Consider the following 57,671-nt stretch of genomic DNA (forward strand, 5'->3'; position numbering starts at 1 on the left):
GAGTTGTTACTTGTTCTTGATTATCTTTTGTGTTGTTGTCATCTGTTTCTCCTTTTTTATTTCAAGGAGTATTAGATCAACTTCTAACTATTACACTTTACAACAATATTCGGCTTCATCAGCATTCGGCCCTTTTTACTCCTCATTTCGTTCATCTGCAGTTTGATTTCTGTAAACTTGATTTTAGGCCTTTAGATTGTCTGCTGTGAGAGCGACATCACGGCACTGTTATCAGTCCTCTGAATGGGGAAGTTCCTTCATTTTGTGAAGAATTCGCGATGATATTTCTACCGAATTTTTGAGATAAGTTCTTAGTTCTTTCTGAAAACGAAAATGAAAGAAAGAGTAAAAAGAAATCCTAATATAGCTACTAACCCCAATAAAGAACGTTCGGTGGACCAGGTTCCGTTTTCTATCTTCCGATCGACTCTTTCCGTATCTGTAATCGGCGCTCCACCTGAAACCGAAATGGAAATTTCGTATTTGGGGGAAGGGTAATTTACCTTGAACGCTTTCATGTCGGAAGAAACGTCTTCTTGAATTTTTTCTTGTTTAGAAGCCCCTATAAAAGAAATTTCCATGTCCTGCGGCTTTGAAAAAACCGCTCTAAAACCTTCTTCTTTTTCGGAGAGCATCTTATCCTTGAACGTGACCGTGGAGAGATTACTAGCGGGAATCGTATAAGAAATTTGTAATTCCGAACTCCCGGGAAGAATCGCTCGATCTAATAACTTTCCGTTCGTGCCGTCCTTGAGTTGAAGGGGGATTGCCATTCTCGATTCTCCTTGAGTTAACTGACCGACTACGTCGTTTGCTTCGGAAGGAACGAAAATTTCGAAAGGATTTTGCTCGTCCTGAAAACTTTTAGGAGGAATCGTATTGTTTGATATTAAGTAAATTTTAAAGACTCTTAGGAAGTTTCTCCCTCTGGAAATTTGCATGGCGGATCTCGTTCTCACGAAAGATTTTTCCTTTGTCTTTTCATATACGACGATTTCCTGAACTCCGGAGCGAATAATGGGGACCGGAGGAACCATCTTGTTGTAATTGATTCCCGCATACTTCGCTTGAAGAAGAATGGGCGTCCCGTCCGGAACAGAAAGTTTCGGGATGATAAAAGAACCTTTTGAAGGTCCAATTTCTTTAATAGGAATCATCCCCTGTTGAAGGGCTATAATTCGAAGAGATTCGATGTTGCCTTCTTTACCGGTAGTTCCGTTTTTGATACGGATCTTAAGTTCGAGTTCTTCCGAATTGACGGATGTTTGTATTAGAAAGATTAGGAGTAGAATCGTAAAGAATGTTTTCATCTCGGCTTTAAGGACAATTTTATTTCACCCTTCCAAAAAGAAAATCCTTTACATTCGCTTTTCTTTCCCTAATTTTATTCTCTTTAATCGTATGTCTTTCGCTTGATAATTTTTTAGGAGATGATGATGAGTTGGTTGAAAAAAATCGCGGCTATATTCGGAATTCTTTTCGGTTTCTTTTTAGTATTGATCTATTCGATCACGTATCATCCGAATCAGGCGGAACCCGCGAATATTCTTTGTAGCGAAAACGCTCCAATCTTAAAAGCGGATTCTAAGATCAAACTTTTGGTCTGGAACGTGCAATATCTTGCCGGAAAAAAAAGAGTTTTTTGGTACGATCTGCCCGAAGGAGATGGGCCGGATGTTGGTCCTTCCAGAGAGGAGATCGAAGAAACTCTCAAAAAAGTGGCCGACTATATCCGTTCGGAAAGTCCGGATGTGATCCTTTTTCAGGAACTTCATGACGGATCCAAAAATACGTTCGAAGAGGATCAACTGGAAAGAATTTTGTCTCAAATCGGGCCTGCCTATATGTGCAAAAGCGAAGCTTTTTACTGGAAATCCTTTTTCGTTCCCCATCCTAAAATTTGGGGTAGTGTGGGGATGAAGCTTGCGACGGTCAGTAAATATAAAATTTCCGACGGAATCCGACATTCTTTACCGCTTATGCCTGCTGATCCTATCTCTACCCAATTCAATTTGAAAAGGGCAATTCTTCAAAACGATTTGCCGATTGAAGGCGGTGATAAATTTACTGTGTTGAACACGCACCTCGATGCATTTTCCCAAGGAACGGATACGATGCGTAGACAAGTGGAGACGATTGCCGGCCTTTTGAAAGAGCTGGATCTTGCAGGACATTACTGGGTGTTGGGAGGGGATTTTAATTTACTTCCTCCCGGGTTCGATCGGAAACTTATGCATCCTAACGGCGCTTTCTTTTATTCGGATGAGCAGGAAATCAAACCTCTCTTTGATCGATGGAACTCCGCTGTTCCATTCAATATTTTGAATGGAGTTGGAAGAGAAAAATATTATACGTATTACCCAAACGATCCGGCGATTGGAAAACCGGATAGAACGATCGATTATATTTTTTATTCTTCCAACTTAAAACAAACAGAATATAAAGTGGATCAGGGAGAAACACTTTGGACCATTTCGGATCATTTCCCCCAAATCGGAATATATCAAACACTCCATAAAGAATGAGATGGTTGGAACAGAGGAACGTAAAAGCTCAGCGTTTCTTTCTATAAAGCAAAAACATGACGGGAATTTCTTGTAAAAGTAAAAATGAACATTCCTATACGAATAGGTGTTTACCAATTAAGATTGCCAAATCGAGAAGGGATAATTCTTTGGATGAAAGAATTCATCGGACACAGACATGAGACCTTTTAAGATATTGGGAATCCAGCAGATTGCGGTGGGTGGAGAAGACAAAAAAAGACTCGAAACTTTTTGGGTGGATCTCCTCGGGCTTGAAAAAACAGGAACGTTTAAAAGCGAAAAAGAAAACGTAGACGAAGATATACTCAGAATGGGTAAGGGTGCTTACGCGGTCGAAGTCGACATTATGCAACCGATCGACTCAAATAAAAGTCCTAAGGTTCACGAACCGAAACTCAATCATATCGGACTTTGGGTGGACGATATTTATAAGGCGGTGGAATGGCTGACTGCAAAAGGAGTTCGTTTTACTCCGGGCGGAATCCGTAAAGGTGCCGCTGGATATGACGTATGTTTCATTCATCCGAAAGGAAACGAAGAATTTCCATACTCGTCCGAAGGTGTACTTGTGGAACTTGTACAGGCTCCTGCAGACGTAATTAAGGCTCTCGGTTGATGTCGCATAAAGCATTTTGAATATTCGTTTTTTTGCGGATAACAAAAAACTGTCCTAAAACTTTAGAAAACTCGTAGTTTATGATTTTCAATTTCGATGGTATTATTGCTTTTAGATGTGTTCTTTTTCGGACATTTTTGAAATAGTTCTTACTAAAAACTTTCAAAAGACCTCTCTTTTATTTCTCTCTATAAGTGCTGATTTTTGTAGACTTGAGAACTATTAGACAAATTAGTCGTTCGTAAATTCCTGCTTTGTATTTTATTTTTTCGAATTTTTGAAATCACACGAAAAATAAGCGTGACGTATTATATGCCTATACGGAAATTGATAATTCCAATTTTTATTCTTTTATCCATCAGCTGCTGGGCGCAGTCTATATTTTCTAAAACTCCAATCCGTTTAAAAATATCAACAAATTCTAAATCGGATATTCCCGTGCAGCTGATACTTCGGGGAAAGGATTTTGAGAAGAATATTTCTTTTTTCGAGTTTAAGGAAATTACGATAGAGTTACCGGATCGGGGAAATTACGAAGTGGTTCTAATCTGGAAAAGCGGCTTTACGGAAAAAAGAACGGTTAATGCGACTCAAGAAAATTTTAGTATAGAATTCGTTTCTAATCCTAATGTTTCCGAGAGAGCGATTAACGTAACTGCAAAAAAACCGGAAGCTCCTCCAAACTATACGCTGAATCAGGAAGACGCTGTTCGAATGCCCGGAGGTTTTGGAGATGCACTTAAAGCAGTTCAATCCATGCCGGGGATTTCTCCTATGTATCAGACGTATACCGGAGCCAGTTTTCAATCCGCGATTCAAATTTTTAGTCAAGTAAATCCGAACAAACCTGATAAACCAAATGGTGAAAAAGGTTTTTTAGTGATGCGTGGAGCTGGGGCTCGTGCAAATCAGTTTTATTTTAACGGTTTACCTATGAGTTATCCGTTTCACGCGGACGGACTCACTTCTGTAATTAACAATAACGCGATTCGTTCCTTAGAGTTGTATTCGGGTTCCTATTCTGCGAGATACGGGTTTGCTACGGGAGGAATTGTCAATATAGAGGGATTTCAAAAAAGGGATTCGAATTTGTCCGTGGCTCATTTGAACGCTTTTTTAACCGATGTATACACATATCGCAATATTACAAAAGATTTAAACGTTTCCGTATCCGGTAAGAAATATTATCCAAACGTCATTTTTGGAAGGGTTCCCAATTTGATTCCTGCGGAAACCTTTTTAGCGGATTATAACGATTATCAGGCAAGAATCGGTTGGGATATGAACGAAAATCATTCCATATCGTTTCAGACTTTCGGTGCAAAGGATAAACGTTATCCATTTAAGGAACTCGGTCAATACGATCCTAAGGAGGCCGCTCGATCGTTTGCCAGTCCTCCGTCCGCAGCGGACGCCGCGAGATTGGATCGCATTTTTAGAACCGACGGAATTCAGCATATTTGGAAACCTAAAAGTTCGATTACAAATACGTTTAACGTTTCTAGAAATTATTTCAACGAGGTTGTTGAAAGCGGTTTGGATCTGTTGGTTTTTGACATCGCCAAAATAGCTTATCCGCCTTCTTTGTATAAAAGGGTTCAAACGATTCAAAACGAATACTTTAACGATCTAAGACAGATAGAAAATGTTTCCGAAATAGAATTGTTAAAACGAAATTGGAAGGTTGTTTTCGGCGGCCAGTATAGAGAGGTAGACATCGGTTACAAGGGGAAGGTTTCTCAGATGGATCTGGACCCTACGTATAACTTCATCCATCAACAGTTATTCAATTCTTCGGATGTAAAATCCGTTTTGGAAGGGGATTCCGTTAGAACTAGACAGATTGGTACTTTCTTTGAAAATAGGCTTAGGTTTTATGATTTCAATTTAAATCTAGGAATAAGAAGGGAATATTATGATAAATCGAAAGAGTGGAAAACGGCTCCTCGAATTGGGATCAGTAAGGAGATTGCTTATACGCAATCTAGGATTTTTGCGGGATATGGCAGGCACTTTCAAGCTCCTGCGGACGTGAGTCGATACTCCGTTAGAACTGGAAATCCTAAGCTGAAAATGGAAGAATCCGATCACGCCGAAATCGGTTGGGATCAGAAAATAGGAAATTCTTGGAATATTAAAATAGAAGGATATCAGAATACATTTTCTAATCTTTCCGTTGCGGACCCTTATGCAATGGATCCTTTTTCTAAAAACAGAGATCTAGTGCGAGAAAGTTTGGATCCTTCTGTCGACTTGTCTTTAATTAGGCGTTCTAATTTAAACTATTCTAATTCGATGACCGGTTATTCTCGTGGAGTAGAAGTTTTTGTCAAAAAGGAACCTTCAACTGAGTCCGGTTTGTATGGATGGCTTTCTTATACAAAATCGATTACGAAAAGAAACCGTAATTTACCTGAATTGAATCGGCAAGAATATTCCTCTTGGCTTGCTGAAAGTTCGGCAAAAGAATTGATTCATCAGGAAAATGCGGATCACTATTACGCAAACTTTTATAGAGATGGTAGTTATGATGTTTTGTTCAAAAAATCGAAAGAAGAGTTATACGACTTTGATAGAACTCATATGTTCAATATGGTGATTGGTTGGAAGTTCGGCGAGAAGGGTCAAATCGGTTTAAGAGCTACGTATTTAACGAATTATGCATATACTCCTGTGGTTGGATCCAAAACTAGCACTACTCAACAGATTCTTTCTGAGCTATTTCCTTATCTTCCTCAGTTTTCTTCAAGTTCGAACTCTACTCCTTCTGGTTTTGCTCTCTACCAACCGGTTTATTCGGACATACCTCGGTCCGCTAGACTTCCTCATTATCAGCAATTCGATTTAAGATTTGATCGTTTTATTCCTACAAGTTGGGGGAGAATGACTCTGTACTTGGAGCTTGTGAACATTACCGGAAGTAGGATTGCAGTGAGCGCAGATACTTTCAATCCGCTTTTTCCAGTTGTGCCTGGAGCCAATCCGGAAACTCGATATATTTATTTAAACGGATTACAATCTTTAAGAACTGAGAAAAATAAAATTCCTTATCTCAATTTTGGAATTGAATTAAGATTTTAAACGAAATATTTAGATTTTTTGAACCCGTACGTAAAGTGCCTATGATTTTATATCGATCCGTCTTTCACTTTAGAATAGAGTTGTTGAAAATTGATTCTTCATCTGTTTCTATTTTCAGTAAATGGTTGATCGAAGCAGTTTGTGAAACTTCACTATGGAATTTTTCAACAACTCTAATATAGATTTGATTAATAATCTTAGATTTAATTTGGGAACTTGTCCCAAAACTTTGGAATCGTAAGAACTCCGATAAGAGTGCACGAACAATAAAATCTGTTCGAAAACCCGTAAATTATTAAAGAGCCATAATCCGTGGGAACTCCTACGTTTTCGTTTTATTACGAACTTTTGGAACCGATTTCTTTTCTCAGGTTTTGGGACAAGTTCTTAGGTTTGATGCAATAAAATGAGAATGGACTTTTCTAAAATCATTCAAATCTTTTGGGTGGCTAAGTGAGGCGGTGTAAAATTAAAACCTTAGAACTCTATGAGAGTTAACAACGATAAAATCGTTTAAAAATTCATCAATGCCCGGAGGACGTAAACTGTGTGAACTCCGGCGGGTTTATTACGAACGTATCGAATGGGATTCAAACTAGTTTCTATTCAGGTTTTAGGATAGACTCTTAATACAAAACGAGCTATGTTTGAGATTTTTTTGAAAGGAATTTGGAATGGCCGGTTTAAAAAGATTACTTTTTATCTAGAAGAAAAAAAGTTCTCATCGGGCCTTTACCTTTAACCTCGATGATACCCCTATCTTCAAACGTGAATATGTTCTTAAGGGATTCGTAAACCGCTTCGGAACGGTGTATTTTGCCGGGTTCTCCGTGGGATTCCATTCTAGAAGCCGTGTTCACCGAATCACCCCAAAGATCATAAACGAATTTATTTTTACCGATTACCCCGGCGACTACGTCTCCTGTATGTATACCGATTCGAATATTAAATTCGTATTTCCAAGATTTTTGAAGATGTTTAAGACCTTGGATCATATCAATTGCGGCTAACGCGATTTTTTCCGCGTGATCTTCGGTTGCGATTGGAATTCCGCCCGCCATCATATAACAATCTCCGATTGTTTTGATTTTTTCGAGATGGTATTTGCTTGCGATGTCGTCGAAACAAGTGAAGATCTGATTCAAAATTTCCACCAGCTGATTTGGGGTCGGGATTTGTGTGGAAAGTTTGGAAAAACCAACGATATCTGCAAACAGAACCGTGGACTTCTTAATATAATCCGCGATTACACTCTCGCCCGCTTTTAATCTTTCCGCGGTCGATTTAGGAAGGATGTTTAGCAAAAGACTTTCCGACTTTTGCCTTTCCTTCTCTAAACCTTTGTTTAACATATTAATTTCTTCTAAAGAATCTTTGAGTTCGCGGTTCCTTTTGGAAAGTGTTTTGTATGCGTCCGCGTTATCCACCCCGATCGCGACGTAATTGGCGAGAGTTCTTAAAATATTGAGTTTGTTTTCGTTGAATTCGTTTTTGTTGTAACTCTGGATCGTAAGAATTCCGATAAATCTTTCCTCTACTTTCAAAGGAAGATAAACCACCGAACTTATCTTTTCTCCGAAATGTTTCTGAATGGTGGAAATATACTGAGGAAAATCTTTTTCGAGATCGTTCGTAATCAATTCTTGGTTGTTATGATAACAAAAAGAAGAAGGATTTTCTTCGGTAAGAGAGTCCACCGAAGGCGCGGGAGTGTAACGTCCTTCGATCAAATTGAATTTATATTTGATTTCGTTTTTGCCTTCTTCGATGATCCCGAATGCGAGAATATCTATGGAGAGCATGGACTTCGTGTTTTCATATACGGAAGTCAGGATGATCTTGGGTTCCAGACTGGCGGTGATCATCTGGCCGATTTCGCTTAGCTGCTTTAGATTTTGATAGGAAGACGCAAGTCTTTGATTGGAATCCTGTAGTTCCGTTTGAGTTTTAATCAGACGATTCTGAGTGGAATCCCCGATTTTCATAAGTTTGGAAGACTGTTTTAAAAGAGATTCGTAAGCCTCTCCAATTTTTTTCAGCTCTTTTAAAAGAGCTTCTTGATCAAGGGGTTCTTTCTTATCTAAAATTTCATTGACTTCGCTTAATAATTGAAATTCGTTTTCAAAAAAAGAATTGAAGTCTTTCTGTTCCATGTAATTTTCTAAAGCCTAACTATGTTACTTATAGGACTTGAGCTCGAATGGAAGGGAAAGATCAGATGAAAATTCTTCTCCTGTCTCTTGCATATCGTCGTCATCCTCTTTGTATAACCAGAGTACTTTTACTTTGCCGTTTTGGTCGTGGTATTTTTGGAGAGAATCTAGAATATCCATGATCACTTTAGACGAACTCGTATTAAAATAATCTAGCTGAAATTTTACTTGAACCTGCGATTTTGAATTCATCATCGCGTTTAACCAATCGAATACGGGTTTGTAAAATGCGATCGCATTTTCAGGATAAGATTCTCCGATAATTTCGATCAATCCCTGCTCCGTGTCTAAGATGACTTCCGGAGAGGTTTTGGTCTGCTGAATATGCAGTGATTCCATTCTTAATTTTCCTTTGTAAAATATACAGAAAGTGTGAAGAACGAGTGTTTATCGTCCACCGGCGAGATATCGTAGGAAAGAGGTCCATCCGACTTTCTTGCAATATCGATTAAACCTACACCCGCCCCTTTACTTTCTTCGGGTCTATTTGAGCGTAACTGTCGTTGGTAATAAGTCTTTAACTCATCCCTTGACATAGAATTAATTTTTTCACATTTACTTTTTAGTAATTCGATTTTTTCATTTAATACAAGATTTCCCGCTGAAATATTATAGCCAATCGATTTTTCATCGACCATAATGATGCCGACACCGCTTTCTCTTCCATCTTCGAGGACTTTTCTTTCCGCGGAATAGTGTAACATATTCTGAGCAAGTTCGATAAAAACTGCAAAGATTTTTTTAATTTTCGATTCAGTACTTAGGGAAGTCCGGATCATCGAGCCGAATTCCGTCAGAACCTCTTGAGATAAACGACCTTTAAAGGAAACAATGAATTGATGATCGTAGGCATTTCTATATTGTTTAAACAATTCTAGAGAGTTATTTTCTATCATTTCGTTTTAACGTACTCCTGTAATTTTGTTCGTTTGATTAAATTCTAAATCCAATCAAAGTTATGTCGTCTCTCTGAACTTCTCCCGCTTGGTATTCATCCAAAAAGGCGGACAACTTTTCCTTTTGTTCGTGTGCGGGTAACGAGAGAACGCTTTCTAAATGCCTTATCAAACCTTTGTTCGTGATTCTTTGTCTTTGGGGATTCGGTTGATCCATATATCCGTCCGTTGTGAGGTAAAACATAGTGGATTTTCCCTTTTCCAATTTTACTTCGCGAGTGGAATATGTTCTGGAATCCTCTTTTTGTCTTCCACCGATCGAATGTCTGTCACCTTTGATTTCTTCGATTTTGTCACCTTTTGAGAAATAGAGCGGTCTTTTTGCGCCGGCGAACAATACCTTGTCCTCGTCGATCCGACAGAAACAAATATCCATTCCATCTAACGAGTTCGCGCCTAAAGTGTCTTGTTTTAAAGCTTGTCGTACATTTCGGTTTAAATGTTCCAGAACTTTTCCTGGATCTTTGATTCCCGCCTCGTTTACGATCTGGTTGAGCAAGGTATTCCCTATCATGGACATTAATGCGCCGGGAACTCCATGTCCAGTACAATCGACTGCCGCAAGGAAAACGGATCCTTCTTTTTTACTGAACCAGTAGAAATCTCCCGATACGATGTCTTTTGGTCTGAATAAAACGAACTGTTCGCGTAAGCTTTTCGCGAGAGTATCATCCGAGGGAAGAATCGCCTGTTGAATATTTAAAGAATACGTAATACTATCCGTAATACGCTGATTCTTAAGTTCTAGATCCGCATTTGCTTGAGCTAATTCTCTGGTTCTTTCTCTAACTTTTTCCTCCATATTCGCATAAAGTAATGCGTTATCGATGGAGATTGCAGCTTGAGAAGAAAGGATATTCATAATCTGAAGTCGATCCGAAGTAAAGGCTCCTTCCGAAAGATTATTTTCCAGATAGAGAATTCCAGAGATTTCTCCTTGTTTGATAACCGGTGCACAGAGAATCGATTTCGTTTTAGAATTTTTGATATATTCGTCTTTGTTGAATTTTTCGTCCTGATTTGCGTTTCTTAAAACAAGGTTTTCCTTGGTTCTTTCCACGTAATAGATGAGCGAGATCGGAAGATTTTTGCTACTGCCGAGAGGAATTCCGGTCAATACCTCCACGTCGTCTTTGGAAATCGAACCTTCGGCTTCCACATAGAGTTTCCCTTCTTTTTTCAAGATGAGTACACCTCTTTGTGCCCCGGCGTTTTCGATAACGATCTTCATCAATTTGTCCAAAAGATTTTCCAGTTTGATCTCTCCGGAAATCGCCGTGGAACTTTTTAATACGGATTGAAGATCCAAAGTCTGGCCGGAATAAACTTCGGTTGCGGCTGCTGTTGTGCTGGAAATTGTTCGATGGGTGCGTAGAATTCCCGTTCCTCTCTCGCGGATAAATTCCGGAAATTTGGATTTGAGCATACTCTGTTTGAGGTTGGCTCCCCAAAGCCCGTAGCGATGGAATGCTTCGTTGATAAATTCTCCGGCGATTTTGACGCTGCCTTTGGATAGCCAGAACATCGCGGCGTTCTCGCAGGCGAGAGCTTCGTCGTTTTGAAACTCGCTTTTTCTCGCTTCTCGAATTGCAGCTTCGTAAGTTTTTGCGGCTTTCCAATTTTTGTATTCTAGTTTTGCGAGTTCCGCGTCTACGAGTAGATATTTGTGGTAAAAGTTTTCGGGACAACTTTCGGCTAGTATAAAAAGTTGTTTTTGATTCTCCTGAATCTTTTTCAGATATTCTTTCTTGAGATCGGGGGAAACTTTTTTATAGTTTGCGGCCAGGGCGAGGGAATATAAAAAGTTGTGTTCCAGCGGGCCGTATTGACCTCCGAGATAGAGAATCATTTTGTTCGCTTCTTCCGCTTCTTGAAGCGCGAGTTGGTATTCTCCGTACATTAAAAGAGAACGAACCTTCATCACTTTAAAGGTGCAGATCGGAGCCAAACTTTGATGGTCGTTGCAGAGATCGATGTAATCTTTTTCCAGGTATTCACTCGAAGAGAAATCGAGATGACTTCCCGTTTCCCCTCTTAAATTCGAAAGGATGAGAATAGTTCCGAGGATTGTATCGATCGCAAGATTGTTTTTTACTTTTCTGACGAACTTGAGAAGCTGATTGATCTTTGGTTTTAGGATTTCCAGATTTTTACCTTGAAACATCACGTTGGAAGCGTCGTTCATCGCGGCATAACTTCCGTGTAAAAATTCTCCGGAATCTAAGGCGGCTTGAACGCACTTGATGTTGACTTCTTCGGAAAACTTGAGGTGTTTCACAAAAGAGGAGGAATAATTCGCGAGGATATTCGCCGCCTTGGTATATCCGCCCGAGTTCATATATTTCTCGCTGAGTTTTACCGCGAGTTCGCAAAAGTCGTATGCGCCTTTATAATCTCCTAATTTTCCTACGAGTACCATTCCGTAACAGGAATATTCGTACGAATCAGAAAGGTTTCCGTATTTCAACAAAAGATTCGCCATCTTTAAACAGATTACCGGAAAAAGAGCAGGTTCCTTATTGTAAGCCATCGGAATCGCACTGATCAAAAGATTCACTGCCCAGATGTGATTCGGGTCCGTCATAAGAGGAGCATCTAACAGAGATGTTATGCTTCTATTTTTGAGATTCTTTTTTGCCTCTTCGATTTCTTTTTTTGCCACCTTTTCGAAACCGGAAATCGGGAGTTCGATTCCCAAAGGTTTTAAGGCCTTGATTACGGTCGGCATTGCGAGATCATATTTACCTTGGGCGGAATATTCGATCATCAGCAAGTTGTACGCTTCCGCTTGTTCCACGGGAGTTTTTGCTTGTTTTAGAATATTCTGAATCATCTCCTGGGATTCTTCAAAATTCCCATTGAGGTAAAGAGCTTCGGCGAGTTCTTTGTGAACCGCATAAGCAAGGTCATATTCCTTTTCCCAGAGCCCCTTGTCGTCTTTACCCGATTTAGAAAATGAGAGCAGAAGTTCTCTCGCTTTTTCCGAATACAATTTCGATGGTTTGTAAGCCGCGGAGAGTTTCGCTTTTTGTGCGGCTTGGAGATTCAACTGTATTAATTTTCTTTTCTCGGAATATTCCGTAATGAGAGGAGAACCGGTGTTCAAGTGGTTTACCACGTCAAAGATCGAATCTTCCAAAGCTTTTTCATTTAAGTTTTCCAGAAGAATTCTGCCGATCTTAAGACGTAAGGATCGTTTTTGATCCTCGTTCAAAAGTTCGTAGCTTGCTTGTTGCACTCGGTCGTGTTGAAAGCGGAATTGGATCGACTTCGCGGTTTGGAAATTCTTATCCTGATTTTCTTCTATCTCTACCATGGAATCCACGAGTCGGTAGTTGTCTCCGATCGGAACGATCAATTCCTCTTCCATGGTTTCGATAAGCGCTGCCGCGGTTTCCTTCAAAGTCGCGCCCAAAATTTTGGATTGGATTGCGAGATCGAAATTGCTTCCGATACAGGACGCAAGTTTTAAAGTTTCCTGGGTTCTAGGGGAGAGCTTCTTGATTCTTTTTACGAGAAGATCGACCACATTATCCGAAATATCGGTCTTTTTGATCTTTTCAAGATCCCAGACCCATCCTCCTGGGCTTGCTGGATTTCCTTGCTGATAAGAGATAATTTCCTCTTTGGACAATTGTTTCAATAGTTCGTTGATGAAGAACGGATTTCCTCTCGTTTTTGAATAGACGATTTCGGCGAAACTTAGGGTTTCTTCGATCGGCTTTCGTAAGCTGTCCGACAAAAGTTCGTTCACATTTTCCAGACTTAAAGGTTTAAGTAGAATTTTATCCAGACGGAATCCTTCCTTTTCCAAACCGGCTATCAGAGTGGAAAAAGGATGTGTGTGGTCCACTTCGTTGTCTCTATAAGCTAATATCAGGAAAATATAATTTACGGAGGCATCTTCAATTAAATTTTTGACAAGCTCCAAAGAAGATGTATCGGCCCATTGTAAGTCATCTAAAAAAATGGCAAGCGGATGGTCTTGGTCGGCGAAGATTTTTATAAAATTCTGAAATACCAAATAAAAACGATTCGCGTTTTCCTGAGGTCCTAACTCGGTAACGGGAGGCTGTTCTCCGATGATAAATTCGAGTTCCGGTAAAACGTCCGTTATAACTTTTCCGTTTGCGCCCAGAGTGGTGCGAATTTTGTTTTTCCAGTCTTCGATTCTTTCCGGAGATTCCGTCAGGATTTGTTCGATCAGATTGGAGAATACTTGAATGATTGCACTGAAAGGAACGTTACGGTTGTACTGATCGAATTTTCCGGAAATGGAATAACCTTTCGATTCCGTAAGAGGTTTATTGATCTCTTTGACGAGCGAGGATTTACCGACTCCGGAATAACCTGCTATCAGGACTACGCTGGTCCTTCCGGTTTCCGTCATACGTTTGAATTCGTTTAACAACGTTTCGATGTATCCCTCTCTTCCGTAGAGCTTTTGAGGGATTTTGAATTCGTGGGAATAATCCGTGGAGCCAAGCGGGAAACTGGGAACGTCTCCCGACTCCAGCCATTTGTCCCGGATGATCTCCAAGTCCGATTTGAGTCCTTCCGAGGTTTGGTATCTTTCCTCCGCGGTTTTTGAAAGAAGTTTTAATACGACATGAGAAAGGGCTTCTGGGATTTCGCCGCGGATTTTACGCGGGTCGACCGGGGATTTTGCGAGATGGAAATGGACGAGTTCCAGTAGGTCTTCGCTTTCAAAGGGAAGTTTTCCGGTGAGAAGTTCGTAGAAAGTGACTCCGAGGGAATAAAAGTTGCTTCTGTAATCCACGGAACGATTCATTCTGCCGGTTTGTTCCGGAGAAACATAGTGGATACTTCCTTCAAGACGGTTTGGATTGGACCAGGAAGTTTCTTCTTTGGATAGGCGTGTAGAAATCCCGAAGTCCACAATTCTCAAAATATTCTCGTTCGGATCGAATATGATGTTGTCCGGTTTTAGATCTTTGTGTATTACTTTTTTATTATGGATTTCACCGAGTTTTTCAGTGAGATCGATCGCGATTTTGAAAAAGTCGTTTAGCTTGACCGGTTTCTTTTTGGAAAACTGTTTGAGTGATTCTCCGGGAACAAATTCCAAGATAAGTGTGAAACCTTCCGGGATTTTCTCCATTCCAAAGGCTTGAATCATTTTATCGGATGAGAGGTAGTTCAGAATTTCGTATTCATTCCTCAAATTTACAACCGCAGGATGCAATTCGTCCAGGATCGGGATATACTTAATGATTACGTCGGTTCCATCCTCCGATCGTACTGCCTTGTAAACCTCCGTGGACGAGTCCGTGTTCATTTTTTCTTTTATTTCGTAACCTTCTATTTTCATACGTATCGATGTTCCTATTACGTTCAGAGACGGAATAAGAGCCCTCCCCAATAAAATCCGCCTCCTACGGCGGGGGTAAGGAATAAATCTCCTTTTTTAAACTTTCCTTTATAATAATATTCTGATAATACGATCGGGATCGAGGCGGCGGAAGTATTTCCGACTCTTTCAAAGTTCATAAGAATCTTTTCCCTCGGAAATTTAGTCCTTTTGAGAACGTCTTGAACGACTACGTCCGTTCCGGGATGAGGGACGACCCAGTCCACATCGTCTATAGTAAGACCGTTTTTTTCCAAGAGTAGATCCATAGACTTGAGAGTGAGATCCGCCGCTTTGCTCACGAGTTCGGGATAACTTTTCACATAACTCGTTGGAGGAGGTCCAGTTACGATGATACCTGAAAGGTCGCCGTCGTCTTGCAGAAAGGAGTCGATGATCCCAAAATTTTTATCTCCTGTATATTCTAAAAAAACGCCTGCCGCTGCGTCTCCCGCGGTAAATTCCCCGTAACCTCCCATTCTGGTTCTGACGGAAAATCGTTCACTTCCGATAACGAGAGCATTTTTAAATTTGTTCGTTCCCAAATACGCGGACGCCGTTTGAACTCCATGAACGAAACCCGTACAAGCCGTACTAACGTCGAAAGCGAGGGCGTTGGACGTTCCGGAAAGTTTCGATGCTTGGGGTGCTAAATCGGGAAGATAATAACGATCGGTCCAATTCGCGAGAATATAAAGATCCACATCTTCCGGTTTTTTTCCTGCGTCTTTTAAAGCCATTTCCGCCACTTTCGAAGCCATGAACATTGCGGTTTCGGTTTCGTTGGCTCTTCTTCTTTCGTTGACTCCTATATTTCCAATCACTGCTTTTTCGGCGGGATGCATTTCCGGAAATTTCAAACGGGAACGAATTTCCTCGTTAGTCACGATTCGTTCCGGAAGATAGTGGCCGAAGCCGGTGATCCTGATTCCGTTCGACGTTTGATTTTTTCCACTCATAAAGGGCCTCTACTAAATTCGAATTTCATTTTATTATGGAAGTCTTGTATATACCATAAATTGTTCTATGTAAATCTTTTCCGGATCCAACTCGCGTAAAACGGTGAGTTCTTCCGCTGTCACCGGAGGTTCTTGTTTAAGAGGGATGTCTTCGTCCGGGGGAAGCCAAGAAGTATAACGTAATACCGCTTCTTCCGGTTCCATTTCTTCATCGGAAGGAGGGGCGATCCAGTGGGAAAATTCGAAAACGTGATCCGAATTCGGTTTTCTTTGAAATCTTCCGAATTGACAGACTGCTTCCATTACTCGGTCTCCGACAGAGGTGATGTAGTTTACGTGTTTTACGAACCTTCCTCGATTGGCTTTTGCGACCACGATACAATCTGCGACGGCCGCGATGTCGTTGGCTCCTCCCGAACCCACAAGGAATTTTCCCTTGGACGTTTTTGTGGAATTGATGTTCCCGAACCAATCCACTTCCGCCGCACCTAAAACTCCGAGGCAGTGATCGGGAACAACGGTTCCTAAAATGCCTGTGATGTCGGAGAGCATTGTGCAATTTTTAGCGTGTAATTGACTGAAAAGAAAAACGTCTCCGGTATGAGGTTTCATCGAAAAAAAACCGAGCTCGGTGACAACTTTGACTTCGATTCCTTCTTTTTCCAAAAATCGGGCCGCGGTCCAAGCCGAGATATGGGCTGCGCCGATTCCTGCGAGGATCGTTTTATAACCGTTGGTTTTGACATATTCTTGGATCGCTCTCGCCGCGAGAATGATCATCTGCTCCGAGTCGTTTACTGTTTTCGGATTCTCCAGTTTGACGGTTTTGTTTTCTTCGGGAATACTTTTTAATTTTTTAAGACGAGCGCTTCCCAGACGTTCCAGATATTCCGCGTGGCCGCCTTTTAAGTTTACGAAATTTGCATACCATTTTTCGGCCCGAGAAGGTGCGTTTGCAGCTTCGTTAGCCTCGATCTGAAATTCATAGTCGTCCAAGTATGTGGAAAGCCCTTTGAATGCGGGAATTCCCGGGAGATTATAGATTCGAAGGGATTGAGGATGTGCGCCGAATTCCGCGACGGAAAACGCTTTTACACGATTTCCCGGAATCGTAACGATTTCTGCGGGAATGGAACCTTTGGGAACGATTTTTTCCACGGTTGCGATCACCCCTTCTTTTGCCGCGAGGGCTCCCCAATAACCCTCTCCGCTGGGAGGGCAGAGAACTAAATTTCCTTCCTCGTCTCCGATCACCGCGTGTAAGAGAGTGAAGTCCGGATTTAAGGGGAGAATATATGCAAGGTCCACTCCTTTTTTACCCTTATAATTTGGAGAATAGGAGCCGTTCTTACTAACGGGATCATGTCCGGGGTCCGGTAATAGAAATGCGGTTTTACCTAATTTGTCTAAAATGAGGTCGCTTCCTAAAAGGGAGTTTGTGATAAAACCTGGAAGACGCATTGCGCCCGCCATCAGTCTTTGAACGATGCTGAGAAGGGACCAAAGTTCCAGTTCGAACGGTTTTCCTTCTAGTAAATTAGAATATAATGAATTAGGAGAAGGTTTCGGATAATTATCGCCTGCAAAACCGGTGATCATTTTTTTAACGATCTTTGCGATCGTGAGAGCGTGCGCGCTGGAGTGAATTCCCGCCATACTAATCACGAATTCTGGATTCGAATTTTGAAAACAACGGGCGAGGGAATAGATAAGAGCATTAGGCCTGGACATAGTCGCCGAAAGATGTAAATACATTCCCGGGCTCACCGTTTCTCGGATCATCTCATCTGGATTTTTAAAGATCTTCGCATTTTTTTCCAATGATTTTTATTCCCTGAGTAATACGGACGCGACGAATCCTTCGTCTCCAAATTTGGACGAATCTTTCTTATTTAGCCCTACGAGGAAGTAAATCGTTATAAAAAAATTTCTTCTTTTAAAATTATCAAATGTTTTTATACAATTCTTTTCTCGGGCAGACGCCGAATGAATTAAAGTGTACTATAACGATAGAAAGTTTTACTTTTGAGAGTGCCATAGCAAGAACTTTTTTATAAATTGAAACAAAACTCGGGACCGATTCAAGACGAGTATTCCGATAACCGAAATTAAAAATGAGAAAGAACGGAATCCTTCCTTGTTTTTTCCTTGAAGACTTTTTGTTGGGAAGAAAATTTTTTTCATATCGAAGGGGAAGCGTAAATTCGAATAATATAAAATGATCTTATGTCCCGAATACTTGTGGTGTAGTCGATAAACGATGACAGAGATACAGATTGAATTTCCGGAAAGGTATCACTTTTCAACGGAGCTATCCATACGTAAAACGGATCTTGCTCTGGATATTCACGTATCTTTCGCGTCCATTCTTGATATCGTGATGGAAGCGCATCTTCAGTTCTTTCAGTATCTCGGTTTTTCCGTCACGGATATTTATGGAAAAAGTATTATATTCGCGAATGCTGGAATTCTATATCAAGGGGAATTACTCTATAACGATCGAGTTAAGATTGATGTTGTATTGGACAATCTACAAGAAAAGGCTTTCGATCTTACGTTCCGTCTGTCTAAGGATCAAAGAAGAGAGAAGGTTGCACTTGTAAAAATCCGGGTTTTGTTTTTTGACTATTCTATTCGTAAAGTAGTGCCCGTTCCCGAGGGTTTTAGAAAAATTTTTACCGAAGAAAAAATTCCTTCTCATTCTTCTCCTCCAGTCGGTACTCGGAAGGAAACCGAATTGAAAAGTGCGACTCGAATCTGGAAATTCGATAAACTGGAAGTATTACGTCTTGCTCATGGCCTAGTTCTAAAATTATATGCACTTGGAAATAAAACGGGTCTATCTAAGATCAAAGAACATGGATCTCTTCTCGAGCATATCCGCTCGATCTCGATTCTTTTACCTGTTCGAATTGCTGGTGCTTGGGGAAGTAGAATTCTTTCGGAAAAGATCAAAAATATTTTAAAAGCGAAAGTGCATCTTGAGGAGCTTCGATACCTTTTGATTCTTGTGCAAGATCTAAGGATCTATTCCATTGAAAGGGAATTGTCCGATCTGGAAATCATCAACGGACATCTAAAAAAATATCTTGTCCGAGTTCGAAACGGAAGGACGAGAAAACTGATCTAAAGTCGAGTTCCGATTTGATCGTGGCAAGATTTTTTCGGTTATTTTTGGAGCTATCTCTCTTCTAAGAATAAAAACTTAAAGCGGAATCATCTCGAAATACGAGTAGTGCCGAGACGCGAAGATAGGAGAAAATCCGGTTTTCGAATCGACTTGGAAAAAGTTTTTACAGTAAATTATAAAATTCTAATATAATATTCGGAGAAAATACCATGAAAGACAAAGTCGCCGTGGTGACCGGAGGGAGCACCGGAATCGGGAAAGCCGTCGTAAGCGAGTTCGTTTCGAAAGGTGTCAAAGTCGTGTTTTGCGGCCGTAGATTAGATGAAGGAAAAAAGCTAGAATCCGCAATTCGTTCTCAAGGCGGAGACGCGTATTTCGTGGTTTGTGATGTGACTTCCGGAGAGCAGGTTCAAAGGGTGGTCGATAACGCTTTGGAAAAATTCGGAAGACTGGACTTCGGGGTCAACAATGCAGGAATTATGGGACTGAATCATCTCCTGCATGAATATCCCGAAGATATTTGGGATAGTGTGGTGAACGTGAATCTCAAGGGGACTTGGCTTTCGATGAAATACCAGATTCCCGAAATGATTAAGGTCGGAGGAGGGGCGATTGTGAATGTTTCTTCTATATCCGGAATGAACGGGGTTGTCGGAATTAATCCTTACGCCGCGGCAAAACACGGAGTTATTGGACTTACAAAAAGTGCGGCCTTGGAATATGCAAAGAAGAATATTCGAGTTAACGCGATTTGTCCGGGTGCAGTAAAGACTGAAATTTTAGACGAACTCTTTCATCTCGCAAAAGATCCGGCGGAAGCGGAAAGACAACTTGTAAAACTACACCCTATTCATCGTATCGCCGCTCCGGAAGAAATCGCAAAGACTGTGGTTTGGCTTTGTAGCGAGGATTCTTCCTTCATCACGGGGGCTGCAATTCCGGTCGACGGTGGATATTCAGCAAAGTGAAAATTCCCAAAAAAATCTTTGGAGTGGATATTTTAAAATGAAAATAACGATGAGGCTACTGGTTTATTTTAAAAAAATCATTTAACGAAGATTTCTTCTTGAAGTTCCTTATTGATGACACATATTTATAATAAATTTTTGGAAATTATTTCAATTTAACAGTGTTTCTCCATGATTATCAACTACTTTGGAATTACGGAAAAAGGAAATTTTCGTTCGCATAACGAGGATTCGATGTACGTATCCGGAGAAATCGTGGCCGGAAACGTTTCGGGTTCTTTTTCCTCTTCCGGAGTTCGAGATTCCGCGGTGACTCCTCTGATTTTTGCCCTTGCGGACGGGATGGGTGGACATATCTCCGGAGAAGTCGCCAGTCGTATGACGCTTGAAAAACTCGCATGGACGGAAAGGGCCGTTCAACCTTTGGAAGAATTGCCGCATGCGGGTTGGCAAAGTTTATTCAACATCATCAATCATGAAATCAATGATCACGCTAAGGCGACCGGAAAACTGGGAATGGGAGCTACGTTAGTCGGTATATTGTTCGGAAGGAAAAAAGTCCTCGTATTCAACATGGGAGACAGTAGGGCTTATCATTTTTCCTCCAAAGGAATCCATAAAATTACGGTCGATCATTCTTTTGCGGGTACTATCAAGGGAAACCAGATTTCTAGGAGTTATATCACGAGTTGTATCGGAGGAGGAACTACGGATCTTCAAATGGATCTTTTCGACATCACGAGTTCGCTCAACACAGGGGATCGAATTTTGCTTTGTACGGACGGGTTGACGGACGTCATCAAAATAGATGATTTGGAAGAAATTTTAAAAAACTCGTCTAACGTAAAAGAGGCCTGTTATCATCTTTTGGAGGAAGCGAACCTAAGAATGACGAAGGATAATACTTCTATAATCGTGATCGAAGTTCAAGGAACTATGTTTGCCCGTTCCGAACCTCGAAAACTTACCCCAAGCGAAAAAAAACTGTAAGAGTAAAGAAATAGTTTCCGTTCGGAGTTTTTTCAAAAGAGGAACGAAACGGAAAATCGGATTTTCTTAATATTTCCAAAAACCCCAAACCGGCGCCTTTACTGTGCTTAGGTCTTTCTCCCTTGATTTTCTCCAGATATAGCTCCTTTACTTCTGCTTCCGTGAGGGATAAAAAGTGATCCAATTTCGTTTGTAAGGAAGATGCGGTTTCCGGGCTCAAAAAATTTGCGGTGGAGAGCTTTAAAATATGATCTTTTTCTTTGACTAAGATCAAACCGACTCCGTAACCTCCTTCTTTTTCCAAAGAATAGTGGCTTACGTTCTGAACCATTTCCACAAACACATTTAAGATCCTGTTCTTCCGTTTTTCGTTTGCAATTCTACTCTTAAGTATTTGTGTAAGATCTCCTAAAATCTCATGTGTCACTACCCCCTGGTAATAAAGAACCGATCTTAATTTTTTTAAATAATCGTATTGTTTATACAATTTGTCGAATCTCATCCTGCTTTCCTTAAAGAAGATCTGGAGGTGCAGCGAGACTAACAAAAGAAGACTGACTTCCGATTGCAAAGGCCATCGAAATCGCGTTTCTAAGTCGAGCCTTTCTTGCACCTTCGGTGATATGATCGTGATCGCATTCCGGGTCCACCTCCTTGAGGTTGATTGTTGGACAAAGGATTTGTTTTTTTAGCATTAGAGCGGTTGCGGCGACATTGATGATTCCCGCCGCTCCGAATGTATGACCGAAAATCGGTTTGATGGAACCAAGAGGAGCCCATTTACTTCGAGCGAGTCCATTGTATAAAATGTTGAGCGCGCGACTTTCGGCCATATCGTTGTTGATCGTCGCGGTTCCGTGTCCGCAGAAATAATCGATATCTTCAAGTTTGAGCCCGCTAATTCTCAAAAGTCGATTTAAACCGATCGCGGCTTTTTTACCGGTTAGATCCATTCTCATTGCGTGGTCTGCTTCGTTGTAACTATAGGTTCCTAAAACTTCCGCGTAAATTTTCGCACCTCTGGCGAGGGCATGATCCATTCTTTCCAAGCAGAGAACGGCCGCTCCTTCTCCTAGAATAAAACCGTCTCGATTGCGATCGTAGGGTTTGATCGCGGACTTCGGATTTTTCTCTTCGGAAGACATAACCGAACTCGCAGGATCGGAATACATCATGATCAGAGGTTTTAGGAGAGGAAACTCGTGACCTCCCGCATACATCACTTCCGCTCTTCCCTTTCGAATCGCCTGATAACAAAGGCTGATCGCGTGATGTCCACCAACGCAAGCGGCAGTGATCGTAGTCACAAATCCTTGAATGTTTGCATAGATTGCCGTAAGGTTGGTAGGATTGGAGGCCATCGAAGTGAGAACAGAATAACGATCAAAGATATTCAGTTTTTTTTCTTTGTGGTAGAGTTTCCAAGCGTGTTCCCACCAGGCAAGAGAGGATCTCGAAGAAGAGTCGATAAAACCTACTTTGGACGGATCCACGGAGTCCTTTTCTAACTTTGCGTCTTTTCGAGCTTCCGCCATCGCAGACATAATCGCAAATGTTTCCCGGTTGTAACGTTTTGCGTGTTTTTCTTCCAAATCAGGTAGGAATTTTTTCCAGTCGAAGTCGTTCATCTCCGCAGCGACTTTTACGGTCATGTCGTTGGTTTGGAACCGGGTAATTTTATCTATCTGCGAATTCCCTTCGGAAAGATTTTTCCAAAACATATCCACAGAATACGTATTCGGAAGGATGATTCCGATTCCAGTAATAGCAACTCTTGAATTATGATTGGTGTTTGTTTTATCCATACTTTTTGATTTTACCGCTTGTCCTAAAATTCAGATTTTCTATCGCCACGAGATACCTTTAAGTTACAAGATCTTCGTCCCATGAGATCCGTATTTACTGAATCATTCTTGGAATAATTCCTTATATTTCCGGAAATTAAGAGCAAATAACGTATACTTTTCTTTTTCTATAAGCGAATTTTAATCCTATTGCTAATATACATTCCTCCCTTTCTAAGAAGCCATTTCCTGAAAAAAAATAGTATTCGAGCATTAATTTTCTCTAATGTGAAGCGGGAGTCGGCTTTTACGGAAATCGAAAGAACGGTCACCCGAAATCGGGAGTTTTTTAATGAACTCCGAATACTGTTTTTAATTCGATTTAGAAGATAGTTTTAAGTAAGAGGTTAGACGATAAAAATCAAATCAAAAAAACGAAACGGATTGTTTTTGCATTTTTTTCCGTCTCGATCCTGGAAATCGGATGAAAACTACGGTTCTTCAACTGAAGAATCCAAGAATATTCTAAAATTCGATTCTTTTCTTTTGAATAAATATTTCTCGAGTAATTTTTGCCGACCAAAATCCGTTCCATAAAAGTGCGTTCGGTTTTAAATAAGTGTAATAAAAAAAGTTACGAAATGCTTGACGAGTAATGGACATTCGGGAAACTGGGTCCGTTTTGAATTAAGAATCCGGGAGAACGTTATGTGGAATGAAACTCTTTTCGAACAAAAGAAAAAATCTTTGGAAGGATTCGGAGTTTTATCGAAAAAATCCATTGTTCGATTTATGGAAAACATAAGGGTTCTGGACGAATGGCAGCTCCATCGGATTAATCCGATTCGTTTTGCAAAGCAGAATGATTTTGAAATAGGAGAGACACTCGATCTTTTCCTTCATTCCGCAAAGATCGGTTTTCTTGATTTTGCGTACAACATGATTTGCCCTGCTTGTGGAGGTGTTGCCGCTTCTCACACTTCTTTGGATCAAATCGAGGAAAAAAGTTTTCATTGTTATATCTGTAACATAGACGTGCCGACTACTTTGGATGATCAGGTGGAAGTCAGCTTTTCGGCGAACCCGTCCCTTAAGAAACAATCCTTGAATCCTTTGGTGGATGTGGAAACGTATCTCAGATATCATATTTCCGCCAACTTTCGCAAGTCCAAAGAGCTTCTGAATTTCATTTTTTCGAATATTCAAGATTTAATCGTTATGGAACCGGGGGAGACAAAACGAATCCATTTGGATGCGATGAATGTTCCTGTGTATCAATTCAGTTCTGTGGAAAATAATTCGGCCGTTTTTTTGTATTTTGATTCTAAGGAAGTCACGAAGGATCGGATCATCGACCTCAGTCTTCTTCCTACCGGATTTACTCCCGTTGAATTACATCTTTCACCGGGGGAATACGAGGTGAAAGTTTCCAACCGGACGATCGCAACCTCCGGCTTTTTAATCATTAAACCAAACTTGAAAAGAATCCTGGAAATTATCGGGGAACATCCGACGGTGATTCAACCGTTTCTGACCGCGAAGATGCTTTTGAACAATCAAACCTTCCGGGAATTATTCCGCGTTCAACGATTGAGCAGTCAATTGAATTTAAACGTAAAAAGTCTTACGATCCTTTTTACGGATTTGAGAGGCTCGACCGAAATATACGATAAAGCGGGGGATATCCTTGCATATCGATTGGTTCAGGAACATTTCCGTTTGCTCGCCGAAACCGTAAAGAAGTTCAACGGTGCCATCGTAAAAACGATGGGAGACGCGGTTATGGCGACCTTTTCTAGTCCGCTGGAAGGACTATTTGCTTCATTAGAAATGATGTTTCGTATCGATCGGATGAACGAGGAATTTAAGGAACACGGACATGAGATCGGTTTGAAGGTCGGTTTAAATGAAGGTTCTGCTCTTGCCGTTATCAACGACGAAAGACTTGATTACTTCGGTCAGAGCGTAAATATTGCGGCAAGAGTGCAAGCGCTTGCATCTGCGGGAGAAATCTGGGTGACTGAGCCGATTCTTTCCAGTCCTGGAATTCAGGAAGAATTAAATCTGAAAGGATATGGATCCGAAAGATATGAGGCTTTTTTGAAAGGAGTCGGTCAAAAAGCCACCGTTCACAAACTGTTTAAGAACGAGGAACAAAGGGCGTTTGTAGGGTCGGTTTAAGTTTTCGAAATAAATTCAAGAATTTGAATGTGTTTTATTAGAGAATTCGAGTCCGAGTTTATTTTTAAATTTCTATGTAAGTAAAATCAAAATGATCGATTCGTACTACGCGCAGGGAATCACATTCGTTTTGTTTTATAGTTTCGATTCGACGCCTTACACTTTACGTGTTATACGGCTTTGAGCCATACGCTGAATTTGGTTCGACCGGGAGCGGTTTGAAACTCGATTTTGCCCCCGAAACCATCGATTATTTTTTTACAAATGTCGAGTCCGAGTCCCATGCCTTCCCCGTGTTTTTTTGTGGTGAAAAAGGGATCGAAAATTTTGTCTTGAATCGTTTCGGGGATTCCCGTTCCGGAATCCGTCCAGGAAACCACAACCCAAGAGTCCTGTTCTTTCGTCTCGATTTCTATCTTCCCTTTGTAGTTCATGGATTGAAGTGCGTTGTTGAGAAGATTGATCCAGACTTGATTCAATTTGTCCGCTTCTCCCAAACATAGTTTTTCGGTTTTATAATTTTTTACGATTTCGACTTCGTGGGTAATTTTATTATGATATAATATTAGAATATTCTCTATTTCCATCCGAATGTCGATTGCATAAAGTTCCCCTTGGATTCCTTCCGTTTTTGGACGTAGATAACTTTTAAGGGCATTTACGACTCTAGAAGCCTTGTTCGTAGCGATCGATATCACGTTGCTTACGCGTGCGATCGTGATAAAGGAAGCCACCGCAGCAAGAATTTCGGCGATTTTTTCCGATCGTAACAAAGGAATCAATCGCTCCCCTAATTTGTGTATGCCTAGATCCGTGATCGTACGTGCGACCGAGTTGGGATTTTTAATTCCGGAATTTTCCAAATCGCGAGCCAACTCTTGACGGATTCCGCGATTCGGTAGAATCGGAGATTCGGATATATGTTTCAGGCTTTCTTCTAAAATCGTATTGAAACGTTCCGAATCCTCTGGACTTAAATTTGAAAGCAGAATAGGGACATTTTTTAATTCATTATTCACGACTTCTAATATGGAACTACAGGAAGAGGAAATAGCGCCGAGAGGAGTATTCAATTCGTGGCTGATTCCTGCGGCCAATTGACCTAAGGCGGCCAATTTTTCGGAAAGTACGAGCTGATGCTGAGTGTCTCGGAGATTTCGCATTAATTTTTCGAGATTACTAATCGCATTCATTAGATTTTCGTTGGATTTTGCGAGCTCTACTGTTCTCATTTCCACCTTTTGTTCCAGGTTTGCATTGAGTTCTAAAATCATGGATTCGTTTTCCTTGTTTCTCGTATTGTTTACGATGAATATGGTTCCGAGTCCGATCAGGATTGCTACGGTGAAAAATAAGATCATGTCGGCGCCGCTTTCGGCTTGTTTAACCGGCATGCTGATTTCGAGGATTCCTCTTACGTCTCCGACCTTCCAATCTTTTTTCGGAGATTCCGGATGAGTGTTGTGACATTGGATACAAGAAGTCTGCATTCGATCCGCAAGAGCGTATCTAACGTAAGGTATTGAATCGATTTCTTGAAACGTATAGTAGGGTATATCCGGGTTTTTCCGCAAACGACTCAATGCGTCCTTTTGAAAATCGTCAAGGCCGCCGTATCTGTGTCGATTGGGAAACGGATATTCACTGTATAATTCTACTCGAATCCCTTCAAACTGACGTGTAAGGTGTTCTCCGAATTCTTTTACGATCGTTGCCGGAAGAGGAATACTTTTCGGAACCGTTTTGTATTTGTAAGTGACCTCCGTTCCTTCCTGCAACGCCTTATTTACTATATTGTCCGAATAATAAACCCGAAGCGCGAGCATTTGTTGTGCGACGGTTTTTACGTTTTGTATTGCGGTCGTATCTGTATTCTTTTTTTGATAATAAAGGAGGAGGCTTCCTAAAAGAAGGATCAGTAAGATACAACCGAAAAGAAAAGGCAGAAGGATACGCGTTTCTATTTTCAGAAAATTCAGATTCAATCCGAAAAAGGACGTTTTTTTTAAATTCATGGTTCCCGCCAGATTTACTTTTGCGGTTTGATTATATCCCGGCAGCATGTGCTTTCATCCCATTTATTCGTTTTAAAGTTTTTGTTAAAGGATTGTATTGCCCGAGCCGCGTCTATACACTATATAGAAGACGGATAAAATTTGAAAATGAAGTCGTACGGAAAGCTCGTAAAAGTGTTTCTTATGAGTATCCTTTATTCTTGGAGAGTAGTAGGTTGTGAGATTTCAAATTCCAATGATTCTAAGTCAGTGTGATTCGCTATAACAATGCGAAAAGGATCGATGCGAGGCCAAGTTATTGGTATTTTACAGCGTTTCCAAAACTTAGAACTGTCCCAAAACCTCAGATGTTGGAACTCCTACTAGAGTGTTCCAACGGTACAATTCGTTAGAAATCCATAAATCACCAATCTGCGGGAATTCCCACGTTCTATTACGAACTTATGAAATGATTGTGCCGATTACTTTTCAAGTTTTGGGACAAGTTCTTAATTCTGCTTTATCAGAAAAATCAAACTGATAACTAAAACGTCTCGTTTCTATTGGCGCTCGGAAAACTCAACGTCTCGCTTCTATTGGCGCTCGACGGGTTTTTATAAAAATTGAATCTGATTCCGGAGTTTCACAATAACTTGACCTGAGTCCAGCCTTTGTAAGCAAAGGCTGGGTTCGCCCGAATTTTATTACGTCGAACTCGCGTTAAGTTAGTAATGCAACTGCTCTTTCCGAAACGATCGAATGTTCGTTTTTCATTCGGATCTATTGTTCGAACGAAACTCGAAAATATCTGTTCGGCAACAAAATTCGAAGAAGCAATGTGAAATGGGAATTGTCGGGGCAATGTAGTCGCCCGAGTCTTTCTTTGATTCTCTGAAAAGAGAAATGGAATATGATTACTGTATGGAATTCAAAAAGCGGAAAAATACTTTTTGTTTCTATAGATGTATATTATAATATACATATGCACAATTCGTTTTTAGGTTTTGTGAGCTCTGTTGCATTTGAAGAAAATGCTGCGTAAAAAGTGTCCAATTATACGTAACTAAGCTACTTACATAAAGAAATGCCGTCGATTTTAGTACAAATCCCAATTTAAAGACAGAATCTTGAGAACTCATTCTAAGAGATCAGTGGATAAACTCTTTGAATGGATGTGGTTACAAGTCGGTTTGAGTGGAATCGGAAAATGGACTACGAAACGTAAGGGACGAAATACGTTTGTATTTCCTCATATGCCTACGTCATTCCGCGGTTTCCACTCCGATAACTTCGGATTCTTTGAGGGAAAATTCCGCTTTTCCAAGGCCGCGTTTTTTTCTGTCTACGATCCAGTAGAGATAAAGAATTACTGCAAATACACTTTGTAGGATAAATTGAGCGAGATGGACGGTTGTTGCATAAAACAAACCTTCGGAAGCATTTTTACCCATCAGAACGAAAGAAGACGTGACGGAGGCGTGGAAAACACCTGCACCTGAGGGTGCGGAAGGAATCATCACACCGACTGCGCCTGCGAACATGATGAGTACGATTCCGGGGTAACTCATTGGAATTCTGACAAGTTCGAGAAGAATACCATAGCTGAGTGCGTAGCCGATCAACCAAGTCAGTGCGGTAAGAAAGGTGGGAAGAATAAATCGTTTCAGAACTAAAAAATTTCCTAAGTCCCGAATATAATGTGCGAGTTTGTGATCGAACCATTCTTTTTTACCGAAAAGACTTGCGATCCAAGTGAGAATCGATATGATCGTTTCATTCAAAAATCTCACTAAGATCAGACTTAAGAAAATTCCGGCGATTACCAAAGAGGAGACGATAAAAAAGAAATCACTGCTTTCGTCTTTGATACCTAAAAACATCAAAGCGCAGATTCCCGCGGAAAATATAAAAGAAAAGTCTAATACTTTTTCAATAAAGAGTGCTGTTACCAGAGCTGGGTATTGAAGCGATGATTCCTTTTTGCAGAAATACAAACGAAAAATGTCGCCTCCTCTTGCCGGAAGGAACATATTCGCTCCCACACCGATAAAGGAAGAAAGGAGCGCATAACGGAATCGAATTTGTTTTCCCATAAGAAGATACCATCTCCAGGAAAAAAGGAGCAAACCCCAAGCGGAAGAGATACAAAACGGAATGAGATAGATCGGATCCCAGCGTTCTTGAATTTTTGCGAATTCGCTCAGATCGAGTTTTGAAAATAAAAATCCGAGAGCGGCTACGCTGACGACGGTTCCGAATAGAATACGTTTCAATGTGATATTCCTGGTTTTAACCCGGAGGCCAGAGCAGTTGACGTTCCGCTAAAAGATGAAAATGAATGTGAAAAACGGTTTGTCCTCCGTTTTTTCCGGTATTGTTTACGATTCTGTAGCCGTCTTCCGCAAAACCAAGATTCTTTGCGGTGTCTCGAATCCGGAGTAGCATGTTTCCGAGTAGGGAAGAGTCTTCGTTTCCGATCTCTCTGAGGGATTTTATGTGCTTCTTTGGGACGAAGACGATGTGGGTCGGTGCTTGAGGAGAAATATCATGAAAAGCTAATATTTCCTCGTTTTCGAACGCGATCTTGGAAGGAATTTCCTTACGGATGATCTTGCAGAAAATACAATGGTGATCGTTCATTCTTGGTTCTCCATACAAAGCGCCGCTGCGCCTAAGGTTCCGGATATGTTTCCTCCGGGCAGAATTTGGGTATAAGTTCTGAAAATCGGAAAGATAAGTTCTTGAATTCTTTCTTTGAGGGAGTTGCCGAATAGATCCCAAGAATACACAAGTCCCCCCGTAAAGACGATCTTTTCCGGATTAATGGTATGAATGAGTCCCCGACAGAGTTGTGCGAGGGCTTCGATTCCTTCGTTTAATAAAATTGATGCGACGGTTTCCCCTTTTCGATTCCTATCGAAAAATTCTTCGGCGGAGTTTAAGGAATTTCCCGTTTTTTCCTGATATCGATTTAAGAACCCGCTTGCGCTAAAATACGTTTCAGTACATCCTCTTTGTCCGCACCCGCAGAGGGGGCCGTTTGGAAGATACGTAACGTGTCCCGCTTCCATTCCGCTTCCTTTGTAGCCGTCAAATAATTTTCCTTGATATACCCAGCCTCCTCCGAGTCCCGTTCCTAAAGTAAGAATCACCAAACTCGGGGATCCTTTTCCAAGACCGAAACGGTATTCTCCAAGTGCGGCGAGGTTGGCGTCATTATTGTAGTAGACCGGGATGGAAAAATTTTTTTTTAAATGATCGACTAACGCTACATTTTTCAAAAGAGGTAGATTTGCCGATTGAATTAGGATTCCGTTTTCGCAGTCGATGGGCCCGGGGCTTCCGATTCCAACCGCGGCTAACGAGGAATTTTTCATTTCCGATACGATATCGGCAAGGGAATCCAGAAATTGAGTCTCATCGGTTTCCGCTCCCGTTGTGCGGGACGTACTTCCTAAAATGGTTCCGTCCTCGGCTACTAGACTCGCCTTGATGCTTCCCGCTCCGATATCGATTCCGAGATAAGATTTCATTTTACCACCCGGGTAAAGGCTCCTTCTCTCATTTCATAGATCGTTTTTGCGTCGAAGGCGAGATTCATATCATGGGTTACTAGCAGAATCGTAAGACCTCTGGAATTAAAATCGTAGAGAAGATTTCGGACAAGTTCGCTGTTTTCAGGGTCCAAATCTCCCGAAGGTTCGTCTGCGAGTAGAAGTTCGGGCTCGTTGATAAGTGATCTCGCGATCGCAGTCATCTGAATTTGACCGCCGGAAAGTTTGCTCGGGTAACTTTTCCGAATCGATTCGAGGTGAAGACTTTGAATCAGGTATTCGCATTTTTCCAGATATTCTTTCGAACTGAATTTTTCAACTAGGAGAGCCGGAAGCAGGATATTCTCCTCTACATTCAGGTCGGGAAGGAGTTCAGAAAACTGAAAGATGAGACCGATATTTCTTGCCCGGAAGTTTGCAAGTTCTCCGTTACTCATATCGCTGACCTTGGTTGTGTCGAAATAAACTTCTCCGCCGGTGCTGGAAAGCATTCCTGTGATCATGGAGAGAAGAGTTGTTTTTCCCGAACCGGAAGGACCTACGATTGCGACATAGTCGGACTGATTTATATCGAAAGAAACTCCGTTTACGGCTTTCGACTTTCCGTATTCTCGGGAGAGATTGTTGATGCGGAGAATCATTTTCCCCTCCGAATCGATCGGTATGGATCCAAAAAGGTGAGAATCAAGGATAGAATTGCTCCGATTCCGGAAATGAGAAAAATGCAAATAAAAAACGCTTTTCCATAATCGAATAAACTTGATCCTGCTGCTACCCAAGGAGGAAAAAAGACGGTCGCGAATGTACTTAAGGAAAACCCGATTCCGTGTAAAATCCAAAGTTCTGCGACTAAAAGTCGAATTGTTCCGATTCGATTTCCTCCGACGGCCATCATAATGCCCGCGTCAGACGTTCGTAGCAGGGTTCTTGTGATCGCCATAAAAACCAATCCGGCGGAACTGAGCAATAAAACCAACTGTGGATAATTCCGGAAGAGTTCGATACTAGAAGAGTTGGAAGGGGCTTTATCCATTCTGAGTAAAAAGGCCCCAAAGATCAGGAAAAAACAAAATAAAGCGGAAAATCCTATATGAAGAATGCTGATTGTGATATCCCGTTTTACAATAGAATATGCGAATCTGAAGTAGGTAAGTTTTCCCATCTGGTTTTCGTTTCTGTAAAATGATTGAATTTATCCCAAGACTGGATAATGCCCGAACTCAATTTCCGGGATTTTATCCATTTACCAACCGGAACCTGAAAGAAAAACAAAAAAAATGATCTTTGTCATTCTCGTAGCCATTGGAATTATTTTGATCGTTGCGTCTGGATCCTTCCTGATTCAGACTAAGAAAGACGCTTATGAAAAGGCCCTTGCCCTTGCTGCAATGGGGAATTATGTAGATGCCCGAGTGATGATTCGGGATATTTTGGATAATTCTCCTTCGAATGTCCGAGCACATTATGTGATCGCAAAAATCTATGCGATGGAGGGAGATACGATCAACGAGGCCCGGCACCTCGAGAAAATCAAAAAAATCGGAACATACGAAAAGGGAATCAACGCGGTAGTCGTTTCCAACCGAATCGCGGATATCTATTACCAGCAGGACTTATTCGAAGAAGCTCTCTTCCATTATTTGGATACCGTAACAATCGATCCGGAAAACCCAGAAGCGAATGTTCGAATCGGTTTTATGGCTTTAGGTCAAAAAGAATTCATGATCGCAGATCGATTCCTCGGTAAAATTTCTGACGAAAAAATCAAAACCGCTTCCATTTTTATAGGGAAGGGAGTGATCTCTGCGATTCTTCGGAAAGGAAATCCGGTCGATTTTTTTGCCAAAGCGTACGATCTCGAGCCTTCTTCTCCGGTTGGAGGTTTTTTGTATGCTCTGAGTTTGACTAGAGACGGTAAATACGACGAAGCCATTCGAATCGCAAATTCCGTTGCAGATCTGATTGAAGACGATTACATACGTTATACGATCTTTCAGTTTTTGATGTGTTGTTTTATTCTTCAAAAAAATTTAGGTGAGGCTCTCAAACATGCAAGGCTCTGTATGGAGATGGCGAGGAACAGCGGTTGGAAACAGGAGATGATCGATTCCGACGTTTATTTTTCCCTTTTGGCAGTCAAACTCGGTAAATTTGAAGAAGCAAGCGAATATCTCATCGAGGCCGAGTCTGAAAGGATCGACGATCAAAGAATTTTGGAACTCGCGAACTACAAGTTTCAATTGGAGACCAAAAGAATCGAAGCGAATAAAGCCGCACCGGGAGGTTTTTCCTTGGATGACGAGATTGCAAGAATTTTCGGCGAACTCTTTCCAGTGGAACGTTTTTATGAACTCTCCGGACTTAAGTCCTCCAAATCTTTTCATATCAAAGGGATCTTGGACGATCAAGGCAATAAACTTCTTTCGGACGTTTCTAAAATCGGAGTCGGAGTTTTGGATCACTATCGTCAATTGAAAGGGGTGGAATTTAAGAATCTCTGTGTTCGAGTTGTGATGGCTCTGAACTATACCGTGAGTCGTGAAGTTCCCAACAAGGAAGGGGACGGTCTCAATCTTACGGGTCTAAACAAAGCGGACAAGGAAACCCGTTCCTTATTTAAATTCCGTAAATGGAAGGACGCCAAAATTTCGGATATTTTTCTCCGGGATACGATCGGTCAGTTGAATGAATTGAGTTTGGATAAGGCCTTTATCATCGGAGATGCGGAATTTACGGAAGGCGCTAAACGTTTTCTTGCGGATAACTCTTCCTTGCTCGACGTAATTTCCGGAAAAGACTTGGAGGAAATTCTTAAAAAAGCACTTCATCAAGAGGCAAAATAAGCATAACGTTAAAACGCTGCGATAATGTTGAAGTGTGTTTCCTATTTTGAAAAGATGTAGGATTTTTGCGTTTTCGACGGAATCGTTCGCATTTTCAAAAAATCTAATATTTACCCGAGTTTATTCCGGATCGGAGTACCTTTTTATCGAATTTGCCCACGCTCGTTTTTGGAATCGCTTCGATCAATCTAATGTCGTCACTATGAGGCAATTGCCAGTTCGCAAAGTTTTCTTTGAGAATATCGAGAACCGATTTTTTATCTACTTTTTCCCCTTCCTTCGCTACCACGAACACTACGGGAACTTCTCCTCGAATCTCGTCGGGTTTGGCGACAACGGCCGCTTCTAAAACTCCTGGGGCTTTCAACACATAACTTTCCATTTCGACGCTAGAAATCCATTCTCCTCTTGTTTTGATCAGATCTTTTTTGCGATCCGTGATTTGGATATAGCCGTGTTCGTCGATTGTAATTACGTCTCCGGTTCGAAACCATCCGTCTTCTGTGAAAGATTCCTTGCTCGGGTTTCCGTAATAAGAGGCCGTGATCCAAGGTCCTCTTACGATTAATTCTCCCGGAGTTTTACCATCTTTGGGAATATCTTTTCCTTGGTCGTCGATTCCCTTGAGTTCCACTCCCGCAACCGCCGGACCTTGTTTTGCAAGAAGTTGCATTTTTTCTGATTCTTTTCGATCGCTCATTGTGGTCCTGAGTCTGCATACTGTTCCGACGGGGGATAACTCGGTCATTCCCCACGCGTGAAGGATATGAATTCCGAAATCATTCTTGAATCCCTCGATCATGGATTGAGGCGCTGCAGAACCTCCGACGATCATAGTGTGTAATTTGCCGAGGTCGTAGGAATTCTTTTTGAGATGTTGATACAAGACGTTCCAAATCGTGGGAACCCCGGCGGCGATACTTACTTTTTCTTGTTCTAATAAGGAAGCAAGTCCATGACCTAACAGATGTTTTCCCGGAAATACAAGAACCGCACCGGTCATCACGCAAGCAAAAGGAATTCCCCATGCGTTTGCGTGGAACATAGGAACCACGGGAAGAACCGTTTCCTTTTCGCAGATACCCAGACTGTCCGACATACAGATGGACATACTGTGTAGGTAGATGGAACGATGACTGTAAACGACTCCTTTCGGATTTCCTGTCGTTCCCGAAGTATAACACATTCCGGCGGCCTGATTTTCGTCTAACTCCGGTAAGGCGACTTCCTTACTTCCGTTTTTGAGGAACGTTTCGTAATCGATCGCGTCCGGAAGAGCCGCCGGCTCTGTCGCTTCTAGATCGTCCATGATGATGAATTTAGGTTTCTTTTTAAATTGAGAAAGTAAGTCGAGAAGAATCTTGCCCAGGCTTTTATCCACAAAGATCACGGAGTCTTCCGCGTCGTTGACGATGAATACGAGCTGTTCCGGAAAAAGTCGTACGTTTAAAGTATGCAGAATCGCGCCCATCGAAGGTACCGCAAAGTAAATTTCAAGGTGTCTATAATGATTCATTCCGAATGTAGCGATTCGATCGCCGGGACGAATCCCAAGTTTTTGCAAAGAATCGATCAGCTTTTTTACTCGGGATGAGAACTCTCCGTATGTGTAACGATGTATGGATTCGTCGTTCATCTTCGTCACGATTTCTTTTTCGGGATGTACTTCGGAAGCTCTGCGTAAAATAGCGGGAATGGTCAATTGATAATTCATCATCGTAGATTTCATAAAAATTCTCCTGGACTCATCAAAAGCTGATTTTATATCGATTGGTGAGAATGGAATTGTATGATTTTTTCAAAGTCCGTCAATGAAAAGTCCGGGGACAAGTTCTAAATTACTCCCCAAGAACCGGATTTGATTCGGAAATTTTTTGAGTAAAAATTGATTTTTTAGAGTGGAGAACGATTCTTCGAAAAAAATCAGGGTCCGTAGATTACAAAACGATCATTTCTCATCGTATTCATGAAAACTTTTGGAAAAAAATTATATTCTTAAGATTCTTTCATTTTACAAAGACTAAAAAAGATATTTCCTTCAATAAATTTTAATTGTTTCCGTTTCAAGAACGAGAAATTCCGTTTTGTTTTCAAAATCGGAATCCACAACAAAATCGAATCTTAAAAATTTCATTTCAAAACAAATCGATTCAATTTCTCAAAAATAAAAATTATTTCTAAAATTCGGCTAAAAAGCCGGAATTTAAAATTCATATTATAATATGAATCAAAAGATGGAAGGTTCAAACGTTAGTTTTCTTGGATTCGACCCGGATATATCGAAACTCCGGAATCAAACAATGGAGAAAAGTATGTTATTTGAGGACTCTAAAAAAACTCTCTTAGTTTTCAATATTCTTTTTCTAGTAGGAAATACATCCTGTAAACAATCATCGGAAGACAATTCGATGATGACCGCAGTTCTCACTGCAATATCGCAACCCAATTCGGGAGCCGTAACATCGGCCAAAGAACCGGCAGTAGCACATACCGTAGCACCGGGAAGCATTGATAGTACTGATTTCGATCCTAACGCGGATGTACCACTCCCCGTCGGCGATGATGACGGCATGGTTACAATACCGACCAGCGCGTCCGTAGATGCTACGGGTAACGTTTATATCAGCGGAGTCACTTATCTTGCAGGCCAAGATTACAAAGGTTGGATCAAAAAATTCGCTCCTAACGGTATCGAAGATGTCACAAATTGGAATAAGGAATTTACGATGGGACACAATGGCGGGATCTATACGGCCGCACAACGCGTCGCCATTTCTCCTACAGACGGTGCCATCTATGTGGGAGGAACTACACAACCAGTATTTAACAGTTCCCAAAATCATTTTTGGATCAAAAAGTTCAGTTCGAACGGTGTCGAAAGTACCGTAAATTGGAATAAGGATTTTGCAAATATGATCCTAAACGACATTACGGTGGGGAGCGACGGTACGATATTTGCGACCGTAAAAAATTACAATGTAATCGGCGGAGAAAGTCAGGTTCTAAAGTTTTTTTCAGACGGAACCGAAATGACTCAAAACGCTTGGGACGGAATTTCCGATGTCTTTCTTCCGGTTTCCACCAGACGAACCAACGTTGCTTCCAAAAGCGAAAAGATCTTTTATCTCATAGATAACACAACGGTCTCCGGTGTAACAACCGCGAGAGTAAAAAAAGTGGATATGAACGGAGCCGCATCGCTTTCTTGGGAGCGTCAATTTTCTATGGGATATCAAGGAGGCGCTCAAGGCTGGGTCTATGACGCGTTCTCCATCAACGGAAATCTCTACGTTTCTTCGACAACCTATTTGTCTCACGCTGTAGGAACGCCGCAAAAACCGAGAGTGGTCGTTAAAAAATATACTTCAACCGGTACAGAATCTTGGACCCAAGAATTAAATCTCGGAAGTCTTCCGGCTCCGACTTGCATTCTTTCCGATGGGAACAACGGAATTTTCGTATCCGGATACGCTGCGGATCCGATTGTTGGAGACAAGGGTTGGTTGAAAAAATTCAGCGATGCCGGAGTAGAGGATAGCACCAACTGGGACAAAGCATTTGCCGGAAATGCATATACTGCGGCTAAATCCACGGTTGTGGATTCCAACGGAAACGTCTATGTGATAGGTGGAACTTTAGACGGAGACGGATCGATCAAAAAGTTCAGCAATATCGGAGCTGAAATTTTTACTCAAACCTGGGATTGATACATTCGATCCACTCCTGACTAATCCAAGTCAGGCATCTTCTTTCGTAAGACAAGAGTTCCAAACTCTTGTCTTACGAATTCCAAGGACCAAAACACAAGTCAAACCCGATCCTAAAACGCGCAGCCGTCTTCCGAGAAAAATAGAAAAAAATCCGCACGGATTCTAAATCCGAATTTTTTCCAACCGAAAATCGTATCTTAAAAACATGCGAGTTCGGCGGTTGAAATCGATGATTCACTTTTCTGAAAAGAGTTGGATCTGAACTTTGTAAATCTATTCTTCAAATGCGGGAACTACCACAAATCACGATCTTACAAACAAATTCTGAAATTGTTAGGAATTTCTACTTTTAGAAAATTCTTTCTCATTTTCAACCGCCGAACTCACGTTAAAAACAATCCAAAATTTCAAAAAGGAATTCGAGATAAAATATATTGACCGGGGATGGTCAAGAATCCGGCAAAATAACCGTTTGACAGACAGGTTTTTTCCGTTATTTTTTTAGACTTGATTTTTAATAAATCGAAGGGAAACCTAAATCCGTGAATATAATTCCCAAAACGACAATCGCTGAAATTCAAAACATGCAGTTGAATGAACAGATAGAAGCGCTCTCTTCAATTTGGGATCAAATTGCATTCAAAAATCCAGGATTTGATGTTTCGAAGGAAGATAAGCAGTTGTTGGATGAGCGCGTTCTTCGTGAAGAAGATATACCTAGTAAACCTTGGGAGAATTTAAAAAAATCGCTTCTTAAAAAACAAAAGTGAAACTTCTCCCTATTTGAATCAAACCGGCCGCCGAGCAAGACGTGATTCAAACGGTAGATTACTACAATCGTAAAAAAGAAAACCTTGGTTTTGAATTCGTTTTAGAAATGGATTTCATTCTTGATAGAGCCAGTCGTTTTCCTGAAATCGGTCCGTTTGTTTACAAGGATTTTAGACAACTGTTGACTCGTCGTTTTCCTTTTAGAATTTTTTACAAAACCTCAAAAAATCATATCGATGTGTATGCGGTTTTACATCAAAGCCGTGAATTTAGGAAACTACTTCAACCGCCTACTTGAAAACAAAGAGTATCGATCTACTGAAATCGATTTCGCAAACATAAAATCGATTCTGTGTTTTGAAACGAGAGACGATCGAGAAATAACCGTTTGACATACGGGTTTTCCGGTTTGGAATGGAATCGGGGTTATAGGTTTGTGGAGTCGAAAGGTACTTTTAAAAAAACATCGGGTTGGCCGCTTTATATTGTGGCGGGGGTTCTACTGTTTTTAGCTCTCATTTTTTTGATTGGCAGGTTCAATCGGACCGGACTGGAAGAGAAAATCGCAACCGGTAAACCGATCTATTTTTTATTTCATGCGGTCGGAGATTCGGAGGAATACGAATTCGGTCTTTTAGCCGTTCTCTTTCCATCTAACAACCGTTGTGCATTATACTTTATTCATCCGATCACTTCGTTTGACGATCCGGACGATTCTTTGGATCTTCTCAAGTCCGGTGCTAAATCTTCGGTCAAAAGCGCAATCACCGATTTGATCGACACCAAACTTCATTATACGATTTCTCTTTCCGCTTCCAATTGGATTCGTATCGTGGACCTTCTCGGCGGTTTAAGCGTTTATACGGATAACAAAACGGTTCGTAATTCTTCGCAATACAATCGGGAGGTCGGCGTTTATACGATGTCCGGCGCCGACGTTTACGACTATACGAGTAAGATGGACAAAAAAGAAACCTTGGATTACTTAGAAAGGATTAGTCGTCAAGAGAGTGTGGTTCTTACTCTATACGAAACCCTTTTTCAAAGAAAAGAGTTTCTAACGACTCCTCTTTTGGTCCTTGCACACGGTTTAATCGAATCCGATCTTTCGAAAGAAGATTTCGTAAGCCTCGTTAAGTTTATCAATTCTAGAAGAATTCAGTTCGGAATCTCGGAACTTCCGGGAGAACCTGCAAATGATCCGAAGACGAAAAAACTCTATTTAAAAACGGATATTACAAGAGCTAGAGTCGCTTTTCGTAAATTTCTCAAGGATATGAACTCGGACGTTTTTATAGATGCAGAGTTTGCCAGAACGGAAGTTCTGAACGGGACCGAAGTTCCCGGTCTTGCAAAAGACGTTCGTGGAATTCTTTCCGATAAGAGAATTAAAGTGCTTGCGGCGGATAATGCTTGGAAAAAAGGATTCCCGAAAACCGTAGTGATCGATCGTTCCGGCAATACCGCAATCATGGATCGGATTTCGACCGTATTAGAAAAAGCTGAAGTGCATCATGTGTTAAGAAAGGACTTGGGTTTGGATGCAACCGTCGTCGTCGGTTCCGATTACGAACCGAGAAAATAGAGATTCATGAGTCCTACTCCGCCGAAACAAAACCCGACTACCGAAAAAGTTCTTCAAGTCATCTACGATATTATGGTGGATAAAAAATGCGAAGAAATCAGCATTTTGAATTTAGAAAGTGTCAATAGTTATTTGAGTTTCTTTGTAATTTGCACTGTCAATTCTGCGGTTCAAGCGAATGCAGTCGCAAGAGAAATCAGAAAAACATTAAAAGAATATAAACTAACCCATAAAGAAGTGGATAAAACGGGAGCTTCTACGAATTCGGGTTGGACGCTTTTGGACTTCGGAGAAATCATCATTCACATTATGACTCCAGAAAAAAGGGAATATTATAATTTGGATAGGCTTTGGCGGGATGCTAAAAGAATGGAACTCTAAAGGAGACGCAGTCCCGATCGGTCTAACGAAATGATTTTTAATTCAGCGGTTTTTATTTACTTTTTTATAGTCGTATTGACGGTTTGTTATTTTTTTGCTGCTAGAAGAACTCCTAGAAATATTCAAAATGTCTTTTTGTTGATCGTATCCTATATCTTTTACGGCTGGTGGGACTGGATTTTTTTGATTTTGATTATTTCCGTTTCCGTTTCCAATTTTTACATCGCTCTTTTGATCGAACAAAAGGAATCCTTCAAAATCAGAGGGTGGCTTTTGTTTTTGGCGGTTCTCATCGACATGGGAATGCTCTGTTTTTTTAAATATTATAATTTTTTTATAGATAACCTTAACGTTGCGGTCAAAACTTCCGCTGGACTTTTTAGTGTCGAGAATCCGACCCTTTTTCAAGATTCTGTTTTTCTTCAGATCATTCTTCCCGTAGGGATCAGCTTTTTTACGTTTCAGACTCTTTCTTACGTGATCGACGTCTATTATCGTAAAATCAAAGCGGAGACAAACTTAATCGACTTTTCACTTTTTGTCTGTTTTTTTCCTCAATTGGTCGCGGGGCCGATCGAAAGGGCCGGAGACCTTCTTCCCCAAATCAAAAAAGACAGAAAGATCGATCTCGATCTTTTTTACAAGGGTTGTCTTTTGATTCTTGTAGGCTATTACATGAAAACCTACGTTGCGGACAATTTGGCGGAACTTGTAGATCTGGTTTTGTTGAAAAGTTCTTCCGTATATAAATCCAATCCGGAGCTTGCGGGGGGACATTCCGCGATTCATACCGTTCTTGCTTTGTGTGCGTTTATCTTTCAGATTTATGGCGACTTTGCGGGGTATTCCTACATTGCCAGGGGCTCTGCGTTTCTTTTGGGTTTCCATCTGAGTGAGAATTTTATTACTCCGGAATTCAGCGTAAACTTTAGGGAACTTTTCCGAAGATGGCACGTTACTCTCAACCGGTGGTTTACGGATTACGTATACATTCCGTTAGGCGGGAGTAAGGTAAGTAAATTTTACAACTATAGGAATTTGTTCATTATTTTCGGTCTTTCCGGCATCTGGCACGGAGCAAGTTGGAATTTTGTGTTCTGGGGGCTTTGTTGCGGGCTTTATATCGTGCTTTATATGATATTCCGTGAACCTTTCGATAAGTTCAAGCTTACGATCAAGTCCGAGTTTCCTTTTTTGAATCACTCGTTCTTTACGAAAGGATTTTTCTTTTGGTCCTGTTTTATTACTTTTTTCATGTTTGCGATGACTTCCATATTCTTTAGAAGTTACGACGGAAATCATGTGAAGATTCTTTTTACGAATATCATGGAGAATTTTTTCGTACTAAAAGGTTCAAACGATCCGATCAGCGTCTCTAATTACTTTACGGAAATTTTAAAGATTGTGGGGCCTCTTCTCATATGGGATTATTTTCATTATAAGGATAATTCTGCGTTCTTTATTTTCGATAAACCCGTAATCATTCGAATTGTTACGTATCTTTTTTTCTTTTACTGTATAGTTTTAAAAGGTGTATTCGGCAAAAATGTCATTTATTTCGCTTTTTAAGAATAAAGTCGTTTTGATTGTTCTTTCGATCGTGATTTCGATTGAACTCGTAGCCACATTTACGGAGATCTACTTTTACGAACATACGGAGGTTTTTTTAGTCAATAACGTTCGTAAAAAGATGGAGTCAGGGGGATTAGATTACAAAGGTCTCATATTTGGAGATTCCAGAAGTATGTCCCTGATTCCCTCCGAAGGATCTGGGATATATAATTTCAGTCTTCCCGCGATGGGAGCAAGATATTATGTTCATTATCTTTCGAAGTATCTCAAAGCGGGAAATAAAAAGCCGGAATTTATCTTATTTGCTTCCAGCCCGGGATTGATTGCGGAAGGTTACGGGGATCCGATCATCGATCCGAGTCTCATAAAATACGTTAAACCGAATATGAGTCTTTCTGAATATTTAAAGAACCGTTTCATTTCCGGCTTAACGTATAGGAATTTTTTGATGGAAAACGCTTCGGATAATATGCAGAAAGTGGTCTCCGAAATCAATTGGAAGTTCTTTTCCCATAGAATTCTTCACTTATTTTCCGTAGGGGAAATGTTTGAACAATACAAAGGTCCTGAGCTTCTTTACGTACTTTCTGCTTCGATTCCGAACGTATTTTCCACATATCGGTATCGCAAAGCTCTTTTAAACGTATTTTCCTATGAAAATTACAAATCTGTCGAAACTGCGATGAAACTCGATTGCGGATGCGAGGAACTTTATACTCCTCGGTGTATGCCTCCCGAAAGTAATTTCAGGGATAATCGTTGGATTTCCGAAAAGTTAAGTTTTCAAAACGGAGGTTTAAACATTTCGGATCGAATCAAACCGCAGCATGCGGTCCTTTATCAGATGAGTCGCGACAAACTAAAGGAAGAGGTCCTTGCGTCTTATAAGGTGGAGCCAAATTTTGATTTTAGTGCATTTGAGGATTTTCTCGAATATACTCAGGCTCAAAACATAAATGTTTATTATATCTTAATGCCTTTTCCGGAATATACCCAGTCAACGGGGTACTTTTCGAAATTCTGGCATGCTTTCGAATCGCTGAACGCGAAATACCCGCATCTTAAGGTTTTACAATTTGAAAAACAATTTATGAAACCTGAATATTATTCGGATCAGATTCATCTCAATTGTCAGGGTGCAAAAGCCGTCAACGAAATGTTTTACAAACTGGGTTATTGATCAAGAAGATTCAAAAGATCGGTTTGTTTTCTTTGGTTTTTTGGTGAAGACTTGAAATGCGGTTTTCCGCGTCTATGCTTGGAACTCTAATCGGCAGAGCGTAGTGGAAAATTGAGTTCTTATCATTCTTATTATATTGTTCTTAGCAAGTCGGTCTCAAAACCTCGGACGTAGGAACTCCTACGAGAGTGTTCCAACGATAAAATCCGTTAGAAAAGCCATAAATCACCAATCTGCGGGAATTTCCAGGCTCTATTACGAACTTATGAAATGATTGTGCTGATTTCTTTTCAGATTTTGAGACCGGCTCTAAGTCGGTTTTTCAAATTTAGGATAGTTCATAAAAATTTTATAAAGATTTAATTCTAAAAAAATATTCCTTGATTTGGAAAAATAACACCTTTGTAGACCAAATATAAATTGATTTTAATCTTTCTTTGATAACATTCCTCGATCAAGATATTTATCCATTTTAATGAGAAATGAAAAGAGAGACAAAGGTGAAAATTATGAGAAAGATTCTAATAATTCTGGTCGGTTTCTTTTTATTAGGAACCTTAGGAAATCTTTATGCACGTCGAGGGAGAGTAATTGAAAATCCGATCGACATTGTTGATGTGCCCTATCAAAATCAGGTTTCTAGTCCACCTGTGGAGTCCTTTTATCGGGCTGATATGTTGGACCCGGAGCAGCTTAGAGGTTCGGATGGATTTTGGTCGGCTGGAATGTCGACAGCTCCCGGTAATTCGGATCGTTCCCTTTTCAATCATGTTACTCTTGGTGCTCATACCGGGCGTTCTGCATATATTAGCGCGACCAGAACTCTGAGTGACGCTCATATTTTCGGGAATTCGAATATCTCTCAGGATTATTACATTTATCAAATTGCGGGGGCGCCTAATATTTTTGATGTACAAAGATCACTTGGGCCTTACACTCCGCCTCATGCGAGAGGAGACGTTGTGGCGTTGTTTCGAATTACATGGGGACAAGTTTATGGCTGGTACCATGTTAGCTTTGGCGTTCGAGGAGAATTTGTACCCAATTCTATGTTTGATAGAGGAAGGTATGGCAATACCACGTCTTCTCCGGGATATCCGGAATTAGCCGGGTTCCCTCAAGGTGATCCGCGGTGGGGAAACCGATTTTTTGCGAACATTGCGAGGTGTGATGATTTTTTACGCTCAAATACTGGAAGGTGTTATTTAAGGGAGGATAAGCGTGATACCGACCAGAAAATTTACGATAAGAGTTACAAGAAAAGCAGGCTACCGAGTCTTCCTATATTTAAAACTCCTATTTCCAAAACTGCGTCCAGTAAAGGAATATATATAAGTTTATCCGGCTATCTATCCGGCCTTTGTTATGTTAGTTCAAAAACTAAAATTGAATGCAGATCTATATTGAATAATGGAAAACTTAGCTCGATTAAAGAAACCGTTATAAACGATACGGGTTATGAAGATTCTTATATGTTTGGTGATGTCAATAATGATCAGAAGAACGATTTTTGTCGTTTAGTGGCAGGAAAGAATAACCTTACTTTATTAAAGTGTAATCTTGGAGATGGTAATGGAAAATTTCCTAATGAGGTAAATTTCGGGACTTTGGACGGTGGCTGGGCGTCACAAGGGGCCGCAGATAAGCGTGTGATTGTGAAAGGTATTTTTGGAAAAGCTTATTTTTGCCGTATTGTAAATGGGTATGAGATAGCTTGTACAGAGTTAGTTAGAAGAAATGATGGTAGAGGTCTTGTCACCTTTACTCAGGGAAAAACTAGAAAAACTAATGGATCCTATTATTATTCCACTTTGGTTAGGCAAGAGGGTATTTTTACGGATAGTAACCAAGACGGTATTCCTGACTGGTGCAAAGTCAGTTATAACGCAACGGATTTTGAAATTCGTTTCGAATGTTGGTGGTCGGAGAATGGAAATCAATTTTCTAAAAAGGCAATCTTTACAAAGGCTATGGAAGCTAAGGGTGTGGTTGCTGCCGCAAATATTATGAATTCTAGGATATCGGATCTTTGTTTTATTCCTGAATATCGGCAGAACAGCTCTGTTACATGTTATGATTTTCCGAACGAGCTTTTATATCGCTCATCTCCTCAATTCAATTATGCAACTCGATTTATCGAAGCCAAAAACCTTATGAGTAAAAATGACAATGCTCTTTGCGCTACTGAGGTAATAAGTAAGAGTAAAATAATGAGACTTTCCTGCGTTTCAAAATATTCCAAGTCTTCTACCGGATTTTCTTCCGTTTTTTCTACGTCGAACTTTGAAGATTACGGGAATGTTTTTAATAAGAAGCAGACAACAATTGTTTATTCTAACGGAAGAAGTTTATTTTGTTCGATTCGACAAGATACTGCCGGATGTGTACCACTCAATCAAAATGCTCCTAGTTGCCAACTGATAGCACCGGCTCAGATGCGGTTTGCGAGGTCTTTCAGGATCGGTCTGGGGTTGGAAAACTTTCAAGGGAAAAATGAATGTTTGGAATTAAATACCAAAGAAGGGTGTTATAGGGAGGACGGAATTTGTTATAAATGGGATTATTGAGAATTGTTTTGCAGTGGCACTTCGAATATTTAGTAATTTATGAAATATTAATAAATTTAGGGCGTCGGTCTTGATTGCGTGAATGTGCTGCCGACGTTCTTTGTTGTTATCCGTTCGGCAAACGCAGACGAACTCTTCTGTTTTTTTGGGGCCGATTTACGCAAACCGACTTGTAAGACTAAGAGCTTATTACTATACGGCGCTGGTTATTTTCTAACGGTTTTCGTTTCTATAAAAAATAAGCGAACGGAGTGGTTTGTTTGCGACGGACTCTAAATTTCAAATACTTATTTTTATAGAGAGTGATATTTTGAAGTGCGCTAACGATCATTAAATTTTGAAATTCTGCGGTACGGCATATGGCCACAAAATACCAAAGTGAGTCGCGGGTCTTATATTTTTTGGTTTTCCAAAACGCCCTGTATCGGAGTCGGAGATGCTATAGAATTCAAATGAAGGGACATGGCTTCAAAAGATGAAAAACGTAGGATTGAATTGGCGCTAAGAGTCCGTCCAAAATCTTTAAAAAATATCTCTAACGATCCGTCAAGTTTCTAAAAAACGTGGGAGTTCCCAGGCTCCTTTTTCGATCAGATATCTAGCGAATTCAAATTGATATTCTTTTAAGGCGATTCCCAACATTCAGCGGACTAGTTACAGTGTCGCGACAAAGCCGCTCTTACAGAGGATAGTTTTGAGATGGGCGCTAAGCCGAAAGAAAATCGGTTCTTTTTTCACTTCCAAAAAATCGAAATTAAGTCTCTTTTCTTTTTCGGAGTTTATCCCGATAGGGAAAATATGGAATCCAAAAACCTCAAATCTACCTGGAATTTGAAAAATGGAAAGATGATTCTCCCTTATGTATTACTCTTTGCCGGGATTATATTGACTTTGTCTTTGGGTTCTTTCGATGCAGGAGAACATGGAGTCGAGCACAACTTTTTTGGACGATTAGGATTTTATATTTCTTATGGAATGTTTTTTATGTTCGGAGCGGCTTCGTTTTTGCCCGGATTTTTTACGATCGGTCTCGGGGCGTTTCGACTTGTCAAAGAAGAATTGGAATTAACGAATCGACTTTTGTCTCTTCCCATATTTTTATTATGCTTCGCCATAACCCTTCAAATCACCGGACATGTTTCTACGATTCCTTTCGCATCCCAAGGAGGTTTTGCAGGACAACTTTTTTCCTCGGGTTTGGAATTCGTTTTCGGTGCGACCGGTAAGGTTCTTATTCATCTCATTTTTTACTTCTATGGTTTAATACTTTTGTTAAACGAATCACCTCTCCATTTTGTGGGGAGGGTTCTCGGAACAGCAGTGACAAAATACGGGATACAGTACGGTTTTGGAAAAAGCGGAGAAAATCTAGGGTCCCTTTTTCAAACGGCGGTGGAAAAATTTCAAAGAAGAAGAACGAATCTACCTTGGTTTTCCGCTCATACAGATGGAATACATTCTCCGAAACAGTTCCAGCAAGAGATACGTTCTCACAAACAGACTCAGGGACAAAAAGAAACATCTCCGTTACGGGATGCACTTCATTCCACTTTTGGAAAGGAAGGCGGGCTTTCCGATCTATTATCGAAGGTAGATACGAGTTCCATGGTGACTTCGGAAACTTCTCGGATTCGTTTTCAAAATCGGGGAGCTTTTACCGGAAACTTCGAGGAACAGGGTAAGGTATTTCGTTTTCAATCCGTTTCTCCTTCCCTTTCGGAAAAAATTCGGGAGCAAAAAACTTTTTCTGAAACTTCTTCCGGTTGGGAAATCATAGACTTTAGAACTTCCAATTCTTCGAGTATAAAACCCGGTGTTACGTTAGTCGTTCCTTCTTCTAAGGAGACCGATTTTTCCGATTCGAGCGGAGGAAACGAATCGGATCGAATGGATCCTTTCGTTCCATCGGAAGAAATACGGGACAAGGAGGAAGTTGCGTCCGAAGAAACTAGAACGATCCGGAATACCGGATTCGAAAAAGAATTTTCTAAGGAAGAGGGTATTAGTACGGATTCTAACGAAGTTTTGGAGGAATCTTTCGAAGAAAAGGAAACCTTGGATTCGGAATTCTCTCGGGGGGAAACTTCATTTGAAAACATAGAAACTTCCGTCGCTTCAAAATCTCGGAATGTTTCCTTGATGGATTGTATCGATTCATCTTCAGATTTTTCTTCGGAAAAAAAGGAAGATAAGATGGAATCGATTCCTTCTAAGACTCTCGTTCCGGAAGTCCGATCCAAACGTTCCATCTATCACGTTCCTCTTAAGAGTTTGAAAACGACTTCTGCGAAAATTCAAGATCCTTTATTTAAAATCGAATCGGACAAAGTAGCGCGTAAGATCGAAGAGATCATTCGCCAATACGGGTACGAATCTCAAGTCGTTTCCATGGAACGTGGACCGATCATCACACGTTATGAACTCTCTCCTCCTTTGGGAGTCAAACTCGGAAGAATTACTTCCCTTGCGGACGAACTTCGTCTTTATCTCGCGGTAAAGAATATCCGGATCGTAGCTCCGATTCCGGGTAAGTCCACGATCGGGATCGAGGTTCCGAACAGCATAAGAGAAGATGTGTTTCTCGGAGATATCTTACATCAAAACTTAAGTCTTCGTCCGAAAAAGGATCTTTCTATTCTCATTGGAAAAGATATTTCCGGAAAGTTAGTCGGCATCGATCTGAATAAACTTCCGCACTTGCTTGTTGCAGGAACTACCGGCTCCGGTAAATCGGTTTGTCTAAATTCCATGATTTCTTCTTTGGTAGTACATCTTTCTCCGGAAGAAGTTCGTTTTATCATGATCGACCCGAAGATGGTGGAACTCACTTTGTACGAGGATATTCCCCATCTATTGATGCCCGTTATCACCGATCCTAAAAAGGCGACTCGTGCCTTAGCTTGGGCGATTCAGGAAATGGAGGCTCGGTATCATTCCGTTTCCAAACTCAAATGCCGCGATTTTAAAACATATAATGAGAAAGTGGAACTGGGCGCACATCGGGACGGCTACAAAAAGATGCCGTATATAGTCATTTTTATCGATGAGCTTGCGGATCTGATGATGGTTTCGGGTAAGGATCTAGAAGATGCGATTACTCGAATCACTCAAAAATCCAGAGCGGTGGGGATTCACCTTATCATGGCGACACAACGTCCGTCTGTGGACGTGATCACAGGTCTCATCAAGGCCAACTGTCCCGCGCGTATGGCTTTTCATGTGGCTCAGAAAACAGATTCTAAGATTATTTTGGATCAAAACGGTGCAGAATCCCTTTTAGGAAAAGGAGATTTTCTTTATAAGTCTCCGACCGCCGCGGATTTGATTCGAATTCAATCTCCGTATGTTTCGGAGGAAGAAATCGAAAAGATTGTGGAAGAGGCACGCAAGTTCGGTAAACCTTCTTATGTGGATTTCGATCTGGAAGAAGAAACGGAAAGTTCGACGGTGGATGAAGAGGACGAACAACTTTTTGAACAAGCTTGGGAGATCGTTCGGACTGATCGTAAAGCTTCCGCAAGTTATCTGCAACGAAGAATGAGGATTGGTTACAATAAGGCCGCACGTTTGATGGAATTGATGGAGGAACGGGGATACGTCAGCCCTCAAATCGGATCGAAAGGAAGAGAGATTTTAAGAGCGGGTTGATCGAATCGTTTCCTTGAAACCACAATCAAATTTTTTGATTAGGAGCTTACGAATTTTTTCGTATCATCGTTGTTCATTTGTATAAAGATTCCTGCCCGATCACACCTCGGTAAAAGGCGGCTTAGGTGATTGTTATTTAAAATCATTTCGTGAAAATGACGTTATATGACATTTGTTAAAATATTGGGATAAATATAAATTTTTTAGGATTTTCTATAAGGGTTTTGAAAGAATCTAATCGGCTTCTAACTCATATTGAAATATGGGAAATTGGAAAAGAAACAAGTTTTGGGACAAGTTCTTATTCTTTAACTAGTTTTAAAAAATCAGGATCGTTCCAAAACTTTTCAAATCCGATATTTTTTCTAAAATGGCTCTTTTTCATCTTCAAATGAAGAGCCAATTTCATATATTTTAACATCTCCTTCTTTTTACCACGGGATGCACTTAGATTTGCTAAGTTAAAGGCAAGGCCCCCGATCGTAATCTTTTTAGGAATGAGCTTTTGTAAAAGAGGTTCATATTGAAAGTCGTTTGCCTCGTCCATATATACGATTAAATGGGTGGCAAAATATTCGCGTGCATTCATTTCCTCTTGGTTTTCCGCACCGATTAGAATTGCGTCTCCAATTCCGATTATTTCGCTTACTTCCTGAAAAGACTTTATAATATGATAAGCGTGGTTCATTTTTTGGGACATTAATCGTTCATTGAGCTTTCCGGCAGACCATTTTAGTACCCTATCTTTCAATTCCGATTTGGCGATTTCGGAACCGATTTCGTACAAGTTTATAGACGAACGGTAAGCCGTATCGAAATCCGATTTCGTTTCACCTTCCGTGTTTTCATCGTCAATCCAGTCTTTAAAGGTCCGATCGGTTGTTGTTTCCCAATAGGATGCGATATTTTCTTTCGAAATTTCGGATTCGATGAAGTTTGGATTCGTTTCCGAAGGAGGAGTATTGTTTTCCGCCGAGAGGGAGAAACTTAAATATATTATAAAAATATTGAATGTATATAGGAATTTTAAAATTAAATTCGATGAAGTATTGGAATTTTTCGGATTGATCATTTTTTTCCCGCCGTTGTCAGCATATTTACGATTTCTTTGTAACCGTTCTTTTGCGCATATTGTAAAGCATCCATATTAGCGTTGTTGAAAATTTTCGGATCGGCTCCTTTTTCCAGAAGAAGTTTCACGATTTCTTTAAAGCCCTTGTCTGCGGCGAACATTAAGGCCGTTTTTCCGAATCGATCTTGTAGATTTAAGTCTACGCCTTTTTGTATTAGATATTCCACAATATTCCTATCTCCGCGGCTGCTTGCGTAAATTAACAGAGACTTGGCTTCGGCGTCGATCGTATTGAGATCGAGGCCTTTTTCGGAGAGCAGTTTGAGTATCGCGAAATTACCTTTTAAACAAGCGTATACACCGGCGTTTTGTCCGTTATTGTCTTTGAGATGGATATCGCTTCCTTTATCGATCAAAAGTTGTACGATAGATAACGATCCGTACTCGACCGCGTAGATAAGCGGGGTTTTTCCATATCGATTTTTAGAGTTGATTGGATAACTTTTTGAAAGTAAAAGTTCCACTAAATTCGAATTGCCGGTTTCAATGGCATATGTCATTGAGCTATATCCTTTTTTGTCATACAGATTGACGTTCGCTCCCCGCTCAAGGAGGAGTTTTATGATCCCAATTTGATTGTTTTTAACAGCAAATATCAACGCGGTTTTAGAATAATCAGCGGCTCCGCTCGCAAGATCGATTTGCGCTCCTTTGTCCAAAAGGTAACGAACTAAGGATTCGTCTCCGTCCTCGGCTGCGATCATGAGCGCCGTTTTCCCACGTAACTTGCTCGAGCCCAGATCGTCGATATTCATTCCTTTTTCAAGGAGTAGTTCGACTATGGGTCGATCTCCCTGTGTAGCCGCGATTGCCAAAAGACTATATCCATCATCGTCTTTCACATAAAGGTCTCCGCCTTTCGCTAAGATGAGTTCGGCTATGTCCTTTTTTCGTTCTCGAATGGCTATCATCAAAGGGGTCTGGTTGTTTCGATCTTTAACGTTTACGTTGGCTCCTTTTTCAATCAGATATCTAGCGAATTCAAATTGATATTCTTTTAAGGCGATTCCTAACGAAGAACGGGAATTATTGTCTTTTTCGTCCATGCTAACGCCTTTTTCTATCAGTAGTTTTGCAATTGAGAAATTTTCCGCCTTGATCGCCAAACAAAGATAGTTACAATTTGCGGAATCTTTAAAGTTAAAATCCGTAACTTTGTTTAATAATAATTTCGTAAATTTCAGCAATTTTTCGTTGTTACTTCGATTTAATATTGCGGCTAACACGTTCTTTTCATTTGACTCTAAATCGATTTGAGAACCTTTTTGGACAAGTAACTCCGCTATAGGGAAGTTATCGTTCTGTATCGCCAAGTATAAGAGCGATTCTTCCTTTGAATTTTTCAGGTTGAAATTCGCGTTATTTGCGATCAAAAATTCGACCATCTCATATCTACCGTCGATCACCGCATAGAACAATGCGGACATTCCGCTTTTATCGACCACATCGACTTTTGCATTTTTTTTCAAGAGTAGATTTGCGATTTCTAAAGAGCCGGTCTGAGCGGCGGCTATCAGAGGAGTTTTTCCGGATTCATTTTTGGAATTGACATCGTAGCCGGAACGAATGAGAGATTCCGCCGTTTTCAGTTCTCCGTTTAATATGGAATCGACTAAAAGATTTTTTTGAGAAGAAGTTTCGTTTTTTTCCTCACTCACTGAATAGCTACTCGTATTACTTTTTGCTAAATGTGTCTCCGATAAAAAGTGTCGGTCTAACATAAGATCTAAAAAAAAGTCTAACATTTTCATTCTCCACGGATTGTATAAAAGATAAAATTAAAATAGAGTTTCAAAAAATTGGGAAAAGAACCGATTCAAAAAAGACAGGTTCACAAGTTCGATTCTTTTATTGAATCAGTTCTAAAAAATCAGGATCGTTCCAAAACTTTTTAAACTCCGGTTCCCTTTTGAAATAACTCTTGGGTTTTCCCAAAGCAAGGGCAATTTTCATATACTTCAGCATTTCCTCTTTTTTGCCGCGGTTGGAATTTAAACAGGCTAGGTTAAAAGCCAAGAGACTATTCGTAATTTTCGACGGGATGAAAGTTTCCATAAAAGTTTCATATTGAAAGTCGTTTGTTTCGTGCATATATGCGATTAGATCTCCGGCGAAATATTCTCGGATATTATATTCGTTTTGCGAATCAATGCCTTTGATGGTTCCGTTTCCGATGCCGATCACACGACTGACATCGTAGAATAATTTTAGAATATACGCGGCGCGATCCATTTTCTGAGTTCTTACGCTTTGATTAAAATGATCGCCAGTCCAACGTAAGACTTCATCTCTCCATTCGGATTTGGAACCGTCGGAACCGTTCCGATAAAAATCCAAGGACATAGTATAGGCGGCGTAAAATTCCTCTTTTGCCTCGCCTTCTTCGGCAGAATTTTCATTTTCGATCCAAGTTTTCCAGGTTCGATTCGATTGCAGCCGCCAATCCGATAAAAGATCTTCATCAGGAATTCCTTGATCGTTTTCGATGGAATTTTTTTCGTTCTCGAAATTATTATTTTCTTCCGCAAAAATAGAAAGGTTTAAAACAAGGAAGAGAATCGAAAGAAGACAAAATCGTTTTGGAAGGAACGAAGGAAACCGGCCTTCGAAAAAATGGAAAAAATTTTCTTCGAGTAAATGATACCGAAGAAAAACGAAACTTGCAGTGATTGGTCGTTTCTCAAAAGAGAATATGAAATCTAATTCTATATTCATAACGTAATTCTTTGCAAAAAATTTCATTACGATAACACAAAGGAACATATAAGGATTGTAAATGAATTTACTCGATTTTTGTATGTTTTGTGGTCTTGAATTATAAACAAAAGGAAAGTTACAAGATTCAGATTATAAAATATGATATCCAATGTGACCTTGTCTTTCATACTCGATCGTCTTTTCGTTGGTAATATCGGATTCACGTTATTTAAGGCGACTTTTCGCATCACCTCGTTGAGTGAACAAAAATTGCAAAAATATTTCCTGACATTGTTTCACGGAATAGGCGATGAGCTTCTTAAAGTTGCCGATGACAAAGCCCGGACTTGTGACTCTCGTTAAAGTCGTTTGTTCTATGTCCAGATTTTTGGTTGCACTACGTAGAGAGCTTCGCGGAACTATCTTTCGAACGAAATTGTCTTGGAATCAAAATTCGACAGATCGGGGTTGGTCTAAATTTTAGAAAGTGACAAGGTTTCCAAGGTATCCGATGTTAGTAAAAAAATCCCGGGAGATCCGGTTTTTCTCATGAAAAAAACAATCATTCTCTCTTTTTATATTTTATTTTTAGTCTTAGAACCCGCTTTTCTGGCGCAACCCGCGCATAATTGGAATTCTCCTTCCGAAGTCGTGAAACAGGTGAAGAAGAAGTTCAACGATCTGAGTTCCTACAAGGCCAATTTTCAGATTCAAACCGTTTCCAATAAAAAGAGTAAAAATATGAGAGGAGTCTGCCTTTACAAAAAAGGCGGAAGAATTCGGTATCAATTTAGTGATCCTTCCGGGGATGAGATCGTTTCCGACGGAAAAACTTTGTATATTTACATAGCCCGTCTGAATGCGGTGGGAAAGCAGGACCTTACGCTCAATAAATCGAATAAATCCGGTCCGATCTTTTCCAGTTTTACGGACGAAGGCCTTTCCAGAATTTTTAGAAAGTACCACTATAAGTTCGATTCGATCGAACAACCACAAACTTCTTCCAAGGATGGACGTAAATATTTCGTGCTCAATTTGGAACAACGGGAAAAAATAGGCGGTTTCGAAACCATGCTCCTTTATGTGGATGCGGAAACGTATTTTATTCAAAAAGCGGTCGCAAGCGACGGAAGAGGAAAGGAAACTACGGTCGAATTTTCCAACTTGGAAATCAATCCGGATCTAGAGGACGGACAGTTCAACTTTCATATCGGCGGAAACGCAAAAATTATAAACAACCCGCTTGTGTCGGAACAATAACCCTCAGTTCTAGAAGGAGAGAAACTTTGAATCAGAAAAGAGTAGGGCAAATTCTCCGCGAGGCGAGAGAAGAAAAAAAACTCAGTGTTAAAGATGTAGCAAAAGAAACTAATATCTCCGTGAAATACATTCTTGCACTTGAGACCGAGGATTATTCCCAGTTTCCGGGTGAGACTTTCACGATGGGTTTTTTGAAAAATTACGGGAGTTATCTCAAACTCGATACCGGACAACTCATCAACTTGTATCGGGGAGAAAAGATCGAAGAATCCCAAGCCCCACTCGAAGAGTTAACTCGTCCGACGGCTTCGTATTATACGAAAATCAATATGGATAAAAACAAGATCTTTACGATTGCGTCCGTACTAATCATCCTTATCTCCGCATATCTCATCATAGATAGTTTTGTAGGCTCTTCTTCCGGGGACGATGCGGTGGAGGAATCCGGTAAAAAACTGGATATTCCCGAGGACATCGATTTCCTTTCCCGTTCTATTCCGGAAAATCGAAGCGAATCTTTCATTCTCACACCCGATAAGGGAGTAAGTTTTTCCGTGAGCAATCAACAGTGTAAGCTGTTTATCGATTCGGTGGAAAAAGGAGGCGCCTTAAATACTGCAGTCCTTGCGTTTAACGTATATCCGGAACTTGCGGTGTATAAATTTCGTCTGAGCGAGGGACAGGAAAAAGTTCTGAGTTATACGATTCCGGAAATTTCAAGTCTTAGACGTAACGTTCGAATCATTGCTCAAGCGGTCACTGAAAATTCCGCAAAAGTTCTTGTGACCTTAAGTGAAGAGGAACAAAAACAGGAAAACAAGAATCATACGGTGGATAATACAAAAACGTTAGGTGACGTTCCGATTCAAGTAACTCTGTTTTTCAACAAGGTGAGTTATGCGGAATTTATCATCGATGGCCAGATGGGATTTAGAGGCCTTGTCCAAGCGAATGAAACTAAAAGCCTAGAAGCAAAGGATCGTCTCGAACTGAAAGTAGGGGATGGTTCCGCCGTGGAGATGATTCAAAACGGGAAACCTAAGATTACCTTAGGACGTCCTGGAAAACTCGTGAAGAAGATATTCGTGAAAACGCAGAACCCTTATGATAGTACTCAGTCCATCATCAAGGAGTTGGGAGAATAGGATTTTTGAATAAGAAATTCTACATCACCACTCTCGGTTGCCCCAAAAATACCGCGGACTCTATGAGTATGCATCATTCTCTTTTGGAAGAAGGATTTACTCCGGCCACTTTTGCGGAAGAGTCCGATTTTCATTTCATCAATACCTGCACTTTCATTCAATCTGCTACGGAGGAAACGATTCAGACGATTTTGTCCGCGGCCCAGGTCAAAAAACAAAATCATCAGAAACTGGTCGTAGTAGGCTGTTTTGCAGAAAGATATCCGGATAATATCAGTTCCGAAATTCCGGAAGTGGATTTGTTTTTTGGCACAGGCAGATATGCACAAGCGGGTAAAATACTGCGGGAAAAATTTCCGGATCTTTCTCCTCCGAAACGGGAATTCAACGATAGTCTATTAGAAAGATTGAAACTATCTTCCGAGATCGAAAATTATTCCAAACCGTACGCCTATGTGAAAGTTTCCGACGGTTGCAACCGCGGATGCTCGTTTTGTATCATTCCTTCTTTTCGAGGTAAGTTTCGGGAATCTTCCGTGGAAGATATTCTTCGGGATGTGGATCGTGCGATCCGTGCGGGTGCTAAAGAAATTTGTCTGGTTTCCCAAGATACCGTATATTACGGAAGGAATTCCGAAGTCCTTTTGGATATGGTCCGCAAAGTTGCGGAGATCGATTCCCTGGAAGTTTTAAGACTCTTGTATTTGTACCCGGATAAAAAAACCGAAAAGTTGCTTCGTCTAATGGGAGAAACTCCGAAAATTGCTCCGTATCTGGAATCCCCTTTGCAACATGTATCTTCCAAGATTCTAAAATCGATGAATCGAGTCGGGGAAAGTTCCACTTTCAAGGATCTTTTTGCCTTGGCCAGAGAGGTCAAACCCGGTCTCGAAATTCGGACTTCGTTTATCATCGGTTATCCCGGAGAAGAACCGGGTGATGTGGATCAGGTTCTGCGATTCATTGAAGAAACGAGACCGGAAAAGGTGAACCTATTTTCCTATTCCCCGCAGGAAGGAACCAAAGGAGCGGAGTTGAAACAAACCGTTTCCGAAAAGGAAAAGTCGAGACGAATCAATCTGATTCGGGATGTACACTTGGCGATTTTGGAGGAGATTCACGAATCCCGTATCGGTCAAACCTACGATGCGATTGTGGACTCGGTCGAAAACGACCAGGCCGTCGTTCGCAGGTTTCAGGACGCTCCCGAAATGGACGAGGTCGTGTATGTGGACGATATTTCCTTAATTCCGGGTATGATCGGAAAAATACGGATCGATTCCTTTTATGAATACGATATGAACGGAACCTGGATTTCTAAATGAACAAAGCAATTTTCAATATTCCTAATATTCTCACGATGCTTCGCGTTGTGGCGGTTCCTTTTTTCGTATGGTTTTTGTTCCAGAAAGAATTGGAATATCATATCGCCGCTCTTGTGCTTTTTTCCGCGGCTTCTCTCACTGATTTGATCGACGGTTATCTTGCCAGAAAATGGAATCAGGAAACCGAGTTCGGTAAATTTCTGGATCCTCTCGCCGACAAGATCGTCGTAACGGGTTGTTTTATTACGTTTATATTTTTGCAGGAACAGATCGAGTTTTGGATGGTTTGTCTGATCATAGGGCGGGATATGCTTATCACGAGTCTTCGTTATTTGGCGATCCGACAAGGGCAGTCGATCCGAACTACCATGCTCGGGAAGGTCAAGACGGTATTTCAGATGGGAGCGATTCTTTTGATTCTCGTATTTTTTATTTTGGTTTCGAGCAAAAAAAGAATTTTGATCAACGAGGTTTATGCTTCCGGAAAGGCGAGCGGCCTCACAGTGTTTGAAATCGCCACGGGGAATGCGATTTACTTTTTCCGAAATCTGAATAAAAATACCGGACTTGGAGACGTTATTTTCGGTTTGGGAGCTTTCGTTCCTTATTGGGGGATGCTCGTTACTACCGCGATCACCGTGATTTCCGGAATTCGATATCTCATTACCAATAATAAGGTTCTTCGACCTTCCCATATCAAAAGGATGTTTCAGAAAAATGGAACCAAGAGCAATCGTTCTTAAACTGATCGAACATAAACATATCAGTGTCGAAGAGGCCGAATTCTTTATGAATCGTGTGATGAAGGGAGAGGTTTCCGAAATTCTTCTTTCCTCTTTCGTGACTGCGATGCGTGCCAAAGGGGAATCCGTGGATGAGATACTCGGTTGTACCCTTGCCCTTCGTAAGAATGCACTCAAGCCTAAGACCGTATTTCCCTTTGATCTTTTGGATACCTGTGGGACCGGCGGGGACGGCCAAGGCACGATCAATATCAGTACTCTTTCCGCTATCACTCTCGCTTCTTTAGGAGTTAAGGTTGCCAAGCATGGAAACCGTTCCGTATCTTCCCATACGGGTTCGAGTGATATTCTCGCTCGTCTCGGGTATCAGACCGAAGCGACCCAGGAAGAAGTGGAAGCACATCTCATAAGTCGCGGATTTACGTTCTTATTCGCACCGATGTGGCATCCGTCCATGAAGTATGCGGGTTCGGTTCGTAAAGAACTTGGGTTTAGGACTGTGTTCAACATGATCGGTCCTCTTTCCAATCCGTTTTCCCCACAATTTCAGATCATCGGAGTTTACCAGCCGGAATTGACGGAGCTGTTCATTAAGGTTTTACAATACCTAGGTTTGAAACGAGCTTTGGTTTGTCACTCTCGGGATGGTCTGGACGAATTTTCCATCTTTCAAACCACAGATTATACTCTCTTAGAAAATGAGGTTATCAGTCGTCATTCTTTTGATCCTAGGACTCTTGGGTTTTCTTCCTTAAAAAGAGAGGAAGTA

The 57,671-nt window shown here is 40.8% G+C and carries 42 protein-coding genes and 2 pseudogenes (1 of these 44 running past the window's edge); 24 read left to right on the plus strand and 20 right to left on the minus strand.

Translation table 11 applies throughout. The features are described 5' to 3' along the window. Window positions 1-311 precede the first annotated feature (311 nt). Complete coding sequence (locus tag CLV95_RS12140) at window positions 312-1,310, minus strand: hypothetical protein (protein WP_002722700.1); 999 nt, start codon at window positions 1,308-1,310, stop codon at window positions 312-314. 126 nt (window positions 1,311-1,436) lie between these two features. Between CLV95_RS12140 and CLV95_RS12145 the strand changes: the two genes are divergently transcribed. The 3 genes from CLV95_RS12145 (at window position 1,437) to CLV95_RS12160 (ending at window position 6,243) form a co-directional block, all read left to right on the plus strand. Further along, window positions 1,437-2,525 carry an endonuclease/exonuclease/phosphatase family protein gene (locus tag CLV95_RS12145; RefSeq protein WP_002735454.1) on the plus strand — a complete coding sequence of 363 codons (1,089 nt, stop codon included), beginning with the start codon at window positions 1,437-1,439 and terminating at the stop codon, window positions 2,523-2,525. Between the two features lie 178 nt (window positions 2,526-2,703). Next, window positions 2,704-3,162 (plus strand): VOC family protein, encoded by a 459-nt coding sequence (locus CLV95_RS12155; RefSeq protein ID WP_002722718.1) that lies wholly within the window; start codon window positions 2,704-2,706, stop codon window positions 3,160-3,162. Between the two features lie 312 nt (window positions 3,163-3,474). Continuing rightward, window positions 3,475-6,243, plus strand: coding sequence for a TonB-dependent receptor plug domain-containing protein (locus CLV95_RS12160; protein ID WP_016749170.1), 2,769 nt, complete (start codon window positions 3,475-3,477; stop codon window positions 6,241-6,243). Window positions 6,244-6,935: 692 nt separating this feature from the next. On the opposite strand, the gene CLV95_RS12165 is transcribed toward CLV95_RS12160, so the two are convergent. Genes CLV95_RS12165 through CLV95_RS12190 form a run of 6 tightly spaced genes read right to left on the minus strand, consistent with a single transcriptional unit; the run spans window position 6,936 to window position 17,563 of the window. After that, the gene (locus tag CLV95_RS12165) at window positions 6,936-8,396 is read right to left on the minus strand and encodes an adenylate/guanylate cyclase domain-containing protein (protein ID WP_107694972.1); all 1,461 of its coding nucleotides are present in this window, start codon (window positions 8,394-8,396) and stop codon (window positions 6,936-6,938) included. Between the two features lie 24 nt (window positions 8,397-8,420). Further along, window positions 8,421-8,795, minus strand: coding sequence for a DUF1987 domain-containing protein (locus CLV95_RS12170; protein WP_002722704.1), 375 nt, complete (start codon window positions 8,793-8,795; stop codon window positions 8,421-8,423). Between the two features lie 2 nt (window positions 8,796-8,797). Next, window positions 8,798-9,352, minus strand: coding sequence for a SiaB family protein kinase (locus CLV95_RS12175; protein WP_002735351.1), 555 nt, complete (start codon window positions 9,350-9,352; stop codon window positions 8,798-8,800). 37 nt (window positions 9,353-9,389) lie between these two features. After that, the gene (locus tag CLV95_RS12180; protein ID WP_107694974.1) at window positions 9,390-14,744 is read right to left on the minus strand and encodes an AAA family ATPase; all 5,355 of its coding nucleotides are present in this window, start codon (window positions 14,742-14,744) and stop codon (window positions 9,390-9,392) included. A gap of 23 nt (window positions 14,745-14,767) precedes the next feature. Beyond that, window positions 14,768-15,742 (minus strand): ketoacyl-ACP synthase III, encoded by a 975-nt coding sequence (locus CLV95_RS12185; protein WP_002735443.1) that lies wholly within the window; start codon window positions 15,740-15,742, stop codon window positions 14,768-14,770. A gap of 33 nt (window positions 15,743-15,775) precedes the next feature. Continuing rightward, window positions 15,776-17,563 carry a CoA-transferase gene (locus CLV95_RS12190; protein ID WP_002722724.1) on the minus strand — a complete coding sequence of 596 codons (1,788 nt, stop codon included), beginning with the start codon at window positions 17,561-17,563 and terminating at the stop codon, window positions 15,776-15,778. A 439-nt stretch (window positions 17,564-18,002) separates the two neighbouring features. Here CLV95_RS12190 and CLV95_RS12195 point away from each other — a divergent pair, with 439 nt between their 5' ends. The 3 genes from CLV95_RS12195 (at window position 18,003) to CLV95_RS12205 (ending at window position 20,830) form a co-directional block, all read left to right on the plus strand. Continuing rightward, a complete protein-coding gene (locus CLV95_RS12195; protein WP_002722706.1) occupies window positions 18,003-18,872 on the plus strand; it encodes an acyl-CoA thioesterase in 870 nt (289 codons plus the stop codon). Between the two features lie 209 nt (window positions 18,873-19,081). Further along, window positions 19,082-19,840: a glucose 1-dehydrogenase gene (locus CLV95_RS12200; protein WP_002722691.1), complete on the plus strand. Its 759-nt coding sequence runs from the start codon at window positions 19,082-19,084 to the stop codon at window positions 19,838-19,840. Between the two features lie 171 nt (window positions 19,841-20,011). Continuing rightward, window positions 20,012-20,830, plus strand: coding sequence for a PP2C family protein-serine/threonine phosphatase (locus CLV95_RS12205; RefSeq protein WP_002722729.1), 819 nt, complete (start codon window positions 20,012-20,014; stop codon window positions 20,828-20,830). On the opposite strand, the gene CLV95_RS12210 is transcribed toward CLV95_RS12205, so the two are convergent. The 3 genes from CLV95_RS12210 to CLV95_RS18895 all read right to left on the minus strand — a co-directional run bounded on the left by CLV95_RS12210 (window position 20,805) and on the right by CLV95_RS18895 (window position 23,209). Continuing rightward, window positions 20,805-21,332, minus strand: coding sequence for a SiaB family protein kinase (locus CLV95_RS12210; RefSeq protein ID WP_002722720.1), 528 nt, complete (start codon window positions 21,330-21,332; stop codon window positions 20,805-20,807). The two genes, CLV95_RS12205 and CLV95_RS12210, sit on opposite strands and share 26 nt — an antisense overlap. A 10-nt stretch (window positions 21,333-21,342) precedes the next feature. Beyond that, complete coding sequence (locus CLV95_RS12215; protein WP_002722728.1) at window positions 21,343-22,635, minus strand: beta-ketoacyl-[acyl-carrier-protein] synthase family protein; 1,293 nt, start codon at window positions 22,633-22,635, stop codon at window positions 21,343-21,345. 400 nt (window positions 22,636-23,035) lie between these two features. Further along, on the minus strand, window positions 23,036-23,209 hold the full coding sequence (locus CLV95_RS18895) for a hypothetical protein (protein ID WP_002722710.1): 174 nt from the start codon (window positions 23,207-23,209) through the stop codon (window positions 23,036-23,038). A 113-nt stretch (window positions 23,210-23,322) separates the two neighbouring features. Between CLV95_RS18895 and CLV95_RS12225 the strand changes: the two genes are divergently transcribed. Beyond that, complete coding sequence (locus CLV95_RS12225; protein ID WP_002722726.1) at window positions 23,323-24,795, plus strand: adenylate/guanylate cyclase domain-containing protein; 1,473 nt, start codon at window positions 23,323-23,325, stop codon at window positions 24,793-24,795. A gap of 170 nt (window positions 24,796-24,965) precedes the next feature. Here CLV95_RS12225 and CLV95_RS12230 read toward each other — a convergent pair whose 3' ends face one another. Then, window positions 24,966-26,810 carry an ATP-binding protein gene (locus tag CLV95_RS12230; protein WP_107694976.1) on the minus strand — a complete coding sequence of 615 codons (1,845 nt, stop codon included), beginning with the start codon at window positions 26,808-26,810 and terminating at the stop codon, window positions 24,966-24,968. A gap of 715 nt (window positions 26,811-27,525) precedes the next feature. On the opposite strand from CLV95_RS12230, the pseudogene CLV95_RS20105 reads away from it, so the two are divergent. Beyond that, window positions 27,526-27,831 (plus strand): annotated as a pseudogene (locus tag CLV95_RS20105) (IS3 family transposase); the annotation flags it as partial. 220 nt (window positions 27,832-28,051) lie between these two features. On the opposite strand, the gene CLV95_RS12235 reads toward CLV95_RS20105, so the two are convergent. The 5 genes from CLV95_RS12235 to CLV95_RS12255 are packed head-to-tail and all read right to left on the minus strand — an operon-like array spanning window position 28,052 to window position 31,505. Continuing rightward, window positions 28,052-29,062, minus strand: coding sequence for a lysylphosphatidylglycerol synthase transmembrane domain-containing protein (locus CLV95_RS12235; protein WP_002725986.1), 1,011 nt, complete (start codon window positions 29,060-29,062; stop codon window positions 28,052-28,054). 16 nt (window positions 29,063-29,078) lie between these two features. After that, window positions 29,079-29,429 carry a histidine triad nucleotide-binding protein gene (locus tag CLV95_RS12240; protein ID WP_002725992.1) on the minus strand — a complete coding sequence of 117 codons (351 nt, stop codon included), beginning with the start codon at window positions 29,427-29,429 and terminating at the stop codon, window positions 29,079-29,081. Further along, window positions 29,426-30,322, minus strand: a complete 897-nt coding sequence (locus CLV95_RS12245; RefSeq protein ID WP_002735392.1) for an ROK family protein — start codon at window positions 30,320-30,322, stop codon at window positions 29,426-29,428. Before CLV95_RS12245 ends, CLV95_RS12240 begins: the two co-directional genes overlap by 4 nt. Continuing rightward, window positions 30,319-30,984 carry an ABC transporter ATP-binding protein gene (locus CLV95_RS12250; RefSeq protein WP_002725984.1) on the minus strand — a complete coding sequence of 222 codons (666 nt, stop codon included), beginning with the start codon at window positions 30,982-30,984 and terminating at the stop codon, window positions 30,319-30,321. Before CLV95_RS12250 ends, CLV95_RS12245 begins: the two co-directional genes overlap by 4 nt. Further along, window positions 30,981-31,505, minus strand: a complete 525-nt coding sequence (locus tag CLV95_RS12255) for a hypothetical protein (protein ID WP_002725996.1) — start codon at window positions 31,503-31,505, stop codon at window positions 30,981-30,983. The genes CLV95_RS12250 and CLV95_RS12255 overlap by 4 nt, the downstream gene beginning before the upstream one ends. 115 nt (window positions 31,506-31,620) lie before the next feature. On the opposite strand from CLV95_RS12255, the gene CLV95_RS12265 reads away from it, so the two are divergent. Beyond that, window positions 31,621-33,186, plus strand: a complete 1,566-nt coding sequence (locus tag CLV95_RS12265; protein WP_002725994.1) for a tetratricopeptide repeat protein — start codon at window positions 31,621-31,623, stop codon at window positions 33,184-33,186. A 103-nt stretch (window positions 33,187-33,289) separates the two neighbouring features. Here the strand turns inward: CLV95_RS12265 and CLV95_RS12270 are convergent, their stop codons facing one another. Beyond that, window positions 33,290-34,915: a long-chain fatty acid--CoA ligase gene (locus tag CLV95_RS12270; RefSeq protein ID WP_002735371.1), complete on the minus strand. Its 1,626-nt coding sequence runs from the start codon at window positions 34,913-34,915 to the stop codon at window positions 33,290-33,292. A gap of 583 nt (window positions 34,916-35,498) precedes the next feature. Between CLV95_RS12270 and CLV95_RS12280 the strand changes: the two genes are divergently transcribed. The 10 genes and pseudogenes from CLV95_RS12280 to CLV95_RS20245 all read left to right on the plus strand — a co-directional run. Next, window positions 35,499-36,893 (plus strand): NHL repeat-containing protein, encoded by a 1,395-nt coding sequence (locus CLV95_RS12280; protein WP_026054818.1) that lies wholly within the window; start codon window positions 35,499-35,501, stop codon window positions 36,891-36,893. A gap of 545 nt (window positions 36,894-37,438) precedes the next feature. Continuing rightward, on the plus strand, window positions 37,439-37,666 hold the full coding sequence (locus tag CLV95_RS12290) for a hypothetical protein (protein WP_002735479.1): 228 nt from the start codon (window positions 37,439-37,441) through the stop codon (window positions 37,664-37,666). 17 nt (window positions 37,667-37,683) lie between these two features. Then, on the plus strand, window positions 37,684-37,965 hold the full coding sequence (locus tag CLV95_RS12295) for a type II toxin-antitoxin system RelE/ParE family toxin (protein ID WP_080592219.1): 282 nt from the start codon (window positions 37,684-37,686) through the stop codon (window positions 37,963-37,965). A gap of 90 nt (window positions 37,966-38,055) precedes the next feature. After that, complete coding sequence (locus CLV95_RS12300; protein ID WP_002735485.1) at window positions 38,056-39,252, plus strand: LCP family protein; 1,197 nt, start codon at window positions 38,056-38,058, stop codon at window positions 39,250-39,252. A gap of 6 nt (window positions 39,253-39,258) precedes the next feature. After that, complete coding sequence (rsfS, locus tag CLV95_RS12305) at window positions 39,259-39,633, plus strand: ribosome silencing factor (RefSeq protein WP_002729426.1); 375 nt, start codon at window positions 39,259-39,261, stop codon at window positions 39,631-39,633. Between the two features lie 30 nt (window positions 39,634-39,663). Further along, the gene (locus CLV95_RS12310) at window positions 39,664-41,202 is read left to right on the plus strand and encodes an MBOAT family O-acyltransferase (RefSeq protein WP_002735400.1); all 1,539 of its coding nucleotides are present in this window, start codon (window positions 39,664-39,666) and stop codon (window positions 41,200-41,202) included. Beyond that, complete coding sequence (locus CLV95_RS12315; RefSeq protein WP_002735478.1) at window positions 41,180-42,385, plus strand: hypothetical protein; 1,206 nt, start codon at window positions 41,180-41,182, stop codon at window positions 42,383-42,385. Before CLV95_RS12310 ends, CLV95_RS12315 begins: the two co-directional genes overlap by 23 nt. A 509-nt stretch (window positions 42,386-42,894) precedes the next feature. Further along, a complete protein-coding gene (locus tag CLV95_RS12320) occupies window positions 42,895-44,952 on the plus strand; it encodes an enterotoxin A family protein (protein WP_002735349.1) in 2,058 nt (685 codons plus the stop codon). Between the two features lie 798 nt (window positions 44,953-45,750). Then, a complete protein-coding gene (locus tag CLV95_RS12330) occupies window positions 45,751-48,600 on the plus strand; it encodes a DNA translocase FtsK (protein ID WP_002764899.1) in 2,850 nt (949 codons plus the stop codon). 194 nt (window positions 48,601-48,794) lie between these two features. Continuing rightward, window positions 48,795-48,890: pseudogene (locus CLV95_RS20245) on the plus strand (HTH domain-containing protein); the annotation flags it as partial. Window positions 48,891-48,901: 11 nt separating this feature from the next. Here CLV95_RS20245 and CLV95_RS12335 read toward each other — a convergent pair. From CLV95_RS12335 to CLV95_RS12345, 3 genes are all read right to left on the minus strand, one after another. Beyond that, on the minus strand, window positions 48,902-49,672 hold the full coding sequence (locus CLV95_RS12335) for a TPR end-of-group domain-containing protein (protein ID WP_002735365.1): 771 nt from the start codon (window positions 49,670-49,672) through the stop codon (window positions 48,902-48,904). Further along, window positions 49,669-51,477 (minus strand): ankyrin repeat domain-containing protein, encoded by a 1,809-nt coding sequence (locus CLV95_RS12340; RefSeq protein ID WP_016749182.1) that lies wholly within the window; start codon window positions 51,475-51,477, stop codon window positions 49,669-49,671. The genes CLV95_RS12335 and CLV95_RS12340 overlap by 4 nt, the downstream gene beginning before the upstream one ends. A 103-nt stretch (window positions 51,478-51,580) precedes the next feature. Next, window positions 51,581-52,495, minus strand: a complete 915-nt coding sequence (locus tag CLV95_RS12345; protein ID WP_002723683.1) for a TPR end-of-group domain-containing protein — start codon at window positions 52,493-52,495, stop codon at window positions 51,581-51,583. 483 nt (window positions 52,496-52,978) lie between these two features. On the opposite strand from CLV95_RS12345, the gene CLV95_RS12355 reads away from it, so the two are divergent. The 5 genes in view from CLV95_RS12355 to trpD are tightly spaced (at most 26 nt apart) and all read left to right on the plus strand, a layout consistent with a single transcriptional unit that may run on beyond the window. Then, a complete protein-coding gene (locus tag CLV95_RS12355; RefSeq protein WP_002723675.1) occupies window positions 52,979-53,689 on the plus strand; it encodes a LolA family protein in 711 nt (236 codons plus the stop codon). 26 nt (window positions 53,690-53,715) lie between these two features. Beyond that, window positions 53,716-54,834, plus strand: a complete 1,119-nt coding sequence (locus CLV95_RS12360) for a helix-turn-helix domain-containing protein (protein WP_002723703.1) — start codon at window positions 53,716-53,718, stop codon at window positions 54,832-54,834. Between the two features lie 5 nt (window positions 54,835-54,839). After that, window positions 54,840-56,159, plus strand: coding sequence for a 30S ribosomal protein S12 methylthiotransferase RimO (rimO, locus tag CLV95_RS12365; RefSeq protein ID WP_016749184.1), 1,320 nt, complete (start codon window positions 54,840-54,842; stop codon window positions 56,157-56,159). Continuing rightward, window positions 56,156-56,902 carry a CDP-diacylglycerol--glycerol-3-phosphate 3-phosphatidyltransferase gene (gene pgsA, locus CLV95_RS12370; protein ID WP_002723701.1) on the plus strand — a complete coding sequence of 249 codons (747 nt, stop codon included), beginning with the start codon at window positions 56,156-56,158 and terminating at the stop codon, window positions 56,900-56,902. The genes rimO and pgsA overlap by 4 nt, the downstream gene beginning before the upstream one ends. Further along, window positions 56,877-57,671, plus strand: partial view of an anthranilate phosphoribosyltransferase gene (gene trpD, locus CLV95_RS12375; protein ID WP_002735369.1) — the 5' portion only. Its footprint extends 216 nt past the window's final position; the window shows 795 of its 1,011 coding nt (coding positions 1-795); the start codon lies at window positions 56,877-56,879; its stop codon lies off the right edge, out of view. Before pgsA ends, trpD begins: the two co-directional genes overlap by 26 nt.

The sequence above is a fragment of the Leptospira borgpetersenii serovar Javanica genome (genome assembly GCF_003046425.1).
Lineage (GTDB): Bacteria > Spirochaetota > Leptospiria > Leptospirales > Leptospiraceae > Leptospira > Leptospira borgpetersenii.

Bases quoted from the DNA above. Each gene is read 5' to 3' on its own strand.
- CLV95_RS12140 (WP_002722700.1), bottom strand. From the start codon at position 1,310: ATGAAAACATTCTTTACGATTCTACTCCTAATCTTTCTAATACAAACA.
- CLV95_RS12145 (WP_002735454.1), top strand. From the start codon at position 1,437: ATGAGTTGGTTGAAAAAAATCGCGGCTATATTCGGAATTCTTTTCGGT.
- CLV95_RS12155 (WP_002722718.1), top strand. From the start codon at position 2,704: ATGAGACCTTTTAAGATATTGGGAATCCAGCAGATTGCGGTGGGTGGA.
- CLV95_RS12160 (WP_016749170.1), top strand. From the start codon at position 3,475: ATGCCTATACGGAAATTGATAATTCCAATTTTTATTCTTTTATCCATC.
- CLV95_RS12165 (WP_107694972.1), bottom strand. From the start codon at position 8,396: ATGGAACAGAAAGACTTCAATTCTTTTTTTGAAAACGAATTTCAATTA.
- CLV95_RS12170 (WP_002722704.1), bottom strand. From the start codon at position 8,795: ATGGAATCACTGCATATTCAGCAGACCAAAACCTCTCCGGAAGTCATC.
- CLV95_RS12175 (WP_002735351.1), bottom strand. From the start codon at position 9,352: ATGATAGAAAATAACTCTCTAGAATTGTTTAAACAATATAGAAATGCC.
- CLV95_RS12180 (WP_107694974.1), bottom strand. From the start codon at position 14,744: ATGAAAATAGAAGGTTACGAAATAAAAGAAAAAATGAACACGGACTCG.
- CLV95_RS12185 (WP_002735443.1), bottom strand. From the start codon at position 15,742: ATGAGTGGAAAAAATCAAACGTCGAACGGAATCAGGATCACCGGCTTC.
- CLV95_RS12195 (WP_002722706.1), top strand. From the start codon at position 18,003: ATGACAGAGATACAGATTGAATTTCCGGAAAGGTATCACTTTTCAACG.
- CLV95_RS12200 (WP_002722691.1), top strand. From the start codon at position 19,082: ATGAAAGACAAAGTCGCCGTGGTGACCGGAGGGAGCACCGGAATCGGG.
- CLV95_RS12205 (WP_002722729.1), top strand. From the start codon at position 20,012: ATGATTATCAACTACTTTGGAATTACGGAAAAAGGAAATTTTCGTTCG.
- CLV95_RS12210 (WP_002722720.1), bottom strand. From the start codon at position 21,332: ATGAGATTCGACAAATTGTATAAACAATACGATTATTTAAAAAAATTA.
- CLV95_RS12215 (WP_002722728.1), bottom strand. From the start codon at position 22,635: ATGGATAAAACAAACACCAATCATAATTCAAGAGTTGCTATTACTGGA.
- CLV95_RS18895 (WP_002722710.1), bottom strand. From the start codon at position 23,209: ATGGAACGGATTTTGGTCGGCAAAAATTACTCGAGAAATATTTATTCA.
- CLV95_RS12225 (WP_002722726.1), top strand. From the start codon at position 23,323: ATGTGGAATGAAACTCTTTTCGAACAAAAGAAAAAATCTTTGGAAGGA.
- CLV95_RS12230 (WP_107694976.1), bottom strand. From the start codon at position 26,810: ATGAATTTAAAAAAAACGTCCTTTTTCGGATTGAATCTGAATTTTCTG.
- CLV95_RS12240 (WP_002725992.1), bottom strand. From the start codon at position 29,429: ATGAACGATCACCATTGTATTTTCTGCAAGATCATCCGTAAGGAAATT.
- CLV95_RS12245 (WP_002735392.1), bottom strand. From the start codon at position 30,322: ATGAAATCTTATCTCGGAATCGATATCGGAGCGGGAAGCATCAAGGCG.
- CLV95_RS12250 (WP_002725984.1), bottom strand. From the start codon at position 30,984: ATGATTCTCCGCATCAACAATCTCTCCCGAGAATACGGAAAGTCGAAA.
- CLV95_RS12255 (WP_002725996.1), bottom strand. From the start codon at position 31,505: ATGGGAAAACTTACCTACTTCAGATTCGCATATTCTATTGTAAAACGG.
- CLV95_RS12265 (WP_002725994.1), top strand. From the start codon at position 31,621: ATGATCTTTGTCATTCTCGTAGCCATTGGAATTATTTTGATCGTTGCG.
- CLV95_RS12270 (WP_002735371.1), bottom strand. From the start codon at position 34,915: ATGAAATCTACGATGATGAATTATCAATTGACCATTCCCGCTATTTTA.
- CLV95_RS12280 (WP_026054818.1), top strand. From the start codon at position 35,499: ATGTTATTTGAGGACTCTAAAAAAACTCTCTTAGTTTTCAATATTCTT.
- rsfS (WP_002729426.1), top strand. From the start codon at position 39,259: ATGAGTCCTACTCCGCCGAAACAAAACCCGACTACCGAAAAAGTTCTT.
- CLV95_RS12310 (WP_002735400.1), top strand. From the start codon at position 39,664: ATGATTTTTAATTCAGCGGTTTTTATTTACTTTTTTATAGTCGTATTG.
- CLV95_RS12315 (WP_002735478.1), top strand. From the start codon at position 41,180: ATGTCATTTATTTCGCTTTTTAAGAATAAAGTCGTTTTGATTGTTCTT.
- CLV95_RS12320 (WP_002735349.1), top strand. From the start codon at position 42,895: ATGAGAAAGATTCTAATAATTCTGGTCGGTTTCTTTTTATTAGGAACC.
- CLV95_RS12330 (WP_002764899.1), top strand. From the start codon at position 45,751: ATGGAATCCAAAAACCTCAAATCTACCTGGAATTTGAAAAATGGAAAG.
- CLV95_RS12335 (WP_002735365.1), bottom strand. From the start codon at position 49,672: ATGATCAATCCGAAAAATTCCAATACTTCATCGAATTTAATTTTAAAA.
- CLV95_RS12340 (WP_016749182.1), bottom strand. From the start codon at position 51,477: ATGTTAGACTTTTTTTTAGATCTTATGTTAGACCGACACTTTTTATCG.
- CLV95_RS12345 (WP_002723683.1), bottom strand. From the start codon at position 52,495: ATGTTCCTTTGTGTTATCGTAATGAAATTTTTTGCAAAGAATTACGTT.
- CLV95_RS12355 (WP_002723675.1), top strand. From the start codon at position 52,979: ATGAAAAAAACAATCATTCTCTCTTTTTATATTTTATTTTTAGTCTTA.
- pgsA (WP_002723701.1), top strand. From the start codon at position 56,156: ATGAACAAAGCAATTTTCAATATTCCTAATATTCTCACGATGCTTCGC.